The organism is Mycolicibacter engbaekii (genome assembly GCF_002101585.1).
Taxonomy (GTDB): domain Bacteria; phylum Actinomycetota; class Actinomycetes; order Mycobacteriales; family Mycobacteriaceae; genus Mycobacterium; species Mycobacterium engbaekii.
On sequence record NZ_LQOT01000042.1, the window covers coordinates 1 to 56430 of the forward strand.

The window sequence follows — 56430 nt, forward strand, 5'->3', positions numbered from 1 at the left end:
GGCGGGCGTTCTCGGCCTCGAGTTCTTTGAGCCGTTTGGCGTCGCTGGCCTTCATACCGCCGTACTGGGCGACCCAGCGATGCCAGGTCGACTCGGTGATCTCCAGGTGCCGGCACACCTCGCTGAGTTCCTGCCCGGCGCCGAGCAGTTTGTTGCCCTCGGCGAGCTTGCGGATGATCTGATCCGGCGTATGCCGCCGGCGCTTCTTGGCTGCCATGTCGTTGCTGATTCTTCCTGCCCGAACACCGGGCATCAGAGTCGCACAACAACTGGACCACTACGAGGGGCTCACCTCACTTCTCCTATGGTTAGTGGCCGCAAAGCTCGCGGTGTTGACCATCAGCTGGTTCACCTACCGCGTGCTGTCCCCGCACGAGGCCACCCTTGCCCTCACCGACTTCCTGACCGCTTTCATCGCGGCGGCGATCGCTGCGGTCTTGATGGCCGTCAACGCACGTGTTTCCCTTTCCCTCCCCCAACATTCGGCGGCAAGTCGGTACACGGGTGTGGTGCTGGGCGGGGTACTGGTCTTCGGTTTCGGCCTTGCAATGCTGCTGGGCGTCACTTCTGCCGCGATTGTCACCAGACCGTGGACCCTCGCGGGGATCTGTTTACTGCTGGCGCTCGGCGTAGCGACCCGACGCATACGCCACCGTCGCTGGGTGGCGCTCGCTTACCTCGGCGTGACCGTTCTGGCAACGGTCTTGGCGATCGAGCTGGCATCCCGTCCGGCGGGTTTATCGACCCAATTCCACGCCGACGACCGGATGGAGTCCATCCGCGCGGCCGGAGCTCACCTTGCGGTCCTAGCTCTGGGCCTCGTAATGGTGTGGATCATCGTCTCGTCCATCCGGTCGCGGCAATTCGGCTGGCTGATCTACCTCGGCACCGTGGTTCTCTGGCTCGTCGTTCAATCGATCTCGCGAGCAACCGGATTTAGTGAGGTCTGGGTATTCGACCTCATGCTCACCGTTGTACTTGCTGCCGCTGCAGTGTTGTTCGTCGTGGGGTTCCAACGATCGATCGACAGTTTTGAGATTGTCGTCGCGCTTGTCGGTACGTCGCTGCTCATCGAGGTCCCGATGATCACGCAATTCCAGCCAGACTTGGTCGCGATACCGCTGGCTATGCTCGGGGTGCTGAGCCCTGGGGTGGCGTTGATGGTGAAAGCGGTGACCGATATAGGCGAACCGGCATTGCGATCCCGGGGTGTCATGTACCTCGCACTGACGGCTTCGGTGTACACCCAGCTGTCTGCCGCGGTGTGGTTGGCAGACCTGGATGTAGCGCAGTTCGCCGACGTCATCACGGCCTTCGCGCAATCTGCGCTGACCATCCCGCTGCTCTTATTGCTGGTTGCCGCCTACCAGCGGCAGGCGGCAACGGTGGTGGACAGACTCCGCGACTAAGGCGCACCCTCCGCTCCCCCGTGGCGTAGCCCCGGGTCGCGGTGTCTCAGACCTGTCGAGCGGTCCCGAGCCACATGACACATTCCGGCCCAATCTTGCTGGGGCACAGATCACATGGATCAATCGATCGGCGTCAGGCCAAATGGACACCGAACCAAGGGAGACTGCCGAAGGCACGCTACAGATCTAGGACGAAGCGCAATGCTCGGTCAATGGCTTGCATCGGTTCTGGACCAATCATTCCCTGGCGAGATGACAGTCTTTCGATGGAGACCACTCGCAGCTGGTCGCAGCGAGCATAGGACGTGTGGTCCAGTCCGCTGCTCGCCGGCTCGAGTTCTACATGGCTTCGCAGGCCGTAACCAGTGGTGGTGACCGGGACTACGACCACCAGACCCCCCGGTCCGCTATTGAGAATGTCGACCGAGACCACCACCGCCGGGCGACGAAAGGCCGGCTCACGTCCGACTGGTTGACCGAGGTCGACGTCATAGACCTCCCCCCGCCAGATCAAGCCAGTGCGTCCCACTCGCGTCGCTCGGCCAGGTATTGCTCCCACAGTTCAGGGTCGCTGCGCAGGCGCTGGTAGTCCCCGTTGAGCCCTCGCAGGAACTCCTGTCTTTCCAAGGCATCGATGGCCGCGTGTACAACGTCGACGACGGCGGCTTGACGAGCTTTGGCCAGCGATTGCAGTCGCTCAGAATCGCGGCGCCGGACTCGGACAGTTGTGGTTTCTGCTGCCATGAAGTCATTGTAGATGAATTGTAGACACGGAGCACGTGTGACCGTCACGTGCCCGTAGCAAACCATCCCGCCCTGCGACAGGACGACTGGCTGCCTCAACGATCTGGGCATCGGTAGCGATCAACCGACCCACGCGACAAGGAATACGGCAAGATCGAGTATCGCCCTGGTCACCTGTCCGATCTGACCAACGGCGAGATGCGTCCGTTCCCCCCGTAGGCTCAACGCATGCACGAAGTGACTCTGGCCAGCGCCGGTGGAGCGGCGATGCTGACGGTCGGACTGTCGGTCTATACGGCGTTGATCCTCGTCAGCATCGCTGTGGCGGTCGACAGCGCCCGCCGACACCGACGCCGCCGCGCGATCTACGCCGCGGTCATAGTTTGCGTGCTGACCCTGGGCGGGCTGGTTGCGGCGATTTACAGCAGCATCGCATAGACCCGCAGCGTCGGATCAGCGCCTCTTGCCCTGACTCGACACCTACCGGGAGTTGGCCGAGGCATCCCCCCGCTGGGCTGAGGCGCTCTAAGCGGGCCGACTGCTCTAAGAGCAGTCGCCCGGGTGGACACTAGGGCGTGGCCCTTTCTGCAACAGTGTTCAAAGTCGAACTTGGCGTCTCCGATGTCGATCACGGTTACTACGCCGATCATGCACTGACCGTGGCCCGTCATCCCAGTGAGAACGATGAGCGGATGGTGGTGCGGTTGTTGGCGTTCGGGCTGCGCGCACACCGACTGGCCGACGTCGACGGTGAGCTGGCGTTCGGCGCAGGCCTGTCCACCCCTGGCGTACCGGACCTGAGCCTGGCCGACTACACCGGCCGCACCCTGGAGTGGATCAGTGTCGGCCAGCCCGACGAACGCGCCTTGGGCAAGGCGGCCAGCCAGGCCGACCAGGTGCTGCTCTTCCCGTTCGCCGCCGGCGTGGCCACCTGGTGGCGCACCGTCGGCCCCAAAGTGGCGGGGCTGCCGAACCTGTCGGTGGTGCAGATACCGCACGCATCGGTGCAGCAACTGGCCCAGACGGTCGACCGACGGGTCTCGGCACAGGTGATGGTGATCGAAGGTCAGGTGACGATGACCATAGGTGGAGTCGATGTCACCTTCACACCCGAGCTATTGAAGTGAACGCCCGCGCTAGCCGATGGCGTCGGCACACGCCAATGTTCTTGTGATGTGAAGGAGAAAGCCTGTGCCCGAGTCGCATCGCGCCAGCCGACGGCTGGTTGCTCTGCAGACGCTCATCCTGTTGGCATCGCGCACAAGCGGGGCTCACGACGTGAGCAGAACACGCAAGATCACCCAATCGATGGAGTCTCGCCAGCGGCGGGTGCGCGGCGTCCAGGAGAGCACCGCGACGGTGTCCGGCGTGCCCGTCCGGTGGTTTCGCCCCGCCCGGGCGGACGCAGGCCTGATCTTCCACGTACACGGCGGGGCATTCGTTGCCGGTAGTTCTCTGGCGGCCCGTGCCCACAGCGGGCTGGCCCGGTCCAACGGTGCGGAACTGGTGAGTGTCGATTACCGACTTGCGCCAGAACATCCGTTCCCCGCGGCACTCGATGATGTGTGGGCGGTCTACTCGGAGGTAGCGCGTGACCGGCCTACGGTCATTATTGGGGAGTCTTCCGGAGGTGGACTGGCTATGTCGCTGGTACGACGAGTGCTCGACCGAGGCGGTGACGCACCGAGGGCTCTGGTGACGATGTTCCCGTGGGCGGACCTGACCAACACCTCCGACAGCTTCATCCGGAACGAAGACCGAGATCTGCTGTCCCGCTCGGGTCTCTCGCGTAGTGCCGTGGCCTACGCCGGTGACTGTGACTTGAGGACGCCTCTCGTGTCCCCGCTCTACGGCTCATTTGACGACTTCCCTCCTACCCTGATCGTCGTCGGCACCCACGACTGCTTACTCGATGACTCGCGCACCGTCTCGACTCGTATGCGCGCGGCGGGTGTAGACGCCAGGCTCGTCGAAGTAGCCGGCGGATTTCACGGTTTCACTCTGTTGCCGAGTCCAGAATCCAAAGAAGCAAGGCGGCAGATATCGTCGTTCGTCGGTTCAGCTCTGGCCTGATAGGCCGGCGGTCGACGCCCACCCGGAATAAACCCGCGCCCGGTGCGCTTCGGTGACCTCCGCACTACCACCACCAACGTTGACCCCCGCCTACCCCGAATCAGTCGGGGGCCGCGCACCTTCGGCCTCTGCCAGGGCCGCCGACGGATCGCCGCGCAGGTCGGCCTTGAGGAACTCCGCGTTCTCGGGAAGCACGAGGTGCAAGTCGGTGGTGAGGTGCAGTTGTGCCTCTACCCTGTCGGCCTGCAGGTCGATGACGTGGCCGCCGAATGCCCGGTCGCGGCTCAGAAAGTGCAGATGCAGTCCGGGCACTCCGATTGTGCTTGCGTAGTCCGGCGTCCAGAACCCGATCAGGGTTCCGTCGACGTTGTGCCAGGTGAACTCTTCCTGGTGGGACGTCGCCGCGACGAGGCCGGTGCCGGGTGCTGTCTTGCAGGCGACCCGGGCGTGCACGAGTTCGAAGTGGCCCGTGATGAGGACCGCCGCGATGAGGTTGTCGGTGGTGCGCAGCTGTGCGAGTCGCGCTTGCAGGTCGGCCCACCCGGTGACGTGCTCGAAAATGCCGGCGATATCAGACCGGAAGCGGGCTGTCAGCCAGAACGGCACGGTCAGCTCGTCGGCGACCTCGCTGACCTGGCCGTGCGGGCCGGCGCGATAGCAATGGCCGTCGAGCATCAGGCCCTCCCCGTCCAGCCCGGCGAAGGTGCCCAGCCCTATGTCGCCGCGCGCACGCACGTCGGCGATGCGGGTGACCCCGGCGTAGACACCCTTGACCAGTGCCCCCGACGTGGATACCTGGAAGATGGAGTGTTGCGGCATGTCGAGCGCTTCCCCGAGGCAGGCCCGCACCGCCTGGTCGAGGTCCTCGCCGGTGCGCGCGATCCGTGCCTGCAGCGCCTGCCACAGACTGGCCGGAAGCGTGCAGTGCAGCGTGTGATCGCGCTGGGTCAATTGATCATTCCCGGGTGCACATCCTTCATCAGTGCCATGTTCTCCGAGTAGTCGACGGGCACGCTGATCAGGAACGGCACCGGTGAACTCAGCCCTTCGGCCAGCGCCTCGGCGAGTTCCGCGCCGTCGGCGACATTGCGCCCCCGCGCTCCGAACGCCTCGGCGAACGTGGCGATGTCGACATGGCCCAGTTGCACTCCCGAGGTGCGGCCGTAGTGGGCCTGTTCCTGGAATCCGACCATGTCGTAGGACCCGCTGTCCCAGACGAGGTGGACGAATCGGGCGCCGATGCGCACGGCGGTCTCGAGTTCGGCGGAACTGAACATGAAGCCGCCGTCCCCGGACACTGAGATCACCGGCTTGCCGGGCCGCGCGAGGTTGGCCGCGATAGCCCACGGCAGGGCCACACCGAGTGTCTGCTGGCCGTTGCTGACCAGGACCTGCCGGGGGAACTGCGACAGGAAGTAGCGGTTGATCCAGATGTAATGCGAACCGACATCCACCGGCACCGTCGTCTCCGGGGTGACCACCTGCTGCAGTTCGTGCAGAATCCGCAGCGGATGGACCGGGCTGCCGCCCCGGGTGGCCCCGGAGCAGACCTCCTGCGCGATCTCGCTGTGTGCCTCACCGGCCATCGCCAGGTGCCGCGAGTCGATCGCCAGGTTCAGTTGTGCGCGAAGAAGATCCAACGATATGCCGATATCGCCGATGATCTCCGCGCTTGCCGCCAAGTGCCGATCCTGGCGCGCCGGAACCACATCGATCACCACAAGCTGGCGGGCGGCCGAATCGGCGTTCCACAACTGGGGGTCGTACTCGACGGGCTCGTAGCCGATCGCGACCACGCAATCGCTATGGGCCAGTAACTGATCGCCTGGCTGATTGCGGAACAACCCCACCCTGCCGCCGAAGCCGCTTCCAGGACCGGCTCCCAGCCACGCGCCCGGGCCCTGGAACGTCGATACATAGGGAATGCCGGTCGCCTCGACGAAGGCGGCCGCCGATGCCGCGACCCGCGGGTCGCTGGCCTGCATACCGAGCAGCAGTGTGGGACGTTGACTCTGGTTGAGAATCGCTGCGGCACGAGCGATCTCGGCGGGATGTCCCGGACCTTCCAGCACGGGACGCCCGAACGATGGCGTCGGGTCACACGGGTACTCCGCCAGGCCGACGTCGGAAGGAAGGGACAGGAACGCAGCGCCTGGACGCCCGCTCTCCGCCGCGCGTAACGCCTCCCCGACAAGTTCGCCGATCTGCTCGGGCGAGGTGATCTCGTCGCTGTACTTCGTGACGGGACGCATCAGGGTGACGCCGTCGAGTGACTGGTGCGTCGACTTGGACCGCTCGTCCAGCGGCACCTCACCACCGATCGCCAGGACGGGATCGCCCTCGCGGGTTGCGGTGGCCAGTCCGGTGACCAAGTTGCCGACGCCGGGCCCGGACGTCACCAGCGCCACACCCGCCTTGCCCGTCATCCGGCCGATCGCCGCAGCCATGAACGCGGCATTCTGCTCGTGGCGACAAACCACCAGTTCGATCTTCGAATCCTGCAGTGCGTTGTAGACACTGTCGATCTTGGCGCCCGGTACACCGAAGACGTGTGTCACCCCATGTGCCTCGAGCAGACGAACGAGTTGCTGGGCCACGACAGCGGGACCGCTCATCGACCCATCCTAGACGAATTGAGGGCTGGCTCTCCTGGTCGTCGATGGCGCCCCTGGCACCGGGAATCCTGGCCCGCCGTGTGAAATTGGCACTCTGTGCGGGGTGGATGCTTCTGACGGCCGACTGACCGGCGGCACTACCCCCGCGAGAGCGACACGGTGTCGGTGTAGAACCGCATCCGCTCGCGCAGCGCCTGCGGGTCGATCCCGAAGTCGGCGGCGATGTAGCGGTGTTGGCCCTTGCCGTGGCGGGGTTGCGCGCTGCGGTGCGCGGTGATCATCGCCGCGGTGTCGGGAGCCGCCAGATCGGCGGCGGCGTAGATTCGCCGCAGCGTCGCCTCGGGGTCTGCGACCAGATCGGCGTAGTTGAGGTCGAGCCACGTCACGGCGTGTGCCGCCGGGGACTGACGAGCGGCGACGGCGCGACGCAGCCACAGCTCGGTCTGCTCGGTCTGGAACCGACCCACGTCATGTGCGTCGACCTCGTCGCTGTAGGTGGATCGGTAGGTGGCGAACAGGCTGGCCCCGGAGGCCACCGTCTCGACGATGTCGCGGTGCAGCTGGACGATGCAGGCGCCGGGATAGGTCGCGATCAGATGGTCGAGCTCGGCGGTGTGCGCCGGTGCCTTGAGGACCCAGCGTCGTCCGTCGTCGGCGTCGAGGATCTGCAGAATGCGCCGGTGCTGAAGGTATTCGGAGGCAAAGGATTCCCCGGCCAGCCACCGCGCGTACCCGTCGAGCCGGGTTGTGGCGGTGAAGCCCCAGTTGCGCAGGGTGGTGCCCATCGCCAGCACGCATTCTTCGGCCAGGTCCGGCCCGGAGTCGTGGACGGCAGCCATGGTGGGGTTCAGGGTGTGCAGCATCTGATGGCCGGCCGCGGCGGCAGCCATCCGCTCTGCGCGCTGCGGTGGCGTCAGGTCACCGGCCAGCAGCCAGGGCGCGCCGAGTTCGGCGGGCAGCGGCGCCCGCAGCCGTGGGTCGCGCCCCAGCAGCCGGAACAAGAAGGTGGTTCCGGTGCGCCAGCCGCCGGTGATGACGATCGGCGCGGTCAGCGGTCGCTGCTCCAGGCCGGGATGTTCGCGCAGGTAGGTGTCGATAGCCGCGCGGGCGCGCAGTCGCCCGATCGCGGCGCTGTGCGCGTTCTTGGCCCCCAGGGCGTTGAGCCGGCCGTCCTCGGCTGCCGAGCCCAGATAGTGCTCCAGGCCGGGCTTCCAGTCCGCCGCCTCGCCGAACATCGCTTCGCCACGTCCCCGCGAGGCCCGGTCGATCACCAGGTCCACGGCCTCGGCGCCGAGCCGATATCTCTCGGGCCGCACCGCCCGGTCCGATTCGGCCGCCCGGTAGATCTCCGCAGCCGCGGCCGTGCGCGCCGGTGCGTGCCACCGGGTCAACGCTGCGCCCGGATCTCGGTGCACCGCACCCGCGTGACGGTGGGAAGCTGCGGTGCACGAGCAGGTTGCAAGAACCGCATCACCACGATGCCCTCCGGCCGGCCCTCGGTGTCGAGCCAGTCGGCGTCAGTAAGCCCCGGATCCTCGGCGGCCAGCACGAACCGATACCGGTTGCCGACGATGCCGGCTGTGGCTCCGGTGTAGGAGATCCGGCGGTGACGGTGATCCAGGGAGTTGAGAAACCGGCTGTAGGCCAGGATGTTCCAGTAGCGGCAGTCCACCGTCTCCCCCTCGATGAGCAACGCCTCATCGGGTGCCAGCTGCCATCCCCCGCGCAGGTAGTGGATGCCCGGCTCGGTGTACACCGCCCCGCCGGCCATCTCCTCCCAATGCCGCATCTGGTTGGGTTGGGCCAGATCCGCCGCGGTCGCGGCCGCCCAGATTCGTGGCAGAAAGGTCGTCGCCGCCGCGAATTTCGTCAGCTGGCGGGCAAACCTTTCCGGGTCGATCGGCGCCGGGATCGGCGGGGGGTCCGCCGGTTCGATGGTGCAGTACCCGAGGGCGTCACGCTGCACATCATGGTGAAAGTGCCGCACCCACACCACGGTCGCCCCTGCGGGTAGATCCAGCCAGTCCCCCGTCGCCGGCCGCTGCCCGCCGAGTGCGAGTTGGTAGCCGCCGGTGTCGTCGAACGTCAGGGCGTCACTGTCGATTCGCGCGGTGGCCTGGGCGTCGGTGCCGCCGGCACCGGCGTACACCGTGATCGAGACATAGGCGGCATCGCCACGGTTGCCGCGAATCCGGTATCGCCCGCCCGCCTGAATATCGGCCACCCAGTAGGAGAAGTCCGGGTTGTCCATCAGGAATTTCTGGCGCCACCCGTTGAACGGCACCAACTCGGGCCGGTCCCGGTCCACCTCGAAGCGGCCCAACTGGTTGGCGACCGAGCGCAGCAGTGCCCGCAGTCCGTCGGCCTGCTCCATCCGCGACAGCCCCGCGGTGTCGGCGATCACCTGCTCCCCCGCCGCCCGCAGGGCATCGACCAGGCGGTGCCACGCATCGGCCTCGGGTCGTGGCGGCTCTCGGTGGTCATCAGCGTCTGTCGTGCTCATCGAAGACTCACTCGCGGATCATGCCGGTACCGCGGCGCGGGATCGTCGATGAGGATGCCGGGTTCGGCAGTACAGACCGCGGGCACCGCATCCAGCACCGCGCGCACGGAGGCGTTGGTGATCGGGCTGACACGACCGGTCGGCGAGCCGAACTCGAACTGTGCTCGCATCTCCGCGGGTTCACCGCTGAGCACCAGGGTGTAGGACACCGGTGCGGTGAACCCGCCGAACGGCAGATCGTCGCCTCGGTAGACCAACTCCGGCGCCAGATACCAGCACTCTTCGTTGGTGAAGAAGTGGTGCTCTCCCAGGAATCCGCGATGGGTCAGGTGCAGGGCTGCCGCAGTCCCCTGGGCGATGGTCGTTGATCCGATGACGGCATCACGGACCGCGGGAAGGCCGCGGAAGGCGGTCTCCACCCGGACCTCGTCATTGCTGGCGCCGTACAGCGCGTGGGCGACGTTGCCCGTCAGGTCGCCGTAGTAGAGGTCGCCGCCGCGCGCCACCGGGCAGCTCGCATCCAGGGTGTCCAGCTCGGCGCCGAAACCCAGCGCTGCCAACCCGCCCCACATGCTCGCCGGCGCGCGACTGAAGTCGACCGCCTCGACCGCACGCACGTGCGTTGTCACCGACATCGCGCCGGCCATCGTCATGGCCAGCCGCTCGACAATGAAGGTCGGGTGCACCCCGGTGCCGAACAGGGTGGCTCCCCCAGCCTGGCAGGCCTGCAGGAGCCGTTCCGGAGTTGCACGAAAGGCGCTGAGCCAGTTCGGCATCGACACATTGTGGTAGGCGGCGGTGGACACCACGTTGACGCCGGATTCCAGCAGGGCGATCACGTCGTCGTCCAGCCCCTTCATCACCGCTGCCGGCGACGGCGTGACGATCACACAGTCCGGCTGCAGCGCGATGACGTCCTCGGCGTTCACCGTCGCGGACACACCGATGGCGCCCAGGCCCACCAGCTCGCCGACGTCGGCGCCATGCTTGGCGCTCTTGCGCACCTTGGCGCCGACGATCTCGAAGGCCGGGTCCTCGAACGCGGCCCGCGCGACGGCCGACCCCACCTCCCCGGGGCCCCAGATCACCAATCGATAGGGAACGTCGCGACGTAATGCCATGTGCCACCTCCACGTTCGGCGTCCGGGCGCACCGAAGGGTCCGGAAGCATTTGCTTCCGGAAGCAGATGCTTCCTGTTCCCGGGCCGCCTGTCAAGGTCCGATCGGGACCCCGCGTGCAGCCACTCTGGGGCGACCGCAGCGCGCTAGGCTCCCAGCATGTCGAGGCCATATCGTGGCCGCCACGCCGAGGCGCGGTGCGCGGATCGTCGTCAACGACTGGTGCAGGCCGGAATCCAGTTGGTGGGCACACAGGGCGTATCCGCGGTATCGATGCGGGCGGTCTGCCGCGAAGCGCAACTGAGCCAGAAGTTCTTCTACGAGAGCTTCACCGACACCGACCAACTGCTCCAAGCCGTCTACCGCACCACCCTCGACCAGGCCCGGCACACCATCGATGACGCGGCCGCCGGCTGCCCCGATCTGGCCGCGCGCACCCGAGCCCGGGTGGATGCCGCCGCACGTCTGGCGCGTGAGGACCCCCGGGTGTGCCGCATCCTGCTCATGGAACCGATCGCCGACGTCCGGCTGCGCCACTTCGTCCGGGACATCACGGCCAAGGCGTTCCGTCCGACGACTGAGGATCCCGAAGCCGGCCCGCGCCTCAGGATGCAGTACGCGACCGTGTTCGGCGCCCTGATCTCCCTGTTCATCGAGTGGAGCGAAGGCAACCTCGGCGCGGACAGGGCGGCGTTCGTCGATTACGTCACGGACATGTTGCTGTCCTCGCCGCTGTTCCCGCCGAGCCCTGGGACCTCCGCGCCGTAACCACCCGGCCCGGTCAAGGCGGTGACATAGTGAGACACCCGCATCCCGCGGCAATGGAGGAATGGTGCCGGAAACAAGCCCTGTGGCCGAATTCGACTTCATCATCGTGGGCGCAGGCAGCGCAGGCTGCCTGCTGGCCAATCGGCTCAGCGCGGACCCGCGACACCGCGTGCTGTTGATCGAGGCCGGCGGCAACGACGATTGGTTCTGGATCAAGGTGCCGGTGGGCTATCTGTACACCATTGGCAACCCCCGAACCGACTGGTGCTTTGCGACGGAGGCCGATCCCGGCCTGGCCGGGCGCAGCATCCTCTATGCGCGGGGCCGCGTGATCGGCGGCTGCTCGTCGATCAACGCCATGATCCACATGCGCGGGCAGGCCAGCGATTACGAACTGTGGGCGCAGGCCACCGGCGACCAGCGATGGCTGTGGGGCGGCCCGAATCGTCCGGGCCAGACGCTGGCGATCTTCAAGGAGTTGGAGAACTATTTCGGCGGCGCCGACGACTGGCATGGCGCCGGCGGTGAGATCCGGGTCGAGCGGCCGCGGGTGCGCTGGCGGATCCTGGACGCCTGGCAGGCCGCCGCCGCCCAGCTGGGCATCGCGCCGATCGACGAGTTCAACCGGGGCGACAACTCCGGCAGTGCCTATTTTCACGTCAACCAACGGCGGGGCCGGCGGTGGTCGATGGCCGACGCGTTCCTGCACCCTGTCGCCCACCGCCCCAATCTCACGGTCTGGACGCACACCCAGGCCTTGCGGCTGCTGACCGACGATCAGGTTCGGCAGGTGCAACGTCAGGGATCCTGGACGACGGCGCGGCATCGGGTCACCGGAATGCAGCTGCTCAAAGACGGTCGGACCGTTGAGGTTCGAGCCCGCAAAGAGGTGATCTTGAGCGCTGGAGCCATCGGCTCGCCGCACCTGATGCAGCTTTCGGGTCTGGGCCCGGCCGAGCTTCTCGCCCAGCACCACGTGCCGGTGGTCGTCGATCTGCCCGGAGTGGGCGAGAACCTCCAGGACCATCTGCAGCTTCGCACGATCTACCGCGTCCGGGGTGCGCGGACGGTCAACACCCTGTACCGAAATTGGATCACCCGCGCCGGCATGGGAGCCCAGTACATGGTGCTGCGATCAGGGCCCCTGACCATGCCGCCGTCCACGCTGGGGGCGTTCGCCAAGAGCAATCCCTCGCTGGCCAGCCCCGATCTGGAATGGCATGTGCAGCCGTTGTCGCTGCCGAAGTTCGGCGATCCCCTGCACCCCTTCGCGGCCATCACTCCCTCGGTCTGCAATCTGCGGCCCACCTCACGCGGGCAGGTGAGACTGGCCGATGCCGATCCGCTGAGCAACCCGAAGATCTTTGCCAATTACCTGTCCACACAGGCCGATCGCGACATTGCCGTGCGCGGCCTGCGGATGACCCGGCAGATCATGGCGGCGCCCGCCCTGGCCCGCTACCGCCCGCAAGAGGTGCTGCCCGGTCCGCAACTGGTCAGCGACGAAGACCTGCAGGCGGCAGCCCGCGAACTGGGGACCACCATCTTCCACCCGGTGGGCACCTGCGCGATGGGCGCCTTTGACGGCCGCGGCCGGCCGAGGTCGGCCACCACGGTGCTCGACACCGACTGCCGGGTATACGGCGTCGCCGGACTGCGCGTGGTCGATGCGGCGGCGATGCCCACCATCACGTCGGGCAACACCAACGCGCCGGTCATGCTGATCGCCGAGCGCGCCGCGCGGGCAATCCTGGAATGAGCCGGTCTGACGCGCGGCTCCTGCCGGTGCCCATCAGCGGGCCCGCAGGCCGTCGAGAAGCGTGTTCAATGCCGCGCCGGCCTGATCCCGTGCGGCCCGCTGATCGGACGCATTGGCCACGAACAGTGCCGTCTCGTTGGCGGCCGCCAACAGGACATGCGCCAGCACCTCCACGGGTTGCCCGGCAGCGATGTCACCCTCGGCGATGCCACGTTCGAGCATCATGCGGATAGCCCCGAGTCCGTAGCGGCCTTCCAGCTCCCGCCACTTACCCCAGCCCAGTACCGCAGGACCATCGATCAGCAGGATGCGCTGGACATGCGGCGTCAGCGATGCGTCCAGAAACCCGGCCAGCCCCTGGCGCAGCTGGTTGAGCGCTCCGTCTGCGGGGTCGGCGAGGCTGTGGGCGGCCGCCATCACCAGCTCCTCCTCGACGGCGATGAACACCGCCTCGAAAAGGGCCTGCTTGTCGGCGAAGTGGTGATACAGGGCGCCCCGGGTGCCCACGCCGGCGGCAATAACGATCTCTTCGGTTCCGGTCCGGTGATAGCCCTTGTCCACGAACAATGTTCGGGCGGCAGCGATGAGCGCCGAGCGGGTCGCCTCGGCTTGTGCGGCTCGTCGCGCCTTGGAATCCAACTGTTCCCGCTCACGCACCGCCACATCCTATTGCACCCCGCACACCCGTGACCTACAGTCTGTATGTCACATGCAGCTGTATGTGATGCGGTCGGTGACTGCCGGCCCGGTCCACTGGTGGAGGTTCGCGATGCCCCGGCCGTGCGATGGCATCCGCGAATTCGGCGCGCCTATGTCCGGGCTCTCACCCACCTCGACCGCCGCGTGATGAGCTCACCGGCCACCACATCCGGCCCTGGCCAGATGCAGGTGCCGGTCTCCCCCGGCGTCCCGGACGCGCGCCCGCCCCTGTCAGCCGGCGCCCGGCGCTGGCTGCTGACCGTGTGCTGCCTGGGCGTGCTCATGGTCATGTCCTCGATGGTGGCCCTCAACGCCGCACTGGGCCCCATCGCGACCGAGACCCTGGCAACCCAGCACCAGCTCACCTGGATCGTCGACGCCTACACATTGGTGATGGCATGCCTGCTCCTGCCGTCGGGTGCGCTGGGCGACCGCTACGGGCGCCGCGGTGCACTGCTGATCGGCTTGGCGATCTTCGGCGCGGCATCGCTTACGCCTATCTTCATCGACACGCCCACCGCCCTGATCGCCACCCGGGCCGTCACCGGAGTCGGTGCCGCAGCCATTCTTCCCGCCACCCTGTCGCTGCTGACCGCGGCTTACCCCGCCGAGGAACGCAACAAGGCCATCGGCATCTGGGCGGGCGCCTGCGCCGGCAGTGCGCTCGTGGGGTTCATGGGCACGGCGCTGCTCACCCAATTCGGGCCCTGGCAGAACATCTTCTGGTCCTTCGCCGGGGCTTCAGCGCTGCTGTTCGCGCTCGGCTGGACGATCCCCTCCTCCAAGGACGCCGAGTCGGCCCCGCTGGACTATGTGGGCGTACTGCTCATCGCTACCGCGGTGGGTGCGTTCGTCTACGGGGTGATCGAGGCCCCCCGGCTGGGCTGGGGCCACCCGCTGGTCTACTGCTGTCTGGGTGGCGGCATCGCGCTGGCCCTGATCTTCGGCGTCGTCGAACTGCGCCGTACGCACCCACTGCTGGACATCCGGGTCTTCACTCGACCCGAAATGCTCACCGGATCAATCGCGATGACCACGCTCTTCTTCGCGATCTTCGGGTTCTTCTTCCTCGCCATGCAACACCTGCAGCTCGTCATGGGTTACAGCGCCCTGCGTACCGCGATGGCCTTGACTCCCCTGGCGGTACCGCTGCTCACCCTGGCGGTGCTGACCAGCTGGTACCTGCCCCGCCTCGGGCTACGGGCGTCGATCGCGGGAGGTCTGGGGATCCTGGCTTTCGGGCTGCTGTCCATGCGCAACCTCGAAGTCGGGTCGCCCTACTTCGATCTGGCCTGGCCGATATGCGTCATCGCCACCGGCCTGGGCCTGTGCAACGCACCGGCGACCTCCGCGATCACCGGCTCGGTACCGGTGAACAAGCAAGGCGTCGCGTCAGCCATCAACGACACCACCCGCGAACTCGGCGGCGCGCTCGGCATCGCGCTGGCAGGCTCCGTACTGGCGGCCGGCTACAGCAGTGCACTGGCCCCCGCCGTCGCAGCGCTGCCACCGCAGGTCAGCGAACCCGCCCGCGGCTCGCTGGCCCAGGCTCTCGCCATCGCCGAACAGCTGGGGACCGCCGGACAGGCCCTGAGCACCGACGCCAAAAACGCGTTCCTGCAAGCCATGGACACCTCACTACTCATGCTCGGCCTCGTCGTCCTGGCTGCCGCGGCGTTCATCGCGGTATGGGCGCCCGGGCGCGACGGACAACAACTCGCCGCCCTGCGCCCGACATCGGGCAGACACCGGCTCAGTCGACGCTCCCCGCGCCCCCGGTCCCAGACGTTCATCGCCGGCTAATCGTCCTCAACATCGTCACGGTGCGCGGCCTCGATCACCTCAGGCGGTACCGGCCTCTGCAACCACACCCGCATCCGCAGCAACCCCCCGGTGATCGTCCCGACGGCAAAGAGGGCGACGATGATCCACAGCGCGGTCGACATGCACTGATTGTCCCCCTCTACCTGCCCAGGGCATATCCCCTGCGCTGAATCCTCATTGGCGACATCGACTGCACCGCGTTCCAAGAACTGGGGCGGCGTCCACCGTCGCGACCAACGCCCGGTCGAGGGCAGACTGATCGCCATGGGCAGACTCATCTATGGCTTCAACGTGTCGGTGGACGGCTACATCGCCGACGCGCAGGGCAACATCGAGTGGGGCAACCCCAGCGACGAACTGCACCAGTACTGGAACGACTTCGAACGCGACACCGCCCTGGCGTTCTACGGACGGCGGCTCTACGAACTGATGTCCGCGTACTGGCCCACCGCCGACGAGGACCCGGACGCCTCCCCGACGATCGTGGACTTCGCCCGCATCTGGCGCGACATGCCCAAGGTCGTGTTCTCGCAGACCCTGGAATCGGTTGGCTGGAACTCCCGCCTCGAGCGCGGTGACCCGGTCGAGGTGGTGACGAAATTGAAAGCCGAAACCGACGGCAACCTGGAGGTGGCCGGCGCCACCCTGGCCGCACCGATCGTGCAGGCCGGGCTGGTGGACGAGTTCCGGCTCGTCATCGCCCCCACCGCCGTGGGCGGCGGTACCCCGTTCTTCCCCAGCCTGCCGTCGTGGATCACGCTGGAGCTGTTGGAGAACCGCACCTTCCCGGGCGGGACGGTCCTGCTGCGCTACGAGGCGAACCGCGACGGAACGGACAGGCGACGCCACTAGGCCCCGGCTATCGCCGAGCCCATTCTTCGGCCAGCAGCTGATAAGACCGCACTCGGTCGCTGTGATCGTGCGTGATGGTCGTGATGATCAGTTCGTCGGCGCCAGTCGCGTCCCGCAGTTGTTCAAGCTGATCGGCGACTTGAACCGCAGTTCCGACGAACTGTGTTTCGAGCCGGTCGGCCACCAGTGCACGATCCGCATCGGTCCAGACGTGCCGGCGCGCCTCGTCCAGGTCTGGAAACGGTATCGCTCCTTCTCCGGTCCGGATGCTGCGTACCCAGAGTCCGTAGCCGGCGGCGAGGTCACGCGCGGTCGACTCGTCGTCGGCGACGACGACATCGGCTGAGACACTCAGATACGGTTCGTTCAACGCGGCCGACGGTGCGAATGCGGCGCGGTACCCCTCCGCGGCCTCGAGCACTCCGGCGGGTGCCACGTGATAATTGGCGGCGAAACGCAGGCCGTTTTTCCCTGCGACCAGGGCGCTCTCGCCGCCGCTGCTGCCGAGAATCCACACTTGCAGGTCAGCACCGGCACCCGGGACCACATGGGCGCTTTCCCCGTTGGCACCGCGGTAGGTGTCTGCGATCAGCGCGAGTACATCGCCGACCTGTTCGGTGTAGTTCTGTGGTCGCGAGTCAGGCAGGGTGAGCAATTCCGCCTGCAGGGCGATCCGCGGCGATTTCAGCAACGCCGAATAGTCGAACCGGGCCGGTATGCGCAACCCGTTGGGTGCATAGCCCGCAACTGCGGAATCGGATCCGTCGGCCGCGGGCGTTGGGCGGCTGGCGGAGCGTCCGAGACCGAGATCGAAGCGGCCGGGGTGAAGCGCATCGAGGAGACCGAATTCCTCGACCGCCGACAACGCTGTCCGGTGCCCCATCTGCAGAGCACCTGATCCCAACCGGATCGTCGAGGTCCGGGCAGCGACCGCGGCCAGTAGCACCGCCGGCGATGTGCCCGCCACTCCCGGATTGAGATGGTGCTCGGCGAGCCAATAGCGTGCGTAGCCGAGACGTTCGGCGTTGCGGGCCAGATCGATGCTGTTGCGGACCGCTTGCGTCGCGCTGGAGCCCGCGGAGATCGGGACCAGATCGAGCACTGTCAGCGGCGTCATAATTCACGATAACGGGCGACGCGCGTCGGCCCCGATGCCAATCAGCGGCCCTCTCCCCCCACGGGCTGTCCGGGGAGGGGCTATCCCGCACAACCTATTTCGGATCAGGTTGAGTGAAACGCTGCAGGAACCGATCGGCCGCGCAGTTGGCGCGAGGAGCCTCTTTTGCGGGAATGTTCACTGCCGCCACTCGGTTACATTGGGCATTGGTCAGACAGTTGCCAGTGACTCAACCGTGAGGACCTGATTGTGCGTTCCGAAGTTGGCCGTATCGCCTCGTGTTGTTGTCGTGGGCGGCGACGGTCTTAACCGCAAGGGCAACGTCGCCGCCTCGGCCACCTTCTCCCCCGCCGACCGACGAAAGCCTGACCGCATGTCCGAACCGTCCGCATTCATTCACCTGGCCGTTGCACTCGACGGTGCGGGCTGGCATCCCAGCGCATGGCGAGAGCCTGGCGCCAGGCCCGCAGACCTCTTCACCGCCGGATACTGGGCCGACCTGGTCGCCGAGGCCCAGCGCGGGCTGCTGGACTTCGTCACCATCGAAGACGGTTTCACTCTGCAATCCGAGGACCGCTTCGCGCCCGATCAACGAGTCGACCGGGTACGGGGCCGTCTTGACGCAGTGCTGATCGCCGCCAGGGTCGCCCCGCGTACGGACGGAGTAGGGCTGATCCCGACGATCACGACCACCCACAGCGAGCCGTTTCACCTCTCCAAGGCGATCGCCACACTCGACTACGTCAGTGGCGGTCGCGCCGGGGTTCGGGTGCAGATCGCGGGCCGGGCAGACGCGGCCGCACACTTCGGTCGGCGCGAAATCGCCACGTTGGCACCCGGATCGCTGCGGGACCCGCGATTTCGATCAGAGATCCTCGCGCACTTCGACGAGACGGCGGACTACGTCGAAGTATTGCGCCGCTTATGGGACAGCTGGGAGGACGACGCTGAGATCCGTGACGTGGCCACCGGCCGATTCATCGACCGGAACAAGCTGCACTACATCGATTTCGAAGGCCGGTGGTTCTCGGTCAAAGGCCCCTCGATCACTCCCCGGCCGCCGCAGGGCCAACCGATCGTCGCAGCACTCGACCACGGCGCCGACGACTACCGGCTGATCGCCCGCACCGCCGATGTCGGATTCGTGACCCCACACGCGGTCACCGATGTCGCCGCGATTGCGCAGCAGGTGGCCGCGGCGCGGGAAGCCGTGCAGCGCACCGAGGACGTTCTGCTCTTCGGCGACATCGCAGTGTTTCTTGACGATACGACGAGTGGGGCGCAGTCGCGTCAACGACGACTCGATGAGCTGGCGGGCATCGAGTGGACCAGCGATGCCAGGATTTTCACCGGCACACCAGGTGACTTGGCTGATCTGCTCCAGCAATGGCACGCCGCAGGCCTGGCGGGGTTCCGGCTGCGTCCGGCCGCTCTGCCGCACGATCTGGCCCAGATCACCAACGCTGTGGTGCCCGAACTTCAGCGACGCGGCCTGTTCAGGACCGAGTACTCAACGAGGACGTTACGCGGAACTCTCGGTTTCGAACGTCCCGCAAACCGCTATGCGACAGCCTGACCTAGGACCCGCCATGACCAAGCCCATCAAGCAGATTCATCTCGCCGCCCACTTCCCCGGCGTCAACAACACCACAGTGTGGAGCGATCCGGCGGCCGGCAGTCACATCGAGTTCGACTCGTTCGTGAGGTTCGCGCAGACAGCCGAACGCGGAAAGTTCGACTTCCTGTTCCTCGCGGAGGGCCTGCGGCTGCGAGAGCAGAACGACGCGATCTACGACCTCGATGTGGTGGGCAGACCCGATACCTTTACCGTGCTGGCAGCACTGGCCGCGGTCACCGAACATCTCGGGCTGGCGGGCACTATCAATTCGACCTTCAACGAGCCCTACGAAGTCGCTCGACAGTTCGCCAGCCTGGACCACCTGTCCGGCGGGCGGGCGGCGTGGAACGTGGTCACCTCCTGGGATGCGTTCACCGGGCAGAACTTCCGCCGTGGCGGTTACCTCCCCGAACACCAGCGCTACGACCGCGCCCGCAGCTTCCTGCGCACCGCGCAGAAGCTCTTCGACTCCTGGCACGGCGACGAGATCCTGGCCGACAAGGACTCCGGTGTGTTCCTGGCCAACCCCACACCTGGTGAGTTCGTGCACCGCGACGAATTCTTCGATATCGCCGGGCAGTTCAACGTGCCCCGCAGCCCTCAGGGCAGACCGGTGATCTTCCAGGCGGGCGACTCCGACGACGGCCGCGAATTCGCAGCCGCAGATGCCGATGCGATCTTCTCCCGGCACAGCACGCGGGAAGCGGGTCAGGCGTTCTATGCCGACGTCAAGGGGCGGCTCGCCAAGTACGGACGCCGCTACGACGAGTTGCTCATCCTGCCCGCGGCCACCTTCATCCTCGGTGACACCGACGCCGAGGCGGCGGATCTCGCCCACGAGGTGCGACTGGCTCAGGTCTCGCCGCAGACGGCCATCAAATTCCTCGAGCAGCTGTGGAACCGGGATCTGTCCCAGCACGACCCGGACGGACCGCTGCCCACCGTCGACCCTGTGGTGGGCGAAAACGTCGTCTCCCGCGGCCGGGCCAGCGTCCGGATGTATCGCGATCCGGTCGCGACCGCCAACGAGTGGCGTGCCAAGGCACAGGCGGAAAACCTGACGACCCGTGAGCTGATCATCGAGGTCACCGGCAGGCAGAACTTCATCGGCTCCCCCGCCACCGTCGCGGACAGGATCAATGAATTGGTCCAGGCCGACGCCAGCGACGGATTCATCCTGGTCCCGCACATCACTCCCGATGGCCTTGGCCCATTCGTCGACAAGGTCGTGCCCCTGCTGCAGGAGCGGGGCGTGTTCCGCACCGACTACGCGGGCACCACACTGCGCGATCATCTCGGGCTCGCTGCGCTGCAATCCGGTGAAGCCTCCAGCAGCGTCGCCTCCTGACCGGACTACCCCGGCGAGCTCGCAGGGCCGCGCAATGTCTCCCGGAAAGATGTCATACCCCTCTGCGAGACTCAGATCATGTCCCCGACCGCACCGTCAGCCAGCGTCGCAGGACGCTCGGACGAACGTCTTGAGGCGCTCTTCGAGGAACTGGCCGACCTGACCGGTCAACGCAACGCGATCGACGGGCGCATTGTCGAGATCGCCGCGGAGATAGAACGAGACGAATTGTGGGGCGGCACCGGAGCGCGGTCGGTCGCGGCATTGGTCGCCTGGAAGACCGGCTCGTCGCCGGGCAACGCCGCCCTCATCGCGGCTGTCGCACACCGGCTCGAGTCGTTTCCCCGCTGCGCCCAAGGCATGCGGGAGGGCCGGTTGTCGCTGGACCAGGTCGGGGTGATCGCCCAGCGCGCCGGCGCGGGATCCGACGAGCACTACGCGCAGTTGGCCGGTGTGGCCACCGTCGCCCAACTGCGCACCGCGGTGAAGTTGGAACCACGTCCCGAGCCCGGCCCTCGACCCGAGCCCCAGGCATCCATCACGAAGACCAGCGACGCCGCGTTCGACTACTGGCGAATCGCACTTGCGCACGCCGATTCCGCGAAGTTCGAGGCAGCACTGCAATCTCATCGCGATGCGCTCATCGCCGAGTGGAAGCGCGACTGTGGCGGCGCGACGCCCGACCACCAGCCGCCGATACCGGGGAACATCGATGCCTTCATGCAGCTGGTCGAATCCGGATGGGACGCCGAGGTGCAACGTCGGCCACACGGGCAACGCACGACGGTGGTGTTGCACGTAGATGTCGAAAGACAGATCGGCGCCCTGCACCTGGGCCCGGTGCTGCCAGAATCCGAGCGGCAGCGCCTGTCGTGTGACGCCACATGCGAAGTGTGGTTCGAACGCGACGGCGAGGTGATCGGCTGCGGTCGGTCGACTCGCACGGTCAGCCGTCGGCTGCGCCGCGCACTCGAACATCGGCACCAGACGTGCGCTGTCCCGGGTTGTGCGGCCGCCCACGGTCTGCACGCCCACCACATCCGGCACTGGGAAGACGGCGGTGCCACCGACCTGGAGAACCTGGTGCTGGTCTGCCCCTACCATCACCGCCTGCATCATCGGGGCGGCATCACCATCACCGGACCGGCCAGCCGGCTCACCGTGACCGACAGTGACGGCAGGCGACTGCGGCCAGGATCGCTGGCTCGCCCGCCCACCGGCACACCACCCGCCGTCGCGCCCTGTTTCGGACCGACCGGGGAACGAGCCGACTGGTGGTGGTACGAGCCGTTCCAACCGCAAGCTCCGCCCGCCAATAGCTAGATCGACTGCGGCAGCGCGCTGTTCGCACCTCTAGGAACAGCGAACCTGCCGATTGAGCATGCAGTTCACCGGCGGCGAGTACGGCCCATTCAGCACGCCCCGGAAGCCGCCGGTGGCCGAACCCCCCGGCGGGATGATCCGATTCCAATTCGCCGGGGCGAGCACGTAGTGCGTGCCAGATCGGCCAACCGTGCTGTTCCACGCGTGCTGGATCGATTCATTCGCCGGCATGTCGAATTCGAGCCGCCAGTCAGTCATCGGCACCGTGCTCCAGTTCGTGATGACGAAGCGGGCGATGAACCCGGTCTGCCACGTCGAGGTCACCGACAGCGTCGCGCCGGCGGCGGCCGCACGAGCCACCGCGCTGGTCGCGAATCCGGGAATGACGACCATCGCCGCCACCACGGCAACCTGAAGCGCTGTCCACCAGCGTTTAACCCAGCTTCCCCGGACGGCCATAGCAGCCAACAGTAGAACCGCTCAGCGAAGAATCGCGCTGCCACCGCGGGCAACCTGCAGGACCTTTGCCCAACTGAAACCGTCACGAAACCTTCCTCGCCGCCCGCAGCCGCGGTCGCCACCGGATCGGCAACGGCGCTACCGTTGCCAAGGGGCGGGCTCACCGCCCGCGATGAGGGGGCACCGACATGCTGAAACACGAGATCCACGGCACCGGTGAGCCGCTGGTCCTGATCCACGGGATCACCCACCGCAGGCAGGCCTGGTATCCCGTTCTCGAGCACCTGACCGACCACCGCACCGTGGTGCTGTTCGACCTGCCCGGACACGGCGAGTCCCACGACTTGGTGGTCCGCGACGGCGATGTCCAGGGAACACTGCGCGATGAGCTTGTGGAGTTCCTGGAGCAGCTGGGACTCGAGCGTCCCCACGTCGCCGGCAACTCGCTGGGCGGCCGGATCGCGCTGGAGGCCGCCGCCGACGAGCTGGTGGCCAGCGCCACCGTGCTGTCTCCCGCGGCGTACTGGCACAACGCCCTCGACTTCGCCTACGTTCGCCTGGTCTTCGGGTTCCTGACCACCAGTGCCCGGCTGCTGGCGCCCACCGCTCCCCGGCTCGCCCGCTCCCCCCGGGCACGACGACTGATGGGCGCGGTGGTCTCGGCCCACCCCGAACGGATTCCGGCCGAGGAGTTCGTCGGAGACCTCAACGGCATGCGGCGGGCCATTCCGGCGATGAAGCAGATCTTTCCCGCCGCGAAGGTCTTCGACCGCGAAATCAGCGCGGACATCCCCGTGACCGTGGCGTGGGCGGCACGAGACCGCATCTTGTTGCCCTACCAGGCGCGCCTCGCCGAGCGACGGCTCCCGCAGGCCCGCCACATCCGCCTGACCGGATGCGGCCACGTGCCGATGGCCGACGACCCCGAGCAGGTGGCTCGGGTCCTGCTCGAAGGCAGCGCGCCCAGCGCCCAGGCCGAAGTGTCCTGACACGCCGGCGCCCCCGCCACCAAGCCTTTCCCGTGGCACCGCAGGTGCTTGAATAGGCCGTGACCAACCGCATCCAGGCTCTGCTCGGGATCCAATACCCCGTCGTCCAGGCCCCGATGACCTACATCGCACGCGCCGAACTGGCCGCCGCGGTGTCGCAGGCCGGCGGGCTGGGCGTCATCGAGACCCTGACACCGGAAGGGCGTGCCGATCTGCGGCGCGTACGCGAGCTCACCGACAAACCGGTGGCGGCGAACCTGATGATCCAGGGCTGGAAGAAGGATCCGTCGATCGTCGACACGCTGGCCGAGGCCGGGGTGCGGCACGTCTTCACCTCCGCCGGCGACCCGGCGCTGTTCACCAAGCCGCTGCACGACGCCGGCATGACGGTGGTCCACGTTGTCGGCTCGCTCAAAGGCGCGCGCAAGGCCGCCGACGCCGGCGTCGATGCCCTGGTGGTCGAGGGCGTGGAGGGCGGCGGCTTCAAGTCCCTGCTCGGCGCCTCCACCATGGTGCTGCTGCCCCTGGTGGCCGAGAACGTCGACCTACCGATCATTGCGGCCGGCGGCATCTGCGACGCGCGGTCGGCCGCCGCGTCCGTGGTGCTGGGCGCCGAGGGGGTCCAGATGGGCACCCGGATGCTCGCCAGCCAGGAATCGGCGGTACACACCAACTTCAAGGACGCCATCGTCGCCGCCAACGACGCCGGCACCGTACTGCTCGACGTGCCCGGCAACCCGACCATGCGCGTGCTGCGCACGGGACTGGCCACCCGGATCGCCGCACACGACTCCGATTCGCAACTGCTCGGCAAGATCACCGAGCTCTACTTCGGCGGCGATATGGAGGCCAGCGTCGCCAACACCGGCCAGGTGTCCTGCCGGATTGTGGACCTGCCGCCGGTCGCCGAGATCATTCGCCGAACGTGGGGCGACATCGACGCGGTGCTCGCCGCAGCACGCGCACGGGTGTGAAGTTGGTGAACCCGACCCGCCGGTGAGCTCCGGCAGCCCATGATCATGCAATGCATCACCGGATGACCGCAGGATGAGCCTTCCGCCCGCGCAGCCCGATTCGGAACCCGAGTCGCGGCGCAGCCCCGCGTTCTCGCCCTTCCACGTGTTCACCGTGCTGGGCGTGGTCGCCATCCCGGCATTCGGCTGGTTCGGGCAGCACTGGTCCGGTGCGACGACCGTGGTGGTGTACTGGTTCGAGAACGTGGCGATGTGCCTGTTCGTGATCGGCCGCATCGCGGTGCACCAGCGCGTCAACCCCCGACACGGGCACTTCCGCTACCGGCCGCCGCAGGCCGGCGGCCTGCCCAATTCGACCTTTCTGTCCGGATTCGCGCTGATCAGCCTGGCCTTCTGCGCCGCCCACGGGTTCTTCCTTGCCGTCATCCTGGCGCTGCTCACCTACAACCGGGCGCCGCAGCTCGCGTTGATCGACCTGAACTGGCGCAGCGTCGGGTGGGGATGCCTGTCGGTATTCCTCTTCCTGACAGCCGATTTTCTGCTCGACCTGCCCAACCTGCGCCGCTGGTCCTTCCGCGATGTCGAGATGGCCGCCAACGTCGGGCTGGGACGCGTGATGGTCGTGCATATGACGTTGCTGTTCGGCCTGTTCGGCATCGCCGCCACCGATGCTCCGCGGGCGCTGTTCACGATCTTCGTCGTGCTCAAGACCCTGGCCGCACTGAGCACCGTCGTTCCCCAGTGGGACCCGGCGGAGCCCCCGCAATGGTTCAGCAACCTGATGAACCGGGTCCCGAACGTGCGTCGCGGTGAAAGCTTCGAGGAGTTCTGGGCCAAAGACCATGCCCTCGAACGAGAACGGCAGCGGCGCAACGAACAGCCGTGGAAGACTCGGCCCTGACGGTCAGCTCTCGGCTCGAATCCGCCGGGCGACTGCACCGTAACGCTCCAGACGCTCGGGGTCGCCGAGAGCGTTGTACAGCACCAGGCGGGTCGCCGTCTGGCCGTACTTGTCGATCAGCTTGTCCGCCAAACCATCCCAGGTCGATTCGGTCGCAAAGCGGGCAAGGTGCTCGTCGGTGATCTGCGCTGCCATGCCCGCGAAGTCGCCGGCCTTCTGCCTTTCGCGAATGCGCGCCGTGGTGCCCTCGAATCCGGCCTCATCCCAGATGAAGGCGTAGTTCGGTGTGCTGCCGTAGAAGCTCAAACTGGCCCGCACGAGCTCGCGTTCTTTGTGCCGCTCTTCATCGGTGTCGCCGACGATGGTCATCGCAGGCACGATGAGGGCGATCTCCGACGGGCGACGCCCAGCCTTCTCGGCTCCTTCGGCCACCTTCGGCACCACGTGACGCGCAAGGTAGCCGGGCTCCCCCAGCGGATGGACATGCACGCCGTCGGCCACTTCGCCGGCCATCCGCAACATCCACGGGCCCACCGCCGCGATGTCGACACAGGGATCGGCTACCTCGATGGGGCCGGGACTCCACTGCGGCGTAATGAAATCGAGGTCGTAGAACTGCCCGTGGTGATCCAGCTTGCCGGTTCGGAAGGCGGCAAAGCAGGCCTTGACCGCAAGCACGTAGTCGCGCAGCCGGGGACCGGGATGATCGAACGCCGCACCGTAGCGCCGCACCACGTGCGTGCGCACCTGGGTGCCCAGACCGAGCCGGAATCTGCCGCCGGTGGCCTCCTGCAGTTCCCACGCCGTCTGCGCGGTGACGAACGGGCTGCGCGGAAACGCCACCGCCACTCCGGTCGCCAGCTCGAGACCGGGCGCGGCCTGCGAGGCGACCGCGGCGGTGAGGTATGCGGTGCGCCCGGCCTCGGTGAACAGCAGACCCGAGAACCCGGCCGCCTGGGTGTTACGGGCCAGCTCGGCGGCGCTTCCCAGTGGCTGCGGAAGGGCCATGACGTCGATGTGCATCAGCAGAGACTACGTGGCAGGTCCGGTTCGCCGGGGCTACTTGCGGCTCGCGGCGGGCTGCCGGTCACGCCGTCGCCGGCCTGTAACGTGGCGGAGGTGAAATCCCCTCGGATGTCTTTGTCGCTCGCCCTGTCTGCCGCTGTCGCAGCGCTGATGCTGCCCTTCTTTCCGGCGGGCACGGCCGCGGCGGCCGACACCTGCCCGACCGCGGCGCCGGCGAGCGGCGGAACCGCGGAGTGGACGCTTGCCGGCGCCACCGGCAGCGTCGCCGTCACCGGCTCCACCGACACCACCGCCCCCCGGATAGACGTGACGGCGCCGTTCAGCGTCACCTCGACCCAGGTGCACACCCTGCGGGCCGGCAGCGGTCCGGTGGTGGCGGACACCGCCACGGTGTCGGTCTGCTACCTGGGCGTCAACGGGCGCGACGGGTCGGTGTTCGACAGCAGCTATCAGCGCGGCGTCCCGGCCGACTTCCCGCTCACCGGGGTGGTGCCCGGATTCCAGAAGGCGATCGCAGGCCAAACGGTCGGATCAACCGTGGCCGTGGCGATGACCTCTGCCGACGGTTACCCCGAGGGCCAGCCCCGCGCCGGAATCCGGCCCGGTGACACCCTGGTGTTCGCCATCAAGATCCTGGGCGTATCCGGCTGATCGGCGCCGCCGGCCCGCGCCTGACGCGCCGGCCCCGCATATGGGGCTGTATTACATTGTCCGCCAATTGAATTCAGTGTCATTGCCAGGAACCGTTGCGATCCGGTAGCGTGCGCTCATGACCGATCGAAATCGCCGTTTCGTCCTGCGTGAGCGGCCCTCGGGCCGCATCGGCCCGGGAACGTTCGAACTCAGCGAACAACCGGTGCCGGAGATCGGCGACGGCGAGGCGCTGGTCCGGGTCGACTGGATCTCCCTGGACCCGACCAACCGGATGTGGATCAACGACACTCCGTCCTACCTGCCGCCGGTCGGCATCGGAGAGGTGATGCGTGCCGGCGGCCTGGGCGTGGTGGTCGCGTCGAACAACGCGAGATATCCGGTCGGTCAGACCGTGCAGGGCTTGACGGGCTGGCAGGAGTACGTTGTCGTCTCCGACGCGATGCCGCTGGTCCCGGTCGACGTCGCCGAAGGCGTCTCCCCCAGCACCTACCTGGGCGCGCTCGGCATGACCGGCCTGACGGCATGGGTCGGGATCCGCGATATCGGCAAGCCGCGCGCGGGCGAGACCGTCGTCGTCTCCGCCGCCGCCGGCGCGGTCGGCTCGGTGGCCGGTCAGCTCGCCAAGGCCGGCGGGGCACGTGTCGTCGGGATCGCCGGCGGACCGGAGAAGTGCGCGCTGCTGACCGATCGGCTGGGTTTCGACGCGGCGGTGGACTACCGCGCCGACGACTGGGCCGGCCAGCTTGCCGCAGCGACCCCCGACGGTATCGACGTCGACTTCGAGAACGTCGGCGGCGACATCATGGATGCGGTGTTCGCGCGGCTCAACGTCGGAGCCCGGATCGCCCTGTGCGGCCTGATCTCCGGCTACAACTCGGCAGACCCGCCGCCCGGGCCGCGCGCATTCGGCAACCTGCTGATCCAGCGGGCAACCCTGCAGGGCTTCATCGTGCTCGATCACTTCGGTCGCGCCGCCGAGGCCGGCGGCGAGATCGCCGGGCTGATCGCCGCGGGCAGGCTCACCCCGCTCGAGACCGTGGTCGAGGGCTTCGACCAGCTGCCGACCGCCATCAACATGCTCTTCGACGGCAAGAACGTCGGCAAACTCGTGGTGAAGACCTCCGGATAACCGAGGGCCCCGCCGCGGCCGGCCGGGCTGTAGCCTGACCCAGGTGAATTCGCGTAAATCTCGCTGCGTCGCACTCGCGGGCGCCGCCGGCATGGCCGTGCTGCTGGCCGCGTGTGGCGGTTCGGACAGCACGACGTCGACGTCGAAGACCTCGTCGGTGACCGACCTGTTCATGCCCCCGGGCGGCGAGACGGTGACCGCCTGCCCCGCCACCCCGCCGGCCGAGGATGTGGCACCGGAGTGGACGCTCAAAGGCGCCACCGGCAGTGTCGCGGTCACCGGCTCCACCGACTCCGCCGCGCCCCGGGTGGCGGTGACGGGACCGTTCACGGTGACCCGCACCGAAGTGCACACCTTGCACGCCGGCCAGGGCCGCGTCGTCGGGGACCATGCCACGGTCTCGGTCTGCTACATGGGCGTCAACGGCCGCGACGGGTCGGTGTTCGACAGCAGCTACGAGCGGGGCAGGCCGGTCGACTTCGGACTCGACCGGGTGGTCCCGGGATTCCAGAAGGCCATCGCAGGCCAGACGGTCGGCTCCACGGTGGCGGTCGCCATGGTCCCCGCGGACGGCTATCCGCAGGGCCAGCCCAGTGCCGGCATCCTGCCGGGCGACACGCTCGTCTTCGCGATCAAGATCCTCAACGCCTCGCGCTGACCCCCATGGAGTCGACCCGGGTGGATCGGTGGCTGTGGGCGGTGCGGCTGACCAAGACCCGGCCGGACGCAGCCGCGGCGTGCCGCGGCGGGCATGTGCGCGTCAACGACCGCCCGGCCAAACCGGCGACGACGGTCTGTCCCGGTGACGTGGTGCGGGCGCAGATCGGCGATCGCAGCCGGACCGTCGAGGTGCTGCGGGTGATTCAGAAGCGGGTGGGTGCCGCGGACGCGGTGACCTGCTATCTGGATCGGACGCCCCCACCGGTCTCGGTGACGCCGGTCGCCGCACGCGAGCGCGGCGCCGGACGCCCGACAAAACGCGACCGCCGGGTGCTGGACAAGTGGCGGGCCCAGCAACGCTGAGGCGTCACTGCGGGTGGGCGGCCAGATACTGCTCGACGGGAATCCGCGTCGAGGACGCATAGCCGATCGGCAGCAGCAGATCGCCGGCGGTGGTGCGGTAATAGGTGTCCCAGCGGTAGTAGCTGGCGAACCCGGCCGGATCGCCCCCGATGACCGCGGCGTAGTCGTTGACCGCCTGCACGTAGTGGTCGGAGTGGTTGTAACCCCAGATCGCCCGGTCCCTGTTGGTGGCAAATCCGTTGGCAGCCAACAGCCGACCCGCCGCCATGATGCTGTCACGGGGCGAGTGGATGTCGCCCCCATTGCCGTAGGCCGCAAACGTCGACGGTAGGAACTGCATCGGCCCCTGGGCGGCGTCATCGCTGACCCCGTTGATGCGGCCGAAGCCGGTCTCCACGAAATTGATCGCCGCCAGGTAGTTCCACGGCACCCCGGACGCCGCCTCGGACGCCCGGTAGCTTTCCAGCAGCTCGTTGGCCGGCACCGGCGGAACCACCCGCCACGCCGGCATGGTGGTCTTCGGATCGGTCAACGCCATGAGATGCCGGCGAGCGTCGATGTTGCGGTCGTAGACCGCCAGCAACGCCGCCGGGACCCGGGGGCGGGCGATCGCATCCCACTCCGGGTGTGCGCCGAGAGTGCGGTAGGCGACCTGCTGGCGCCGGGCCGCAACGGCCAGCACCTGCTCCGGCGACGACGGGTTGCGCAACGCCTGGTCCGCGGCCACCAGGTCGGCGACCACCGCGACCGGATCCGGGCCCGGTGCGGCGCCGGCGGGCAGCGCCGCCGTCACCGCACCTGCCAGGGCCACCACCAGCACCACGACCACGCGCCACAACCGATCCGCCATGCCGTTCATCTTCGCCCCTGCACCGCCGGGAAGCGCGCAGGGCAGCCGCGCGGAGCGTCCGCGCCGTGTTAGAACTTGTTCCGCTTTGCGCCCGAACCACGTCATCGGTGCTGGTCACTTCCCGTGGGGGCCGAACTAGTGACTGTTACATTGAGGGCCGTTCAGCGCACCCCGTCAAGGAAGAGGACGCATATGACCACCAGCGTGACGACCGATGTCGTCATCGTCGGGTACGGGGCGGCCGGCACCACGGCCGCCATCACCGCCCGCGAACTGGGCGCCGACGTCATCGCGGTGGACCGCGCCAACGGTGGCGGGGCCACCGCGATCTCCGGCGGCATCATCTATGCCGGCGGTGGGACGTCGGTCCAGCGCGCCGCCGGGGTCCACGACACCGCCGAGCAGATGCTGGACTACCTGCGCCTGGAGGTCGGCGACGCGGTGCAGCCCGAAACGTTGCAGCGCTTCGTCGACGGCAGCCCGGAGATGATCGACTGGCTGCAGGCTCACGGTGTGCCGTTCAACCCCGGACTGTGCCCGTACAAGACGTCTTTTCCCAACAACCGCTACTACCTCTACCACTCGGGCAGTGAGAACGCAGGTGCGTTCCGCTCCCAGACCCCGCCGGTGCAGCGCGGCCACCGCGCCTACGGCAAAGGCACCTCCGGCAAGCAGATCTATGCGCCCCTGGCCGAATCGGCCCGCCGCCTGGGCGTCGACTTCCGCCCGCACACCACCGTCACCGACCTGCTGCAGGACCCGTCCGGCCGGGTGATCGGGGTGCGGGCCACCACCATGGGGCAGGCGCCGCGCCGCATCCAGCGCCGTTATGCCCGGTTGGCTGCGCTGTCGTCGAAACCCGGCGTCTACTTCCCACCCCTGCGCGCCGCCATGGACCGCCGCCTGGAGAAGCTGCAGAAGCGCTACGGCCAGACCATCGAGATCACCGCGCGGCGCGGGGTGATCATCTGCGCCGGGGGCTTCATCGCCAACACCGAGTGGCGCAAACGCTATGCCCCCGAGTTCGACGGCGGCCTGCCGCTGGGAACCAGCGGCGACGACGGAAGCGGTATCGCCCTGGCCTGCAGCGCCGGCGCGGTGACCGACCGGATGGACAACGTCTCGGTGTGGAAGTTCATCACACCCCCGAGTGCGTTCATCTCGGCGATCATCGTCGACGCCGACGGCCGGCGGGTGATCGACGAGTCGCGTTACGGCGCCGCGGTCGGGCAGGCCATGGTGAAGAACCACCGCAGCCAGGGCTGGATTCTGGCCGACGCCGCGCTGATGTCGGAGGCGCGGCGCCAGCTGCTCACGCAGACTCTGTGGTTCCAGCGCGCTCAGGGCGCCTCGCTGATCTTCGGCGGCGCGGTGCGCGGCGCCACGCTGGCCGAGGTGGCTCGGGCCGCCGGGATCGACCCGGAGGGCTTGGCCGCCACCGTCGCCGCGCACAACGAGGCGATCGACTCCGGCACCGAAGATCCAGCCGGCAAACCCGCGGATTTCTGCCGCCGTATCGACCAGGCACCGTTCACGCTGATGGACATCTCCGTGCGGCCCCACGTGCTACGGCCCACCCCGATGCTCACCCTGGGCGGTGTCCGGGTCGCCGAGGACACCGGTGCGGTCATCGACGCCGACAGGGCTCCGATTCCCGGGCTCTACAGCGCCGGGCGCACGGCCATCGGCGTCGCCTCCAACTCCTATGTCAGCGGACTGTCGATCGCGGACTGCGTGTTCGCCGGCCGCCGCGCCGGTGCCAGCGCGGCCGCGCAATCCCGCTAGGAGGTAAGCCCAGCCGCTGAAGCCACGATCCAGGCCAGCTCGGGATAGAAGATGTCGCTGTGCGCGCCGGCCGGCGGACCACCCTTGGTCACTTTCGACGAGGCATCCACATTGAGGATGGCCCCCTTGGCGAAGGAGTACCGGGTCCGGACTGCGCCGATCGGCTCGGTGGGTGCCGCATAGGCGCCCAGCGAACCGATGGCGCGCCACCGGCCCAGCGGATCATCGTCGATGCCGGCACTGTCGTCGCCGGCGGCGGCCGAGGCCAGCGGGTACATCACGCCCAGGGCCATGTCGTGGCTGGAATAACAGACCGTCAGCGGTCCGTCGACGCGGGACAGTCGGCCGGCCAGTGCGCCACCGGGGTGCGGGGACGAGAACGGGAGCCGGTCGAGGAAGGCGAAGCGGGAGAAGGCACCTTCGAGCAGCGTGACCGACTTGACCGGCGACGGCGTGGTGGTCGGTCCGCCGGCCAACGCAAACGACACCACCCGGGCACCGAAACTATGGCCCACCAAATGGATTCGCAAATCCGGAAATCGGTCGGCAATGCGTCCCAGCAGGGGGCCCAGGCCACGTTCGCCGACAACCCCGGCACGGTTCTTCATCTGCCAGTAGGTCAGCTGGCGCAGCGCCTGCTTGGCGCCCAGCCACAGCTTCCTGATGTTGTCGCCCAGACCGGCGCCGCCACCCCCGCCCCCATCGCTGATGTCGATGCCCGCCTCGGTGAGCGCGTCGGCGAAGCTCTCGAAGACGTCGTCGGCGCGCTTGTCGTCGGCCAACATGCCCGGCCGGGTGGGGTCGGCGGTTTCGGCCTCGCCGTCGTCGAACCCGGCCCGCACCTTGTCGCTGAATGTGCGCATGGCCGCGAACATCTCGTCGCGTTGGTCCTGGCTGGGCTCCGTCGCCAGCAGTGCGGTCAGTTCGTTGAGCTCGGCGGCCCCCGATGGGAACAGGGCGACGAGGTCGGCCACCTGTTGTGGGCTCAGAGTCGGGTCGGCATCGAACGTCGTGGCGGTGTCGGTCAATCCAGCGCCCCCGGCCGCCGCGGCACCGGGCGTGGGGTCGAAGTCCGGAATTGGTTCGTCGCGCCACATCGCCGAAGGCCAGCGGATGCCCAGGAAACCGATGGTGCGGCCAGCGCCGAGTTGCTTATCCAGCAGGGCGCACCATCGCTGGTACAGCGAGGCGGCTGTCGCCTCGTCGTTGTTCCAGCCGTGGCTGAAGATCACCAGATCGGCAACGTCGGCGGCCTCGAGTTGTTCCAGGAATTGCCTCTCCCCGTCCGGGGAGACATCTCCGCGGTCATCGAATGACAACGCCCAGGGGGCGGTGGCGGTGTTGGTCATTGCGGTTCCCCTTCCCCGATGTCACCTTGTTTGCAGTGCACGCATGAGGTCGACCAGACCGGCGCCCTGGAAGCTCGGATCGCGATTGAGCGACGTCGCGGACGAGGTGAAGATGCGCTTGACCTCGTCGGGCCTCCCCACGAACTCACGCTGTACGGAAAGAAACGCCGCGATGGCACCGGACACGTGCGGGGCGGCCATGCTGGTGCCGCTGTCCTGGATGTACACCGCTGCGCCGTCGAGCCCCTCGAAGTTGGCTCGCTGGATTCTGGCGAGGTTCTCGCCGGCCGCAGCCGAAGTGATCAGCTCGCCCGGTGCCACCAGGTCGGGTTTGGGGCGGCCGTCGCCGGTCGGCCCGCGCGAGGAGAAGTAGGAAATCCCGTTGGTGTGGGGCGAATCCCGGTGCGTTGAGCCAACCGTGATGGCCAAGTCGGCGTTACCCGGATCGTTGATCGTGACGGCGGCGCTGAACTGGTTTACATCAGACTTCCGGACATTGAGTTTGACGTAACCGGAGTTTCCGGCCGCCACCACCACGACGACGCCGGTGCGGACCAACCGGTTCACCTCCAGGCACAGCGGGCTCTGTCCGCAGGCGAACCACTCCGCCAGAAAGTCATAGCCCAGGCTGAGATTGACGCCGTGGATTCTGCTCAGCTTGCCGGTGTCGCCGTTCGTCTCGCGGATGTAGGCCAGCGCCTGGATAACCCGGGCAGTCCGGGTCGTGAGATCGCCCAGGCCGCCGAGGACCTTCAGGCTGACCAATTTTGCGCGCGGCGCAACGCCGTTGAGCGCTTCGAGCTCCACCGGCCGCGGTGACAGGATCGGGTCGGCGCCGGCCACGGCCCCGTTGTTGCGCCGCCTCTCGACGGCGATCGCGTGGGGCTCGCCGCTTTTGGGCTTCCACCGGGCCAGGCCGCCGGCGATGATGCCGGCCACGTGCGTTCCGTGTCCGTCGTCATCGATGAGCGCGGCGGCGGGGTCTTTGCTGCCGGAGACGAAGTCACGATGCAGGTCTGCCACCGACGGATCATCGAGGGTGCGCTCACCCTCGAAGTGCGGGTGGGTTTCGGCGATCCCGGAATCGATCACCGCCCAGACGATGCCCTCGCCGAAGGCGGCGAACGACCATTGCGCGGGTACCGCCTTGACCGTCGCGGTGGAGACATCGATCTGGCGGTGCACCTCGAAGTCGGGCCAGATGCGATAGATCGCCCGGTAGGGCCAGTCACCGGCAGCGGAGTCGGCGGTCGCGATGTTCGCCATCTGCGCCGGCGTCAGTTCCCCGGACAGGTATTGATCGGCTATCACGCTCGGTTTGCCCTGCGCCCCAACCAGTGTCCACAGGTACTCGACCCGGGCAATCGCCGCGCCCAAGCCGCCGGGGATCGGTGGTTCTGCACCAATCCCGTAGCGCAGATTCAGCTCGACCATGACCGGTTCGGCTTCGGGCTGCTCCTTGTCGACGAATCCCGGCGTCGATGACGTGAATGAGGAGGTGGCCGGGTAGCGGTCGAGGTCCCCGTCGTGTCCCACTGGCGGCCGAAGCTTTGGGCGCAGTGGCGCGGTCACAACCCCGGGCTGCAACAGGTCGGGTGGCGCAGGCGCCGTTTCGACCGTCGGTGCGGGCGCCGCGGCCAACAGCGCACCGAGCTGGCACGCGGTGTCGTAGTGCTTCCGACCGGCAGCGGTGGTGTGTAGCGCGCCCTTGAGCCGGCGCAGGTATTTCTGCGTTGTCAGCGCTTTGACGGTCTGGTCGACCCACCGCTCCCACGACGGCCGGTCGCCGTCATAGAGCCGGTCGGTGGGCAGGAATGCTGCAGCGAATTTGGCGCCCACCGCCTCCTTGACTCGCGTGACAGTGGCCGGGACCTCCACCCTCTCCAACTCGCGCACTGCGCACATCACCCTTGCCGCCCAGGCGATTTCGGGCGGCGGCGGCTCCAGTTCGCTGAATTCCGGAGGATCGGTCATGGCGCGGCGTCACCCTGACGGTTCATCCGTGCCGAGCAGAGTGCCATGTCCCACCCCTGATGCTGAGCGCTACGCAGGCGATACAGCTACCGTGTCTGCAACTTACTCCGCCGTTATGCCCGGGCACCAGACATTCGTGGACTCACCGCTTCGCCGCCCCGCCGGGGGCCTCCTCGATGAGCCTGCGGAATCGTGCCGCCGCAACGGTCGCCGCGCCCGCGGTGGTGACGCGCTGCACCAGGGCACTGTCGGAGGTCACCACGGTGATGTCCTGCGGCCGGTCGTCAGAGCGGACCAGCCGCACGATCTCGTCATCGGCGGAGTTGGCGCCGGAGCGCGGAGCCGCCGCGATGGTGATGACATCCGATGCGATCGGCGGGACAGGCGGCTTTTCGAAGACCACGGTGACCTGTCGGCCTTGCCCAGCCGCCCAGCGTTCCAGCTGGCGGGTCAGGCGGACCATCGCGCCGTGGCGGTCTTTCCACCACCCGTCCGGCCGCACACCGATGACGTTCATCGCATCGACGATCCACCGCATCATTGCGACGGTACGGTGCAGCCAGTGCACCGCGCTACGCCGCGGCGACACCCGAAGCGATGAGGAGGACCCGCGCCGATGAACCTGGTCACCTACGAATGCCACGACCACATCGCGACCATCACCCTGAACCGGCCGGAGGCCCGCAACGCCATCAACGGGGCGATGCGCACCGACCTCAATGCCGCCTGGGACCGCTTCCGCGCCGACGAGGACGCCTGGGTCGGGATCCTCACCGCCGCCGGCGACGTGTTCTGCGCCGGGGCCGATCTCAAGGACCCGGCGGGCGCGGTCGGCACCTTTGCCGGCACCTTCTGGGAAAAGCCCACGATCAACTCGTTCGAGAGCGGCATGGAGCTTTTCAAGCCGACCATCGCCGCGGTACACGGCCCCTGCATCGGCTACGGACTGACCGGCGTGTTGTTCTGCGACTTCGTCATCGCCAGCACCGATGCGGTGTTTCGCTACCCGGAGGTCGGCATCGGGGTGCCCACCATCGTCGGGGCCATCCGGCTGCCCCAGCGGGTGGGCTGGGCCAACGCCATGGAACTGCTGCTGACCGCAGAGCCGATGAGCGCCCAGCGTGCCCACGAGGTCGGCCTGGTGTGGAAACTGGTCGAGCCGCAGGACCTCCACGACACCGCCCTGGCCTGGGCGCGCACCCTGACCAAGGCCGCTCCCCTGGCCCAGCGGGCCACCAAGGAGGTGGCGTGGCGCAGCCCCGACATGAGCTGGATCGATTCCGTGCGGTTCGGCGAGACCATGCGCAAGGTGGCCGGGGCCACCGAGGATGTCGCCGAGGGCCTACAGGCCTGGCGGGAACAGCGCCCGCCGCGGTGGCGGGGGCGCTGAACCGCCGGGTCTCAGGCCTCGGCCAGCGCCGCCAGAGCCGCGTCGTAGTTCGGCTCCTGGCCGATCTCCGGCACCAGCTCGGTGTAGGCGACGTTGCCGTCCGCGCCGATCACCACGATGGCGCGGCCCAGCAGTCCGGCCAGCGGGCCATCGGTGATGGTGATCCCGTAGTCGGCACCGAAACTGGACCGGAAGGCCGAGGCGCTGGTGACGTTGTCGATGCCCTCGGCGCCGCAGAAGCGCTTCAGTGCGAACGGCAGGTCGTTGGAGACGGCCAGCACGGCGCCGGCGGCGGCGGCCCGCTCGTTGAAGGTCCGCACGCTGGTCGCACAGACCGGGGTGTCGACCGACGGGAAGATGTTCAGCAGGACCGGCTTGCCGGCGAACTGCCCACTGTCCACGACACCCAGGTCGGTTCCGGTCAGGCTGAAGGCCGGTGCTGCCGACCCGACAGCCGGCAACTCGCCGACGGTGTTGATCTGGTTTCCCTTTAACGTGATCTGCGCCATGGCAACAGTCTGCCAAGCCCCGCACCCGGCGTCCACGGCGGGCCGCAGTCTGGGTTCAGTGCCCGGCGGCCACCGGCTCGGGCTCGGCTTCCGGCTCCCGGATCGGCGGGACGGTTGCCGCGGCCGCCACGCTCAGGCCGGCGACGGCGAAGCACAGCGCGGCGTACCACAGCGAGCCGATCGGGTCGCCGTCCGCGGTCTGCCCGCCCACCGCACCGAAGTAGGCCGGCAGGGCGCTCAGCCACAGCACCCCCATGACGGCCAGATACACCGCGGCGAAGCGGAGCATCAGCGGATTGCGGTAGCGGCCCTCGGCGAGGGGGTTCAGCCGCTGCTGCCGCCACTGGCGGACCATGACCGGCACCGCCACCACGACAATCGCCAAAAGTTCTACCGCGTAGCCGATCCCGATCAGGCGACCGCCCGTCGCGGCGCCCAGCAGGGTGGCCGGCGCAGGCAGGATGCCGGTACCGAGCGAGGCCAGGACCCCGATGGCCACCGTCCGCCCCACGAGTTGCAGTCCGCGCACTGTCTTGCCCTGGTCGACCTGACGCCCGACGAACAGCTGCACGCACAACGCCAGCGAAGCCGGCCACAGCGCGGCGAACACCACCACGCTGCCCATCGGCACCGAGGTGAACAGGGGCAGGTTGAGGGGGTTGTCCACCGACCACTCCCACCAGCGCAGCTGCGGGCCCAGGTGGTCGAAGATCTCGTAGAAGGCGTGGTGCACGAAGCCCACGCAGATGGCCCCGACGACGGCGCCGTAGCGTCGGAACACCCCCAGGGTCCGGACGATCTCGAAGGAGATGGTGGCCATCATCGGGTAGATCGCGACGATGTAGAGCGGCAGCCGGCCCCAGAGGAATTCGACGCTGAAAAGGTTGTGCGCGAACATCGTGTCGACATGGTCGGCGATCCCGAACGCCCCGGGGAAGTACAGCGGCGGTTCGATGATCAGCAGGTAGGCGATCGCCCCGAACCACAGCGCCAGGTTGGTGGCGTCGCCGCGGCGGTACCGCGCGATCGCGTAGATCAGGGCCAGCACCGCTCCGGCGATCACGGTGATCTCCAGTACCGGCAGCGTCCAATTCTCCAGCTGCAGCGGGTTGCGGAATTCCAGCAGGCCGCCGGCCTGGCCGCACGAGAAGCCCAGCGACTCGGCAAGGCCCTCGAACGTCGGGGTACACAGGTCGGGCATCAGGCGCTCTTCTCTTCCGCGGTGTACCACTTGGTCACGTCGTAGCCGTCGTCGTAGCGGGCGAACCACTCGTTGGCCAGCGCCGGGATCTTCTCGTGAGCCGGCTTGTGATTGGGCAACTGGCTGCGGATGATACCGGTTACCGCGGTAGCCATTTCACGTTTCGGCAGATGTTTGAAGGCGTCCTCGATGGGGCCCTGATCTGCCGGCCAGCCGAACGGCACCCGTCGCCGCCAGGCCTGCTTGGCGCGGTAGGTGCTGAACAGTGACAGCGCGTCGACTCGGCGGTCCTCCACCGGGATATGGCGGTTGAAGCCCTCGCATGCCACCTTGATCACGCTCATCACGTGCTTGAAGATCGACGGCGCCATCCGCATCCGGTACCACGGGTCGTTGATGACGTGGTCGTAGATGATCAGCGCCGAGCTGCGGTGCTCGACCTCTTCGACGAAGTGCCACAAGAACAACGAGGCCACCCGGTCGTCGCCCGGCGCGAACAGGGTGTCGTCGTGGTCGAGCATCAGCTTGAAGACCGGGGTGAAGGTGGCCTCGAGGTCGGCGGTGTAGGCCAGCCGATAGTCCAGGGACTTTTCCGCCGACATCTTGTCGAACATGGCGTTGCAGGCATCGACGGTCTCTTTGAGCCCCGGATAGGCCTTCACCAGCGCTTTGGCATGACCGCGGTGGGCCATGGAGTGTTGACCCTCCTGCCGCACGAAGGCATCGGCCTCTGCGGCCACGGCGGGGTCGGTGATGCGTGGCATCGCTTCGGCGATCATGCCGCCGATCATCTTCTCGAAGCCGATCGCCAGCAGCGAGACCGCGTTGGCCATCGACGAGAACGCCGGATTGGCCTCGTTCCACAGGAACGGCACCGGGTGCTCGGCGAAAGCGAACCGCAACTTGCGCACGATCAGGTCGGTCATCGCTACCTCAGCTCAAAACATACGACGGGACGCTTGCGCGTATGATTGTTCGGTGCATTGCGGTTGTCAAGCAGGTCGCTGATGGCCCGGCGGCGCGGTTGGGGCGGAAACCCGCCGCACACCGATGAGGAGGCCAGCCGGCGAATCATCGCCGCCGCCGTCGAACTGGTCGCCGAGACCGGGTCGGCGGTGTCGCTGGCCGAGGTGGCCGGATCGCTCGGGGTGATCCGGCAGACGGTGTACCGCTACTTCCCCACCGCCGACGCGCTGATGCGGGCGGTGGCCATCGCCTCCGTCGACGACTTCCTCGACCGGCTCACCGCCCACGTGCACGGCATCGGGGATCCGGCCGACGCGCTCACCGAAGGCGTGCTCTACACCCTGGACGCGGTCGCCCACTCCCCGCATCTTGGCGCCATGTTGTCGTCGTCGTCGGCGCACAACCGGGAGATGGCGTCGGCCGAGGCCCGCGCGTTCGGCATGCGGATGATCGAGAGGTTCGACGTCGACTGGGCGGAGCACGGCTACGACGAGGCCGCCCTGCGCGAACTCGTCGAGTTCACCCTGCGGATCATGCTCTCGTTCGTCGTGGCCCCCAACGACCCCGATCGCTCCGCCGAGGACCTGCGCCGCTTCCTGCGCCGGTGGCTCGGCGAAGCCGTCGCCGCCCAACGCGGCCGCCCCGCTCCGTAACCCACTTCACATACCCCGGCGGGCATTTTCGCGCCTCGTTATATACCCTACGGGGTATCGTATTGACCATTGATTCGGGTCAGAGTGAATTCGGAGGTCGCCACCATGCTCACAATCGCCAAGCGGGCCTGGGTGCCGGTGGTCGTCGCCCTGGCCGCGCTCGCCGGGACCGTTGCGGTGGTCAACCTGCGCGGTGCCTTCGGATCAGACGAGATATTCCGCTGGGACGGCAGCGGCTCCCGGCCGATCGCATCGATCAACGAGAAGCGGATCGTCTACGAGATCTTCGGCCCCGACGGCAGTACCGGCGGGGTCAGCTACCTCAACGAGCAGACCCAGCCCGTCGAGGCACGGTTCACCCAACTGCCCTGGACGTACACGATCACCACCACGAGTCCGGCCGTGATCGGCAACGTGGTCGCTCAGGGCGACGGCGACAGCATCGGCTGCCGCATCACCGTCAACGGCGCGATCAAAGATGAGCACCTGGCCACCGGGCACCACGCCCAGGTCTTCTGTCTGGTCAAAGCCGCATGAACGCGCACGGCAATCCCCGCCCCGCATATATGCGCCTGGTCCGCCTGCTGGCGTGGCCGCTGATCATCTTCTGGTTTTTGCTCACCCTCGGGCTCAACGTGCTGGTGCCGCCGATCGAATCGGTCGCGCGCGAGCACGCGGTCACGATGTCGCCCCAGGACGCGCCCTCGTTGATGGCCGCAAAACACATCGGCGCGACGTTCGAGGAATTCGACTCCGACTCGATGGTCATGCTGGTGATCGAGGGCGAGAACAAACTCGGGCCCGACGCCCACCGTTACTACGACACGTTGATCGAGAAACTGTCCGCCGACCACGAACACGTTCAGCACGTCGCTGACCTGTGGGGCGATCCGATCACCGCCGCCGGGGTGCAAAGCGCCGACGGCAAAGCCGCCTACGCCCAGATCAACACCGCCGGCGACCAGGGCAGCACCCTGGGCAACGAATCGGTCGATGCGGTGCGCAAGATCGTGGCCTCGGTGCCGGCGCCGGAGGAGGTCCGGGCCTACGTCACCGGGCAGGCGGCGCTGACCACCGACATGACCGAGGCCGCCGACAAGTCGATGCTCAAGATGATGGCCGTCACCGGGGTGGTCATCATCATCATGCTGGCCATCGTCTACCGTTCCGCGGCCACCGTCGCCTTGGCCCTGGTGATGGTCGGTTTCGAGATGGGAACCGCGCGCGGCCTGGTTGCCCTGCTGGGAAACCTTGGCCTGCTGGGATTTTCCACCTTCGTGGTGGCGATGCTGTCGTCGCTGGCGATCGCGGCCGGGACCGACTACGCGATATTTCTGATCGGTCGCTACCACGAGGCGCGCAACGCCGGCGAGGACCGCGAAACCGCGTGGTATTCGATGTTCCGGGGCACCTGGCACGTGATCCTGGGCTCGGGACTGACGATCGCCGGCGCGTCGCTGTGTCTGCATTTCGCCCGGCTGTCCTACTTCAAGGCGCTCGGCATCCCGTCGGCGCTGGGTCTGCTGGTGGTGATCGCCGGTGCGCTGACCGTCGCCCCGGCCGTCGTCGCCGTCGCCGCCCCCCTGCTGGACCCCAAGCGGGTCGAGGGGCGCGGCTGGCGGCGCATCGGTACCGCCAACGTCCGCTGGCCGGGCGCGGTGTTCGTGGCCGCCCTGCTGGTCACGCTCGCCGGCATGCTCGCGGTTCCGGGGATGAAGATCAGCTACAACGACCGCCACTACATTCCGGCCGACCTGCCGGCGAACGTCGGCTACGACGCAGCCGAACGCCACTTCAGCGCCGCCCGCATGAATCCGGACGTCCTCATGGTCGAAAGCGACCACGACCTGCGCAACCCCGCCGACATGATCATCTTGGACCGGATCGCCAAGAACATGTTCCGCACCCGCGGGGTGGAGCGGGTGCAGAGCATCACGCGGCCCCTGGGCAGCCCGATCGACCACACCTCGATTCCGTTTCAGATCAGCATGCAGGCCGTCCCGATCCAGGAGAACCTGCAGTTCATGAACGACCGGCTCGCGGACATGCTCACCATGAGCGACGACCTGGGCGCCACAATCGCCTCGATGACCCGCTTGCGCGAGCTGGTCACCCGGATGAGCGGGACCACCGGCCGGATGTCGGCCGACATGGCCGACATCACCGCCACGGTCGACGAAATCCGCGATCACATTGCCGATTTCGACGATGTGGCCCGCCCGGTCCGCAACTATTTCTACTGGGAGCAGCACTGCTTCAACATCCCGGTGTGCCACGCGGTGCGCTCGGTGTTCGATGCCTATGACGGCATGGACCAGTTCAGCGAGAAGATGCGGCCGCTGCTCAGCGACATCAACGACATCCAGGCGGTGATGCCGCAGATCGTCGAGCAGTTCGCCCCGATGATCGCGGTCGCCGAGTCCATGCGGGCCAGCCTGCAGAGCATGCACTCGAGCTTCTCCGGGCTGGTGAACCAGATGGCGCGGATGACCGACACGGCCAGCGAGATGGGCCGGGCGTTCGACGCCTCCAAGTCCGACGACTACTTCTATCTGCCGCCGGAGGCCTTCGACAACCCGGACTTCCAGAAGGGCTTGGAGCTGTTCATCTCACCCGATGGAACCGCTGCCCGCTTCATCGTCACCTACGACGCCGACCCGGCCACCCCCAAGGGCATTTCGTTCGTGGACCCGATGCTCGCCGCGGCCCACGACGCCGTCAAGGGAACACCGCTGACCGACGCGAAGTTCTACCTGACCGGAACCGCCGCGGTGTACAAGGACATCCAGGCCGGCTCGGCATATGACATCCTGATCGTCGGGGTGGCGGCGGTGACCCTGATCTTCATCGTGATGCTGTTGATCACCCGCGCGCTGGTCGCCTCCGCGGTGATCGTCGGCACCGTCCTGCTGTCGTTGAGCGCGGCCTTCGGTCTGACGGTGCTGGTGTGGCAACACCTCTTCGGGCTGCCACTGAACTGGATCGCGCCGGTGTTCGGCGTCATCATCCTGCTGGCGGTGGGCTCGGACTACAACCTGCTGCTGGTCTCCCGATTCCAGGAGGAGATCGGCGCCGGCATCAAGACCGGCATCATCCGCTCGATCGGCGGAACCGGGTCGGTGGTGACCGCAGCGGGCCTGGTGTTCGCCTTCACCATGATGTCGATGGCGGCCAGCGACCTGTATTCCATCGGCCAGGCGGGCAGCACCATCGGACTCGGGCTGCTGTTCGACACCCTGATCGTGCGGTCGTTCCTGACACCGTCGGTCGCCGCCCTGCTCGGCCCGTGGTTCTGGTGGCCCCAGAAAGTCCCGGCCCGGCCGCCGGCGTCCGCGCAACGACCGTAGGATCCGCGGCGTCAACGCACGCCGAGGGTGCCCGCCAGATACTGCCGGCGGCACGCGGTGCGGCCGAGCTTCCCGCTGGTGGTGCGCGGAATCGCGCCGGCGGGGACGAACCGCACCTCGGCGTCCACGCCGTGCACCCGCCGGACCTCGGCCCGGATGGCCGCAATCGCCGGTGCCGGGTCTTTGCGGCCGGTGCCGGTCGCCCGTTCGGCGACGATCACCAGGCGATCGGTGGGCACGGCGAACGCGACGACGTAGCCGCTGCGCACCATCGGCGAGGCGTGCGCCACCGTGTTCTCGATGTCTTGCGGGTAGTGCCCGCGTCCGCCGAGGGTGATCAGGTCTACCGTCCGCCCGGTCACGTAGAGCTCACCGTCGAGGTAGAAGCCCAGGTCGCCGGTGCGCAGCCAATCAGCGTCGGCCGGGGTGGTCCCGGCATGGCTGCCGCGCGCGAGCCGGGACCGCAGCCGGGCGCCGAACGCCTGCCGGGTCTCCTCGGGCCGGCCCCAGTAGCCGGCGGTGACGTTGTCGCCGTGCAGCCAGATCTCGCCGACGCTGCCGTCGGGCAGCTCGGCGCCGGCGTCGACGATGACCGCGGCCAGGCTGCGGGCGACCTGCCCGCAGGAGACCTGACCCAGCGCACCCGGGTCGTCGGCGGCCACCGGCGCGGCACGTCCGGCACCGAGTTGCTCCCGGTCCAGGTACAGCACGCTCGGCTCGGCCTCGGGGGCGATGGTGGCCACGAACAGCGTGGCCTCGGCGATGCCGTAGGACGGCTTGATGGCGGTGGACGGCAGACCGTAGGGCGCGAACGCCGCACTGAAGGCGGTGATCGCCGCCATGCTCACCGGCTCCGACCCGATGATCATCACCACCCGCGACAGGTCGATGTCGGCGCCCGGTGCGGGCAGGCCGCGCGCCGCGGTCAGCTCATAGGCGAAATTCGGTGCCGCGGTCACGACCCGGCCCCGGCGGGAGGCGTCCGAGAGGGCGGCAATCCAGCGCTGCGGGCGGCGGATGAACGCCGTCGGCGAGATCAGGGTGGAGTGGCCGCCATAGACCGCTGGGAAGCCGATCATCGACAAGCCCATGTCGTGATAGAGCGGTAGCCAGCTGAGCCCATGGGTGTTGCGGTCCAGCATGTCGATCGACAGGATCATCTGCAGCAGGTTGGTGCCCACCGATCGATGGGTGACCCGCACACCGATCGGCGGCCGGGTGGTACCCGAGGTGTACTGCAGGTGCGACACCCCGTCGACGTCGATGGGCACCGGCACGAATGCCTGCCCGGCCGAGTCCGGGATCTCATCCAGCACCACCACCCGGGGCCGCAACGACTGCGGCAGCCTGCCCAGAAACGCCTCGACGGCCGCACGCGCCGCAGACGTGGTCAACGCCACCGTGGGGGTGCAGTCGGCCAGGGCGGTCTCGAGCCGCTCGGCGTGCCCCGGCAGCTCCGGAGCGAACAGCGGCACCGCGACGGTGCCGCACTTGATCGCGGCGTAGAACCCGGTGATGTAATCCAGGCCCTGCGGCGCGAGAATCGCCACCCGGTCACCGGCAACGGTCAGCTCCTGCAGGCGGGCGCCGATGGCACGCAGGCGCTGACCGAGTTGCGCCCAGGTCAGTTCCAGCGCCCTGCCGCCCTCTTCCGGACCGGCATAGTCGAGGTAGCGGAAGGCCACCGCGCCGCCCACGGTGGCGATATTGCGGGCGATCATCGAGATCAGCGTGTCGCCCGGCGGCAGGACGATCCCGCCGTCGGCGTCCAGACACTCCTCGATCTGCACCAGCCCACTTCGGGGCGCGCAACGCTGCGACTGCACCATGCCCGCAGTCTAGGGTTTGCGCGCCCTCTGTCACGAGTCCAAAGGCGGCCCCACACAACCGCGTTCACCGCAGCCGGTCAGGGGGACGGTTCGCGTAGCGCCAGGCTGATGAACACGTAGCCCATACAGATCAACAGATTGAGCGCGGCGATCATCAGGCCAGCCATGATCAGTGCGTTCATCACGCGTCTCCGGTTACGCCGTGCCCTGGCCAGCCGCTGCTCATGCTGGAGTTCGGTAGCCGCGAGCGCGAACGCGACGTCGACCGATTCCCTCGACGCCAGCGGTGCGCCGACCGCCATCTCACGTAACCGAGCAGGCGGAATCCGGACCCCCACCGCGGCGAACCGCCGACTCATCCGTCGCGCCGCCCAGCGGCCGGTCGTGCCTGGCCGCGACGGCGGTTGCCACTGCTGTGCCCACCGATCCGACGGGGACGTCATAGCGCTTGAGCTTAGCCACGTCGGTTCACGAATCCGAGGGCTTCGGCGGGGTTCCGCGGCACCGACTGCGGGTACCGAAGATGTAGGGCAAAACCGAGCTACCGCTCAGCGTGCAGCGGCAGAATACGGGGAGGAAGCACGGGTGCAAGGGAGCGAAATTCCATGACCACGATCCAGAAGAACCCGACGACGAGCACACCGGTCGACCACGGCGTCGACGCCGACATCGCCGCGATGCAGCAGTACTTCGACAGTCCCCGATTCGAGGGCATCACCCGGCTCTACAGCGCCCGTCAAGTCGTCGAACAGCGCGGCACCATTCCCGCCGACTACACCGTCGCGCGGGAAGCGGCTACCGCGTTCTACGCACGGCTGCGCGAGCTGTTCGCCGCGAAGAAGAGCATCACCACCTTCGGGCCGTACTCGCCCGGCCAGGCCGTCGTGATGAAGCGAGTCGGCATCGAGGGCATCTACCTGGGCGGCTGGGCGACCTCGGCGAAGGGGTCCATCACCGAGGACCCGGGGCCCGACCTGGCCAGCTACCCGCTCAGCCAGGTGCCCGACGAGGCAGCGGGGCTGGTGCGTGCCCTGCTGACCGCAGACCGCAACCAGCAGTATCTGCGCCTGCAGATGACGCCGGAGCAGCGCGCCGCCACACCCGCGGTGGACTACCGGCCCTTCATCATCGCCGACGCCGACACCGGCCACGGCGGTGATCCGCACGTGCGCAACCTGATCCGCCGCTTCGTCGAAGCAGGCGTTCCCGGCTACCACATCGAGGATCAGCGTCCCGGCACCAAGAAGTGCGGACACCAGGGCGGCAAGGTGCTGGTGCCCTCCGACGAGCAGATCAAGCGGCTCAACACCGCCCGCTTCCAGCTGGACCTGATGGGCGTGCCCGGCATCATCGTCGCGCGCACCGACGCCGAGGCGGCCAACCTGGTGGAGAGCCGCGGCGACGAGCGCGACCAGCCGTTCATCCTGGGCACCACCAATTTGAGGATCCCGTCCTACAAGGCCTGTTTCCTGGCGATGACGCGCCAGCTCCACAACTCCGGCATCACCGAGATCAACGGTCACCTGCTCTATGCCCTGCCCGAGGGCGAGTACGCCGCCGCCGACGCCTGGCTGGAACGCGCCGGAGTCACCGCCTTGATCACCGAGGCTGCCCGGGGCTGGAACAGCGACGGGAGCAGATCCGTCGATGGCATCTTCGACGAGATCGAGTCGAAGTTCGTGGAGGCCTGGCAGAACGACGCCGGGCTGATGACGTTCGCGGACGCCGTCGCCGAGATGCTCGAGTTCGCCGAACGCGAAGGCGAACCCAAAGACATGACCGCGGACCAGTGGCGCGAATTCGCCGCCCGCGCGCCGCTTTACACCGCGCGGGCCAAGGCCGCCGAACTCAACGCCGATCCCGGCTGGGACTGCGAACGGGCCAAGACCCCCGAGGGCTACTTTCAGGTGCGCGGCGGCATTCCCTATGCGATCGCGAAGTCCCTGGCCGCGGCACCGTTCGCCGACCTGCTGTGGATGGAGACCAAGACCGCGGACCTGGCCGATGCCCGCGAGTTCGCCGAGGCGATCCACGCGCAGTTCCCCGACCAGATGCTGGCCTACAACCTGTCCCCGTCGTTCAACTGGGACACCACGGGCATGACCGACGACGAGATGCGGGCCTTCCCCGCCGAGCTCGGCAAGATGGGCTTCGTCTTCAACTTCATCACCTACGGCGGTCACCAGGTGGACGGTGTGGCCTCCGAGGAGTTCGCGGCCACCCTGTTGCAGGACGGCATGCTGGCACTGGCGCGCCTGCAGCGCAAGATGCGCCTGGTGGAGTCGCCCTACCGCACACCGCAGACGCTGGTCGGCGGGCCCCGCAGCGACGCCGCGCTGGCCGCGTCGTCGGGCCGCACGGCCACCACCAAGGCGATGGGCGCCGGCTCCACCCAGCATCAACACCTGGTGCAGACCGAGGTGCCCAAGAAGCTGCTCGAGGATTGGCTGGCGCTGTGGGCGCAGCATTACCAGCTCGGTGAGAACCTGCGGGTACAGCTGCGGCCGACGCGTCCCGGCTCCGATGTGCTGGAACTGGGGATCTACGGCGACGGCGACGAGAAGCTCGCCAACGTCATCGTCGACCCGATCAAGGACCGGCACGGCCGCAGCATCTTGACGGTGCGCGACCAGAACACCTTCGCCGAGAAGCTGCGCCAGAAGCGGCTGATGGATCTGGCGCACCTGTGGCTGATCCACCGGTTCAAGGCCGCGGCGGTGCACTATGTCACCCCCACCCAGGACAACCTGTACCAGACCCAGAAGATGAAGGAGCACGGCATCTTCAGCAGCGTCAACCAAGAGGTCGGCGAGATCATCGTCGCCGACGTCAACCAGCCGCGCATCGACGAGCTGCTGGCATCCGACCGGGAGGCGCTGGGCAAGCTGATCACGAAAGAGGTCTGAGCACCACTACTCGGGCCAGCTGTTGCCGAGAATCGTCTCCACGAAGTCCTGACGGACAAACGACGGGTCGAAGTGTGCGAGCACGTCGGCGTTCACCGTGCCGAATGTGCTGTCCGGGCGCTGTTTGAAGCCGTCATTGAAGGCGTGCAGGATGCGCCGTTTGAAGTCGGGCCGCGGGTGCGCCGTGGTCACCGCCGCACGCAGGTCCGCGGTCAAGTCGTCACGGCCGAACCCGAGCACATCGGTCTCGACACCGGCGGTGACCAGGGCGATCTCCGGGTCCAAGAATTCGGGGATGCCCGGCGTGGTGTGCAGCGCGATGCTCAGCCACACCTTGCGGGCCTCGGCTTCGTCGATGCCGCGTTCCAGCAGGAAGGCGCGGGCGGCGTTGGCACCGTCGACCTCGAAGCGCAGTTGCGACTCGCGGTAACGGTCGGTCAGGCCCAGGTCGTGAAACATGGCCCCGACATACAGCAGTTCCAAGTCGGGTGTCAGACCGCGCCGGCGGCCCTGCAGCGCCCCGAACAGGTACACCCGGCGCGAGTGGTGGAACAGCAGGTCGTCTTCGGCGTCACGAATGTATTCGGTGGTCTCGCGCACCAGGGCGGTGTCGGGGATGACGACGCCGGCGATGGTCTCAACTGCTCTGGTCATTGATCTGGTTCCCTTCTCTCACGACGGGTGCTTATCCGGCGAGGCTTCCGCCGCCGTCTACTCCGATGGTCTGCCCGGTGATGTATTCGGCGTCCTCGTCCAACAGGAAGCAGATCGTATGTGCGATCTCGGCCGGCCTTCCGACGCGGCCCATCGGAATGTTGTGCAGCAGTGCGCTTTCCCGCTCTGACCCCACCGGGCTGCGCTCGCGGTACATCTCAGTCTCTGTGGGGCCGGGCGCCACCGCGTTCACGGTGATTCCGGTCTGGGCGAGTTCGCGCGCCCAGATTCGCGTACAGGCTTCCAGCGCCGCCTTGGCGGCCGCATAAGGCGTACGTTCCTGCGTACCGCGCGTGGTCAGGCTCGTGACGTTGACGATGCGCCCCCAGCCGCGGTCGATCATGCCCGGCAACATCGCCTGAACCACCTGTACGGCGGTGCGCACGTTCATGTCGTAGGTCTCAAACAGGTGATCGAGGTCCACCGAGCCGATCCGGCCGAAGTGCGCGAAGCCCACGTTGTTCACGACCGCGTCGACCGTGCCGTCGGCGAGGATCGTCCCCAGGGTGCTCGCGGTGGCCGAGCGGTCAGCCAGGTCTACCGAGTAGATCGCTCCCGGGAAGTCGCGCGGTGTGCTGCGGGCGATGCCGATCGGCTCGAAGCCGTTGGCTGCCAGGCGGTCTGCGACGGCGCGCCCGATGCCCTTGGATGCACCGGTGATCAACACGCGCCGTATGGGGGTCGTCTCTGGCATCGGGGTTTCTCTCCAATCGCCTCTCGCCGTCCAGTCTGGGCGGTGATCAGGGGAACCAGCCGTGGCTGATCTGCCGCATATCCCACAGATTCAGACAAACGCCGGACCGGAACACGTGGCTGAATCTGTGGGAACGACGACGGATTTGACCGTCGCGGCAGCCTCAGAGCCGCACCAGACTGGCGGCAGTTCGCCCACGTGGGGGCGGGGCGATCGAGTGGGAGGAGGAGGCCATGCGCCTAGTAGTCGCCCTGACCGGAGCAACCGGCGCCGTCTTGGGCATCCGACTGTTGGAAACGCTTGGCGAGTTGGGGGTGGAGACGCACCTGATCCTCAGCGAGTGGGCACGGGCGACGATCAAGATCGAGACCGATGCCACCGTGGCCGAGGTCCGCGCCCTGGCGACCCACAGCTACAGTGCCAGGGACCTTGCGGCAAGCATTTCCAGCGGGTCGTTTCGCACCGACAGCATGGTGGTGTGCCCGTGCAGCATGAAGACGTTGAGCGCTATCCGAATCGGCTTCAGCGACAACCTGATCACGCGGGCCGCTGATGTCACGCTCAAGGAGCGACGCAAGCTGATCCTGGTCACCCGGGAGGCGCCGCTTAGTGAGATACACCTGGAGAACATGCACTACCTGGCGCGTTCCGGCGCGGTGATCTTCCCGCCGACCGTCGCCTACTACGGACGACCCAGCTCCATCGACGAGGTGACCGACTACGTGGTCGGCCGCGTCATCGACCAACTCGGAATCGAGCACTCATTGATCGACCGTTGGAAAGACGATCCGAGCCCAGATCCGGATCGCGACGTGACCGACCGCCCAGCCGACGAGTCGACACCACTGAAGATCGTGAGGACTGCGAAATGACATCCGCCGCAGGACTTCCCGCTCTCGCTGACATCGCCGAACCAGACGCGACCGGTCCGGATATGCGCAGTTGGCTCGTCACCCTGGAGGCTGCGGACCAGTTGCGCCGGATCGCCGTTCCCGTCGACTGGAACGAGGAGATCGGCGCGATCACCCGCGCCAACCTCTCTCTGGGCGGGCCCGCATTGCTCTTCGAGAACATTGTCGGCCACACCAGCACCCGATGCACCAAGCTCGTGACGTCGGCGCTCGGGAGCCGACGCCAGATCCGGCTCATGCTGGGGCTGCCCGAGGACACCAGCGATTCACAGATCGTCGCGCACCTTCGCGACGCTTTCAAGAAGCCCATTCCGCCGCGCGTGGTCGAGACCGGCCCGGTCAAGGAGAACATCGTCGAGGGCGCCGACATCAACCTGCATGAGCTGCCGGTGCCCAAGTGGCACGGCGAAGACGGCGGCCGCTACATCGACACCTACTGCGGTGTGGTCACCCAGGACACGGTGACGGGCCGCGACAACATCGGCCTGTACCGGGGCATGATCGTGGGCCGCGACAAGATCGCCAAACTCCTGGTTCCGAGCCAGGGCTGGGGCGGCCATATGGCGGAATACAAGCCGGAGCCGATGCCGGTTGCCGTCGTCTACGGCTGGCACGACGTGCTGCCGTTCTGCGCCGGCAGCCCGTTCCCGAAGAGCGTATGTGAATGGGACATGATGGGCGCCTTACTCGGTCGCCCGGTGGATCTGGTCGCCTGCGAATCGGTTCCCCTGCACGTACCGGCAACGGCCGAGATCGTGGTCGAAGGCTATATCGATCCGGACCCGGCAAGCTTCGTCATGGAGGGCCCGTTCGCGGAGTACCCCGGATTCATCGGCGATGCCGCACCCGCACCCGTATTGCGGGTCACCCGTATCACCCACCGCAATGATCCGCTGTTACGCGGAACCCTCGAGGGCATCCGGCCCGGAATGCTGAACGAGGACAGCATCATCAATTTCGCACGGTCGGCGATCACCTGGAACACGCTCGACGATCTCGGGATCGGTGGCATCACCGACCTCTGGATGACGGAGGTCACCAACGGTCAGAACACCCTGGTGCAGATTCAAAAGCGCTACCGGGGCCATCCGCAACAGATCGCCGCGGCGCTGTGGGGAACCGGCGGTGCGGTGTGGTTCCACAAGAATGTGGTGGTCGTCGAGGAGGACATCGATGTGCATGACCCGGCAGCGCTGGACTGGGCCATGTCGCACCGAGTCAACGCCGGCCTGGGCGATATCGCCTTCTTCGGGCCGGGATTCGGGTCCTCATTGGATCCGTCGACTCCGCCGGAACGCAACGACGCCAACAAGTACGGCGCGGGCGAATGGACCCGGGTGCTCGTCGACGCGACCCGCAGCTGGGAGATCGAGCCCCGCGACGTGTGGGGCGGGCGCCGGTTCCCGCCGACCGACCGGCTCGCTCCCGAACTGGAGGCCCGAATTGCAGCGCGGTGGGAAGAGTATGGGATCGGTATCCCCTACCTCGACGAAGCGGGACGCGAAATGCTGACCCTGGAGAAGCTGAGCAGACGGTTTCCGGCGGTGTAGGACCGTGGCAGCGATCTCAGCGGACCGTCGTGCGGAACCGATCCCGGTAGGCCTTCGGCGACACGCCCAAGTGCTCGGTGAACACCCGGCGCAGTGTCTCCGCGCTGCCGAACCCTGCTCGGTGCGCGGACTCGGTGACGCTGTGGCCCGCGTCGAGCGCGGCGCGGGCGGCATCGATGCGCACCGTCTCGACGTAACGGGCCGGGGTGGTCCCGAGTTCGGACTGAAACAGCCGGGTCAGTTGCCGGCTGCTCAACGCGGCGCGTCTGGCGAGAGCGTTCACGCTGTGGTCGTCGGCCGGGTCGGCCGCGATCGCATCGGTGACCTTGCGCAGCGCAGACTCCGGGGGCGGATCCGCCTCGACCAGAGTGGAGAATTGTGACTGTCCGCCAGCGCGTTTCAGATAGACCACCAGCCATCGCGCGACCTCGCGAACCAGCTTGCTGCCGTGATCCATTTCGACCAACGCCAACGCGAGGTCGACACCGGCTGACACACCGGCCGAGGTGTATACGTCGCCGTCACGGATGAAGATGGCATCCGGCTCGACCGCGATGTCGGGAAATGCCCGCGCCAGCAATCTGGCCTCGTGCCAGTGGGTGGTGGCACGACGGCCGCTGAGCACGCCGGCCTGGGCCAGGATGAACGACCCGGTGCAGATGGACGCCAAGCGGCGGGTTCGGCCGGCAACCGACCTGACGGCTTCGACCAGTGCAGGATCGAGGGGGCGCCTGGGCAGATTGTCGCCGCCGGCGACCATGACGGTGTCGGCGGACGCGATGTCGGCAAGACGGTCGGTGACGCCGAGCCGGGCGCCGATAGAGGTCGTCACATCGTGGCCATCCACCGAGGCGATCTTGACCACGTAATCCGCGCCAAACCGATTGGCTTCGACGAAGACTTCTGCTGCCCCGGCGACGTCGAGCATCGTCACTTCATCGAAGACGACGATCACCACCAGCCGCGAGCCGGCGCAGGTGTCAGTCACGCAGCCATTATGTCGCGTTCGCCGGGGTACGGGCGGCGAGAGCCAAGCTCCCGAACAGGCCGCTAGCGGCGGATGCCCGCAATGGTGTCGGCCAGTGTTTCCCGGGGGGTTCGGAACACGATCCCGAAATCGCGCTCGGCCGGCGAGTCATCGGAGTCGGGCATCTGGGTGTAGTACTGCATGCCGGCCTCGGTGAACGGGGTCGCGATGGGAAGCGTCTGCTGCACCTGGTCGAGGATCCAGCCCGTCCAGCGCAAGGCGACATCGGGTACCGGCACCGTCACCATGGGTGATCCCGACACGTCGGCGAGCAGCCTCGCCAGGTGTCCCGGGGGCACCCGCCGGCCGCCGGCCATGTAGCGCCGCGGGCCACGTCCGGGTTCCAGCAGCGCGAGGTGCAGTGCCGCCAGATCACGCACATCGATCACCAGCCACGCCGCGCCGCGCCCGGGGATGACGTGCATCTCCAGCGCGGTCCGTACCCCTTCTCCGGCCTCGCCGAGCCGATCCCCGACCGGCGGTCCGAGCACCATTCCCGGATAGGTGATGTTGACCGGGGCGCCGGCGTCCTGCAGCCCCCGCGCATAGAGTTCTTCGCGGGCTTTCGACTGGCCGTAGCCGTCGGCGCCGCCGGCCACCGGCAGGTCGGCCCGCAGCATCTTCAGGCCCGGGTGGAACAGCGCGGTGAAGCTGGAGACATGAATGATCGGATCCAGCCCCAACTCGACCGCTCCCCCGAGCACGTGGTGTGCCCCCGCCGAGTTGGTGGTCAGCATCTGCGCCGTCTGGCGGGGATCGGTGGCGACCACAGCCGCGGCGTGCACCACCGCGTCGCAGCCCCGCAGGGCCTGGCGCACCGACTGTGCGTCGGTGATGTCGCCGACGACATGGTCCGAGACGTCGACACCCAACCGCGCCACACTGCTGTGCAGGCCTGCCGGATTGCGGACCAGGAATCGCACCCGGTGTCCCGCGTCGGCGATCGCCTTGGCGGTCCAGCCGCCCACGAATCCGGTTCCGCCGGTGATCAGTACCCGCATCGCGCCCCCCTTCTCACGATCTTCGCGCACCCCCCCGGTGGATCAGACCCGTTTGGGCAACTGGTCGGCGATCAGCGGCGCGATCTTGTCGGCCATGTAGGCGTGGCCGGCGTCGGTGGGATGCACCCCGTCCGGGCCGATCAGGTCAGGCAGGCCGACGAACCACCGCTCGGCGAGCGGGTCGATGAACACCGCACCCACGACGCGGGCCTCGGTGCTGAGGATGTCGCGGATTCGCCAGATATTGCCCGGCACATCGGCGGTGGGCCACGGCGGTCCGATCACGAGCATCCGCGCACCCGGCGCCGTCCGGCGAGCCAGCCCCAACGCGTCGGCGATCATGCGGGTCAGCTGGCCCGGCTCGACATCCTGATCGTTACGCGAGCCGAAGAACACCACCAGCGCGTCCTCGGGTCGCACCGCACGGGAGGTCAGGTCCTCGAACAATGCGCCCCGGTTGCCGCGCACGCCGTATCCCGCACCGCCTTCCGCCGCTACGTCGGCGCTGACGAAGACCCCGCGGCCGGCCAGGTTCTGCCAGGTCCGCTCGGTCCAGTTCGCCGCGCCGCGCCCGGTGTCCTGATACCCGGAGGTGTAGGAGTCGCCGATCACCGCGATCCGATTCGGCGTGGCGCTCAGCGGGACCGTGGCCAGGTGACGCGTCGGGGACTGCCCGCGTGCCACGTAGCCGGTGGCCGCGACGACCGCGACGACGCCGGTCACCATCACCGCGGCGAATGCCCACACCCGACTCACTGCCACCTCCCCTGTCCTCAGCGCAGAGTAGCCGGGACCTCGAGCGGGACCTCCCCGAGTACACCGTCCTCCGGGCCGGGACAACTGTCCGGCGAATCGTTCGGCTCGACCGCCAGGGGGTCTTCTGCCGGGGCCGCCGGTGCGGGCTCCGGGCGCGCGCCGATCATTTTGCGCATCCAATGCCGGCCCGGCTCCTCCACCCCGTGGAACAGCAGCACCGACAGCAGCGTCGCCGCCGCCAGCACCGCCGCCACCGCCCATTTGGCGGCGGACGTCCCCTCGCCGAGCACGATCTCGAACTGCAGGACGGCCCAGTTCCAGGACGTGTGCACCAGCTCGTGAACCATGTACAGGCAGAACGAGATCTGCCCGCCGTAGACCAGCACCCGGGTGGACAGCAGCGCGGGCAGGCTGCCGATGCCGATGGCCAGGCACATCACCAACGGCACGAACAAGACGTCGACCAGGCCTCCGCTGTCATAGAGCCCGGAGATCGGATGGCTGTCGAAGAAGTACAGAACACCGACCATCGCAACCACGAGCAGTGCCGAGCCGAATCCGGCGGCTCGCCGGGCCGCGTCGCTCAGCCCCTGCGGCTCGATCTTGCGCACCGCCGCGCAGGCCAGGGCGCCCGCGGTGAACTGCATGACGATGCGCGGCAACCAACTCCAGGGGCTGTAGAACTGGCCGGTGGCAAGCAACAGCAGCAGCGGCGGAAGCGAGGCGATGACGGCCAGCGCCGCCAGCCCGCGCGCCGAGGTGACCCGCATCGCCCGGAAGACCAGCAGTACCAGTCCGGCGAACAACAGGTAGGCCAGCCACTCTGCGCTGATGGACCAGGCCGGACCGTCCCAGCTCGACCCGTCGAAGAAGGGCTCGAACCACAGCTGCACCAGCAGAACCTGACGCACGTAGCTGACCGCGGTGATCCGGCTGAGGTCCTCGGTGGGAACATGCCCAACGTGCAGGGTGAAGATCACCCACAGCAGCGCCAGGTGCAAGGTGACCAGGTAGATGGGCCAGACCCGGGCGAGCCGCAGCCATAGGAAGTGCAGCGTGGCACGGGCCGAGAAGGTCTCGCCCATCCGTTCCAGGTAGTTCCAGGTCAGAACGAAGCCACTGAGGATGAAGAACAGGTCGACGCCCTGGGCGCCCCGGTCGAGCACCGGCGCGAGCGCGTCGCTGACCGCCGGCGATGCCAGCTGCAGCAGCGGGCGGAAATGAAACAGCACCACCCATACCGCGGCGACGATGCGAAGCCCGGTCAGGGCCTTGATCTCTCCGGTGCGCACAACACTCTTTCGCCGGTGGGCTCCGCTTGTCCAGACTGCCTCGGGTGCGGGCCCGTCGAGATGCCTCGACGATCAGCAGCCACAACCCGGTAGCCGGCAGCCCTCGCAGACTAGCAGCGCAGAATGCCCGGGAGAAGTTGTCGGCCGGTGCGTCGGCGACGATGTGCGGCAGGGCGTTATGAATACTGTAGCGATGCCAGACGACTACCAGGTGGGACGCGGAATCGCCGACATCACCGGCGAACCGGCCGAATGCGGAATGCTCGGCTACGGAGTGGCCTCCCAGCAGACCGACGGGATACACAATCGGCTGCGCGCCCGCGCCTTCGTCATCGCCGACGCCGCCGCCGGCAACCGGCTGCTGCTGGTGGTCTGCGAGATTCCACTGCTGGTCGAAAGCATTCACCACGCGGTGTTGGGTCGCCTGGCCGACACCTACGGCCAGCTGTACACCTTTGCCAACGTGATGCTGACCGCGACGCACACCCATTGCGGCCCCGGCGGCTACTCGGATCACCGCCTGTACAACTCCAACACCCACGGGTTCCGGCAACAGACGTTCGACGCGATCGTCGACGGAATCTGTGAAGCAGTGGACCGGGCCCATGCCGACCTGGCGCCGGCCAGCCTGAGCCTTGCCGTGGGCCGGTTGCATGACGCCAGCAGCAATCGGTCGCCGTCGGCGTTCGCCCGCAACCCCGAGGCCGATCGCGCCCACTTCCCCGACAAGATCGACCCCCAGACCACCTTGCTGCGCATCGAACGCGATGGCCGACTGGTCGGGGCGGTGAACTGGTTCG

The 56430-nt window shown here is 67.7% G+C and carries 55 protein-coding genes (1 of these 55 only partly in view); 27 read left to right on the forward strand and 28 right to left on the reverse strand.

Annotated features, from left to right (window positions below; translation table 11 throughout):
* Nucleotides 1-217: transposase (locus tag AWC02_RS12780; protein WP_165757904.1), on the reverse strand; the 217-nt coding region annotated here is incomplete at its 3' end.
* Nucleotides 218-311: 94 nt separating this feature from the next.
* Between AWC02_RS12780 and AWC02_RS12785 the strand changes: the two genes are divergently transcribed.
* Nucleotides 312-1409, forward strand: a complete 1098-nt coding sequence (locus AWC02_RS12785; RefSeq protein ID WP_133055640.1) for a hypothetical protein — start codon at nt 312-314, stop codon at nt 1407-1409.
* A gap of 178 nt (nt 1410-1587) precedes the next feature.
* Here AWC02_RS12785 and AWC02_RS12790 read toward each other — a convergent pair whose 3' ends face one another.
* Nucleotides 1588-1968, reverse strand: coding sequence for a type II toxin-antitoxin system PemK/MazF family toxin (locus AWC02_RS12790; RefSeq protein WP_336385676.1), 381 nt, complete (start codon nt 1966-1968; stop codon nt 1588-1590).
* On the reverse strand, nt 1920-2153 hold the full coding sequence (locus AWC02_RS12795) for a hypothetical protein (protein ID WP_085129249.1): 234 nt from the start codon (nt 2151-2153) through the stop codon (nt 1920-1922). Before AWC02_RS12795 ends, AWC02_RS12790 begins: the two co-directional genes overlap by 49 nt.
* Nucleotides 2154-2381: 228 nt before the next feature.
* On the opposite strand from AWC02_RS12795, the gene AWC02_RS12800 reads away from it, so the two are divergent.
* The 3 genes from AWC02_RS12800 to AWC02_RS12810 all read left to right on the forward strand — a co-directional run bounded on the left by AWC02_RS12800 (nt 2382) and on the right by AWC02_RS12810 (nt 4226).
* Entirely contained in the window at nt 2382-2591 is a 210-nt protein-coding gene (locus tag AWC02_RS12800) for a hypothetical protein (protein ID WP_085129139.1), read from the forward strand.
* A gap of 137 nt (nt 2592-2728) precedes the next feature.
* On the forward strand, nt 2729-3280 hold the full coding sequence (locus AWC02_RS12805) for a YaeQ family protein (protein WP_085129140.1): 552 nt from the start codon (nt 2729-2731) through the stop codon (nt 3278-3280).
* Nucleotides 3281-3344: 64 nt separating this feature from the next.
* The gene (locus AWC02_RS12810) at nt 3345-4226 is read left to right on the forward strand and encodes an alpha/beta hydrolase (protein WP_085129141.1); all 882 of its coding nucleotides are present in this window, start codon (nt 3345-3347) and stop codon (nt 4224-4226) included.
* 90 nt (nt 4227-4316) lie between these two features.
* On the opposite strand, the gene budA is transcribed toward AWC02_RS12810, so the two are convergent.
* The 5 genes from budA to AWC02_RS12835 form a co-directional block, all read right to left on the reverse strand.
* On the reverse strand, nt 4317-5177 hold the full coding sequence (gene budA, locus AWC02_RS12815; RefSeq protein WP_085129142.1) for an acetolactate decarboxylase: 861 nt from the start codon (nt 5175-5177) through the stop codon (nt 4317-4319).
* Complete coding sequence (gene alsS / locus AWC02_RS12820) at nt 5174-6841, reverse strand: acetolactate synthase AlsS (RefSeq protein WP_085129143.1); 1668 nt, start codon at nt 6839-6841, stop codon at nt 5174-5176. The genes budA and alsS overlap by 4 nt, the downstream gene beginning before the upstream one ends.
* A gap of 137 nt (nt 6842-6978) precedes the next feature.
* Nucleotides 6979-8232 carry a sulfotransferase family protein gene (locus tag AWC02_RS12825; protein WP_085129250.1) on the reverse strand — a complete coding sequence of 418 codons (1254 nt, stop codon included), beginning with the start codon at nt 8230-8232 and terminating at the stop codon, nt 6979-6981.
* Nucleotides 8229-9344 (reverse strand): DUF1214 domain-containing protein, encoded by a 1116-nt coding sequence (locus AWC02_RS12830; protein ID WP_165757905.1) that lies wholly within the window; start codon nt 9342-9344, stop codon nt 8229-8231. The genes AWC02_RS12825 and AWC02_RS12830 overlap by 4 nt, the downstream gene beginning before the upstream one ends.
* Nucleotides 9341-10465 carry a hypothetical protein gene (locus tag AWC02_RS12835; RefSeq protein WP_085129144.1) on the reverse strand — a complete coding sequence of 375 codons (1125 nt, stop codon included), beginning with the start codon at nt 10463-10465 and terminating at the stop codon, nt 9341-9343. Before AWC02_RS12835 ends, AWC02_RS12830 begins: the two co-directional genes overlap by 4 nt.
* Nucleotides 10466-10622: 157 nt before the next feature.
* Between AWC02_RS12835 and AWC02_RS12840 the strand changes: the two genes are divergently transcribed.
* Nucleotides 10623-11231: a TetR/AcrR family transcriptional regulator gene (locus AWC02_RS12840; RefSeq protein WP_085129145.1), complete on the forward strand. Its 609-nt coding sequence runs from the start codon at nt 10623-10625 to the stop codon at nt 11229-11231.
* An 82-nt stretch (nt 11232-11313) separates the two neighbouring features.
* Nucleotides 11314-12990: a GMC family oxidoreductase gene (locus tag AWC02_RS12845; protein ID WP_109560995.1), complete on the forward strand. Its 1677-nt coding sequence runs from the start codon at nt 11314-11316 to the stop codon at nt 12988-12990.
* Nucleotides 12991-13023: 33 nt separating this feature from the next.
* On the opposite strand, the gene AWC02_RS12850 is transcribed toward AWC02_RS12845, so the two are convergent.
* Nucleotides 13024-13647: a TetR/AcrR family transcriptional regulator gene (locus tag AWC02_RS12850; RefSeq protein ID WP_237160457.1), complete on the reverse strand. Its 624-nt coding sequence runs from the start codon at nt 13645-13647 to the stop codon at nt 13024-13026.
* Nucleotides 13648-13836: 189 nt separating this feature from the next.
* Here AWC02_RS12850 and AWC02_RS12855 point away from each other — a divergent pair, with 189 nt between their 5' ends.
* A complete protein-coding gene (locus AWC02_RS12855; RefSeq protein WP_109561002.1) occupies nt 13837-15492 on the forward strand; it encodes an MFS transporter in 1656 nt (551 codons plus the stop codon).
* Here AWC02_RS12855 and AWC02_RS21300 read toward each other — a convergent pair.
* Nucleotides 15489-15635, reverse strand: coding sequence for a hypothetical protein (locus AWC02_RS21300; protein WP_109561003.1), 147 nt, complete (start codon nt 15633-15635; stop codon nt 15489-15491). The genes AWC02_RS12855 and AWC02_RS21300 overlap by 4 nt on opposite strands.
* 142 nt (nt 15636-15777) lie before the next feature.
* Between AWC02_RS21300 and AWC02_RS12865 the strand changes: the two genes are divergently transcribed.
* Complete coding sequence (locus AWC02_RS12865) at nt 15778-16365, forward strand: dihydrofolate reductase family protein (RefSeq protein WP_085129149.1); 588 nt, start codon at nt 15778-15780, stop codon at nt 16363-16365.
* Nucleotides 16366-16372: 7 nt separating this feature from the next.
* Here the strand turns inward: AWC02_RS12865 and AWC02_RS12870 are convergent, their stop codons facing one another.
* Nucleotides 16373-17482 carry an LLM class flavin-dependent oxidoreductase gene (locus AWC02_RS12870; RefSeq protein WP_085129150.1) on the reverse strand — a complete coding sequence of 370 codons (1110 nt, stop codon included), beginning with the start codon at nt 17480-17482 and terminating at the stop codon, nt 16373-16375.
* Between the two features lie 373 nt (nt 17483-17855).
* On the opposite strand from AWC02_RS12870, the gene AWC02_RS12875 reads away from it, so the two are divergent.
* The 3 genes from AWC02_RS12875 to AWC02_RS12885 all read left to right on the forward strand — a co-directional run bounded on the left by AWC02_RS12875 (nt 17856) and on the right by AWC02_RS12885 (nt 21771).
* Nucleotides 17856-19058, forward strand: coding sequence for an LLM class flavin-dependent oxidoreductase (locus AWC02_RS12875; RefSeq protein WP_085129253.1), 1203 nt, complete (start codon nt 17856-17858; stop codon nt 19056-19058).
* 13 nt (nt 19059-19071) lie between these two features.
* Entirely contained in the window at nt 19072-20448 is a 1377-nt protein-coding gene (locus AWC02_RS12880) for an NtaA/DmoA family FMN-dependent monooxygenase (RefSeq protein ID WP_085129151.1), read from the forward strand.
* A gap of 78 nt (nt 20449-20526) precedes the next feature.
* Complete coding sequence (locus tag AWC02_RS12885; RefSeq protein ID WP_085129152.1) at nt 20527-21771, forward strand: HNH endonuclease signature motif containing protein; 1245 nt, start codon at nt 20527-20529, stop codon at nt 21769-21771.
* A 30-nt stretch (nt 21772-21801) separates the two neighbouring features.
* Here AWC02_RS12885 and AWC02_RS12890 read toward each other — a convergent pair whose 3' ends face one another.
* Nucleotides 21802-22230: a cellulose-binding domain-containing protein gene (locus AWC02_RS12890; RefSeq protein ID WP_085129153.1), complete on the reverse strand. Its 429-nt coding sequence runs from the start codon at nt 22228-22230 to the stop codon at nt 21802-21804.
* A gap of 188 nt (nt 22231-22418) precedes the next feature.
* Here AWC02_RS12890 and AWC02_RS12895 point away from each other — a divergent pair, with 188 nt between their 5' ends.
* The 3 genes from AWC02_RS12895 (at nt 22419) to AWC02_RS12905 (ending at nt 25094) form a co-directional block, all read left to right on the forward strand.
* A complete protein-coding gene (locus tag AWC02_RS12895; protein WP_085129154.1) occupies nt 22419-23219 on the forward strand; it encodes an alpha/beta fold hydrolase in 801 nt (266 codons plus the stop codon).
* A gap of 59 nt (nt 23220-23278) precedes the next feature.
* Nucleotides 23279-24193, forward strand: a complete 915-nt coding sequence (locus tag AWC02_RS12900; protein WP_085129155.1) for an NAD(P)H-dependent flavin oxidoreductase — start codon at nt 23279-23281, stop codon at nt 24191-24193.
* Nucleotides 24194-24266: 73 nt separating this feature from the next.
* Nucleotides 24267-25094 (forward strand): DUF6498-containing protein, encoded by an 828-nt coding sequence (locus tag AWC02_RS12905; protein WP_237160458.1) that lies wholly within the window; start codon nt 24267-24269, stop codon nt 25092-25094.
* Nucleotides 25095-25097: 3 nt separating this feature from the next.
* Here the strand turns inward: AWC02_RS12905 and AWC02_RS12910 are convergent, their stop codons facing one another.
* Nucleotides 25098-26117, reverse strand: a complete 1020-nt coding sequence (locus AWC02_RS12910; protein ID WP_085129156.1) for a TIGR03617 family F420-dependent LLM class oxidoreductase — start codon at nt 26115-26117, stop codon at nt 25098-25100.
* 111 nt (nt 26118-26228) lie between these two features.
* Here AWC02_RS12910 and AWC02_RS12915 point away from each other — a divergent pair, with 111 nt between their 5' ends.
* The 4 genes from AWC02_RS12915 (at nt 26229) to AWC02_RS12930 (ending at nt 28926) form a co-directional block, all read left to right on the forward strand.
* Complete coding sequence (locus AWC02_RS12915) at nt 26229-26771, forward strand: FKBP-type peptidyl-prolyl cis-trans isomerase (RefSeq protein WP_085129157.1); 543 nt, start codon at nt 26229-26231, stop codon at nt 26769-26771.
* A gap of 118 nt (nt 26772-26889) precedes the next feature.
* Entirely contained in the window at nt 26890-27903 is a 1014-nt protein-coding gene (locus AWC02_RS12920; protein ID WP_085129158.1) for an NADP-dependent oxidoreductase, read from the forward strand.
* A 91-nt stretch (nt 27904-27994) separates the two neighbouring features.
* Nucleotides 27995-28561: an FKBP-type peptidyl-prolyl cis-trans isomerase gene (locus AWC02_RS12925; protein WP_085129159.1), complete on the forward strand. Its 567-nt coding sequence runs from the start codon at nt 27995-27997 to the stop codon at nt 28559-28561.
* A 5-nt stretch (nt 28562-28566) separates the two neighbouring features.
* Nucleotides 28567-28926 carry an RNA-binding S4 domain-containing protein gene (locus AWC02_RS12930; RefSeq protein ID WP_085129160.1) on the forward strand — a complete coding sequence of 120 codons (360 nt, stop codon included), beginning with the start codon at nt 28567-28569 and terminating at the stop codon, nt 28924-28926.
* A 4-nt stretch (nt 28927-28930) separates the two neighbouring features.
* Here the strand turns inward: AWC02_RS12930 and AWC02_RS12935 are convergent, their stop codons facing one another.
* A complete protein-coding gene (locus AWC02_RS12935; RefSeq protein ID WP_085129255.1) occupies nt 28931-29776 on the reverse strand; it encodes a lytic transglycosylase domain-containing protein in 846 nt (281 codons plus the stop codon).
* 192 nt (nt 29777-29968) lie between these two features.
* Here AWC02_RS12935 and AWC02_RS12940 point away from each other — a divergent pair, with 192 nt between their 5' ends.
* Nucleotides 29969-31561, forward strand: a complete 1593-nt coding sequence (locus AWC02_RS12940; RefSeq protein WP_085129161.1) for an FAD-binding protein — start codon at nt 29969-29971, stop codon at nt 31559-31561.
* Here the strand turns inward: AWC02_RS12940 and AWC02_RS12945 are convergent.
* From AWC02_RS12945 to AWC02_RS12955, 3 genes are all read right to left on the reverse strand, one after another.
* On the reverse strand, nt 31558-32910 hold the full coding sequence (locus AWC02_RS12945) for an alpha/beta fold hydrolase (protein ID WP_085129162.1): 1353 nt from the start codon (nt 32908-32910) through the stop codon (nt 31558-31560). The genes AWC02_RS12940 and AWC02_RS12945 overlap by 4 nt on opposite strands.
* Before the next feature lie 21 nt (nt 32911-32931).
* A complete protein-coding gene (locus AWC02_RS12950) occupies nt 32932-34884 on the reverse strand; it encodes a S8 family peptidase (RefSeq protein WP_085129163.1) in 1953 nt (650 codons plus the stop codon).
* 142 nt (nt 34885-35026) lie between these two features.
* The gene (locus tag AWC02_RS12955; protein WP_085129256.1) at nt 35027-35422 is read right to left on the reverse strand and encodes an NYN domain-containing protein; all 396 of its coding nucleotides are present in this window, start codon (nt 35420-35422) and stop codon (nt 35027-35029) included.
* Between the two features lie 78 nt (nt 35423-35500).
* Here AWC02_RS12955 and AWC02_RS12960 point away from each other — a divergent pair, with 78 nt between their 5' ends.
* Nucleotides 35501-36274, forward strand: coding sequence for an enoyl-CoA hydratase/isomerase family protein (locus AWC02_RS12960; protein ID WP_085129164.1), 774 nt, complete (start codon nt 35501-35503; stop codon nt 36272-36274).
* Between the two features lie 11 nt (nt 36275-36285).
* Here AWC02_RS12960 and tpx read toward each other — a convergent pair whose 3' ends face one another.
* The 3 genes from tpx to AWC02_RS12975 are packed head-to-tail and all read right to left on the reverse strand — an operon-like array spanning nt 36286 to nt 38910.
* Nucleotides 36286-36783, reverse strand: a complete 498-nt coding sequence (gene tpx, locus AWC02_RS12965) for a thiol peroxidase (RefSeq protein ID WP_085129165.1) — start codon at nt 36781-36783, stop codon at nt 36286-36288.
* 55 nt (nt 36784-36838) lie between these two features.
* Nucleotides 36839-37984: a hypothetical protein gene (locus tag AWC02_RS12970; RefSeq protein WP_085129166.1), complete on the reverse strand. Its 1146-nt coding sequence runs from the start codon at nt 37982-37984 to the stop codon at nt 36839-36841.
* Nucleotides 37984-38910 carry a metal-dependent hydrolase gene (locus AWC02_RS12975; RefSeq protein WP_085129167.1) on the reverse strand — a complete coding sequence of 309 codons (927 nt, stop codon included), beginning with the start codon at nt 38908-38910 and terminating at the stop codon, nt 37984-37986. The genes AWC02_RS12970 and AWC02_RS12975 overlap by 1 nt, the downstream gene beginning before the upstream one ends.
* Before the next feature lie 81 nt (nt 38911-38991).
* On the opposite strand from AWC02_RS12975, the gene AWC02_RS12980 reads away from it, so the two are divergent.
* The 3 genes from AWC02_RS12980 to AWC02_RS12990 all read left to right on the forward strand — a co-directional run bounded on the left by AWC02_RS12980 (nt 38992) and on the right by AWC02_RS12990 (nt 42950).
* A complete protein-coding gene (locus AWC02_RS12980) occupies nt 38992-39603 on the forward strand; it encodes a TetR/AcrR family transcriptional regulator (protein ID WP_085129168.1) in 612 nt (203 codons plus the stop codon).
* A gap of 105 nt (nt 39604-39708) precedes the next feature.
* Nucleotides 39709-40140: an MmpS family transport accessory protein gene (locus tag AWC02_RS12985; protein ID WP_085129257.1), complete on the forward strand. Its 432-nt coding sequence runs from the start codon at nt 39709-39711 to the stop codon at nt 40138-40140.
* On the forward strand, nt 40137-42950 hold the full coding sequence (locus AWC02_RS12990; protein WP_085129169.1) for an MMPL/RND family transporter: 2814 nt from the start codon (nt 40137-40139) through the stop codon (nt 42948-42950). The genes AWC02_RS12985 and AWC02_RS12990 overlap by 4 nt, the downstream gene beginning before the upstream one ends.
* A gap of 11 nt (nt 42951-42961) precedes the next feature.
* Here the strand turns inward: AWC02_RS12990 and AWC02_RS12995 are convergent, their stop codons facing one another.
* On the reverse strand, nt 42962-44779 hold the full coding sequence (locus AWC02_RS12995) for a fatty acyl-AMP ligase (protein WP_085129170.1): 1818 nt from the start codon (nt 44777-44779) through the stop codon (nt 42962-42964).
* 77 nt (nt 44780-44856) lie between these two features.
* Entirely contained in the window at nt 44857-45081 is a 225-nt protein-coding gene (locus AWC02_RS13000; protein ID WP_237160459.1) for a hypothetical protein, read from the reverse strand.
* Nucleotides 45082-45384: 303 nt separating this feature from the next.
* Here AWC02_RS13000 and aceA point away from each other — a divergent pair, with 303 nt between their 5' ends.
* Nucleotides 45385-47685 (forward strand): isocitrate lyase ICL2, encoded by a 2301-nt coding sequence (gene aceA, locus AWC02_RS13005; protein WP_085129172.1) that lies wholly within the window; start codon nt 45385-45387, stop codon nt 47683-47685.
* 6 nt (nt 47686-47691) lie between these two features.
* Here aceA and AWC02_RS13010 read toward each other — a convergent pair whose 3' ends face one another.
* Nucleotides 47692-48339: an HD domain-containing protein gene (locus AWC02_RS13010; RefSeq protein WP_085129173.1), complete on the reverse strand. Its 648-nt coding sequence runs from the start codon at nt 48337-48339 to the stop codon at nt 47692-47694.
* Between the two features lie 31 nt (nt 48340-48370).
* Nucleotides 48371-49093: an SDR family oxidoreductase gene (locus tag AWC02_RS13015; protein WP_085129174.1), complete on the reverse strand. Its 723-nt coding sequence runs from the start codon at nt 49091-49093 to the stop codon at nt 48371-48373.
* A 233-nt stretch (nt 49094-49326) separates the two neighbouring features.
* Here AWC02_RS13015 and AWC02_RS13020 point away from each other — a divergent pair, with 233 nt between their 5' ends.
* A complete protein-coding gene (locus AWC02_RS13020) occupies nt 49327-49965 on the forward strand; it encodes a UbiX family flavin prenyltransferase (RefSeq protein WP_085129175.1) in 639 nt (212 codons plus the stop codon).
* A complete protein-coding gene (locus AWC02_RS13025; protein ID WP_085129176.1) occupies nt 49962-51554 on the forward strand; it encodes a UbiD family decarboxylase in 1593 nt (530 codons plus the stop codon). The genes AWC02_RS13020 and AWC02_RS13025 overlap by 4 nt, the downstream gene beginning before the upstream one ends.
* A gap of 16 nt (nt 51555-51570) precedes the next feature.
* On the opposite strand, the gene AWC02_RS13030 is transcribed toward AWC02_RS13025, so the two are convergent.
* From AWC02_RS13030 to AWC02_RS13045, 4 genes are all read right to left on the reverse strand, one after another.
* Nucleotides 51571-52542, reverse strand: coding sequence for a GlxA family transcriptional regulator (locus AWC02_RS13030; RefSeq protein WP_272818989.1), 972 nt, complete (start codon nt 52540-52542; stop codon nt 51571-51573).
* Between the two features lie 62 nt (nt 52543-52604).
* The gene (locus AWC02_RS13035; protein ID WP_085129259.1) at nt 52605-53582 is read right to left on the reverse strand and encodes an NAD-dependent epimerase/dehydratase family protein; all 978 of its coding nucleotides are present in this window, start codon (nt 53580-53582) and stop codon (nt 52605-52607) included.
* Nucleotides 53583-53624: 42 nt separating this feature from the next.
* Nucleotides 53625-54308, reverse strand: coding sequence for an Rv0518 family GDSL lipase (locus AWC02_RS13040; protein ID WP_085129260.1), 684 nt, complete (start codon nt 54306-54308; stop codon nt 53625-53627).
* Between the two features lie 47 nt (nt 54309-54355).
* Complete coding sequence (locus AWC02_RS13045) at nt 54356-55630, reverse strand: acyltransferase family protein (protein ID WP_085129177.1); 1275 nt, start codon at nt 55628-55630, stop codon at nt 54356-54358.
* Nucleotides 55631-55823: 193 nt separating this feature from the next.
* Here AWC02_RS13045 and AWC02_RS13050 point away from each other — a divergent pair, with 193 nt between their 5' ends.
* A protein-coding gene (locus AWC02_RS13050; RefSeq protein ID WP_085129178.1) for a neutral/alkaline non-lysosomal ceramidase N-terminal domain-containing protein crosses the window boundary here: on the forward strand, nt 55824-56430 show its 5' end (the start). The gene runs 1349 nt beyond the window's last position; only the first 607 of its 1956 coding nucleotides appear in the window; the start codon lies at nt 55824-55826; its stop codon lies beyond the right edge, outside the window.

Coding starts and splice junctions, on each gene's coding strand:
- AWC02_RS12795 (WP_085129249.1), bottom strand. CDS start 2,153: ATGGCAGCAGAAACCACAACTGTCCGAGTCCGGCGCCGCGATTCTGAG.
- AWC02_RS12800 (WP_085129139.1), top strand. CDS start 2,382: ATGCACGAAGTGACTCTGGCCAGCGCCGGTGGAGCGGCGATGCTGACG.
- alsS (WP_085129143.1), bottom strand. CDS start 6,841: ATGAGCGGTCCCGCTGTCGTGGCCCAGCAACTCGTTCGTCTGCTCGAG.
- AWC02_RS12830 (WP_165757905.1), bottom strand. CDS start 9,344: ATGAGCACGACAGACGCTGATGACCACCGAGAGCCGCCACGACCCGAG.
- AWC02_RS12835 (WP_085129144.1), bottom strand. CDS start 10,465: ATGGCATTACGTCGCGACGTTCCCTATCGATTGGTGATCTGGGGCCCC.
- AWC02_RS12840 (WP_085129145.1), top strand. CDS start 10,623: ATGTCGAGGCCATATCGTGGCCGCCACGCCGAGGCGCGGTGCGCGGAT.
- AWC02_RS12855 (WP_109561002.1), top strand. CDS start 13,837: ATGAGCTCACCGGCCACCACATCCGGCCCTGGCCAGATGCAGGTGCCG.
- AWC02_RS21300 (WP_109561003.1), bottom strand. CDS start 15,635: ATGTCGACCGCGCTGTGGATCATCGTCGCCCTCTTTGCCGTCGGGACG.
- AWC02_RS12865 (WP_085129149.1), top strand. CDS start 15,778: ATGGGCAGACTCATCTATGGCTTCAACGTGTCGGTGGACGGCTACATC.
- AWC02_RS12870 (WP_085129150.1), bottom strand. CDS start 17,482: ATGACGCCGCTGACAGTGCTCGATCTGGTCCCGATCTCCGCGGGCTCC.
- AWC02_RS12875 (WP_085129253.1), top strand. CDS start 17,856: ATGTCCGAACCGTCCGCATTCATTCACCTGGCCGTTGCACTCGACGGT.
- AWC02_RS12880 (WP_085129151.1), top strand. CDS start 19,072: ATGACCAAGCCCATCAAGCAGATTCATCTCGCCGCCCACTTCCCCGGC.
- AWC02_RS12885 (WP_085129152.1), top strand. CDS start 20,527: ATGTCCCCGACCGCACCGTCAGCCAGCGTCGCAGGACGCTCGGACGAA.
- AWC02_RS12890 (WP_085129153.1), bottom strand. CDS start 22,230: ATGGCCGTCCGGGGAAGCTGGGTTAAACGCTGGTGGACAGCGCTTCAG.
- AWC02_RS12895 (WP_085129154.1), top strand. CDS start 22,419: ATGCTGAAACACGAGATCCACGGCACCGGTGAGCCGCTGGTCCTGATC.
- AWC02_RS12905 (WP_237160458.1), top strand. CDS start 24,267: ATGAGCCTTCCGCCCGCGCAGCCCGATTCGGAACCCGAGTCGCGGCGC.
- AWC02_RS12910 (WP_085129156.1), bottom strand. CDS start 26,117: ATGCACATCGACGTCATGGCCCTTCCGCAGCCACTGGGAAGCGCCGCC.
- AWC02_RS12915 (WP_085129157.1), top strand. CDS start 26,229: ATGTCTTTGTCGCTCGCCCTGTCTGCCGCTGTCGCAGCGCTGATGCTG.
- AWC02_RS12920 (WP_085129158.1), top strand. CDS start 26,890: ATGACCGATCGAAATCGCCGTTTCGTCCTGCGTGAGCGGCCCTCGGGC.
- AWC02_RS12925 (WP_085129159.1), top strand. CDS start 27,995: ATGGCCGTGCTGCTGGCCGCGTGTGGCGGTTCGGACAGCACGACGTCG.
- AWC02_RS12930 (WP_085129160.1), top strand. CDS start 28,567: ATGGAGTCGACCCGGGTGGATCGGTGGCTGTGGGCGGTGCGGCTGACC.
- AWC02_RS12935 (WP_085129255.1), bottom strand. CDS start 29,776: ATGGCGGATCGGTTGTGGCGCGTGGTCGTGGTGCTGGTGGTGGCCCTG.
- AWC02_RS12940 (WP_085129161.1), top strand. CDS start 29,969: ATGACCACCAGCGTGACGACCGATGTCGTCATCGTCGGGTACGGGGCG.
- AWC02_RS12945 (WP_085129162.1), bottom strand. CDS start 32,910: ATGACCAACACCGCCACCGCCCCCTGGGCGTTGTCATTCGATGACCGC.
- AWC02_RS12950 (WP_085129163.1), bottom strand. CDS start 34,884: ATGACCGATCCTCCGGAATTCAGCGAACTGGAGCCGCCGCCGCCCGAA.
- AWC02_RS12955 (WP_085129256.1), bottom strand. CDS start 35,422: ATGCGGTGGATCGTCGATGCGATGAACGTCATCGGTGTGCGGCCGGAC.
- AWC02_RS12960 (WP_085129164.1), top strand. CDS start 35,501: ATGAACCTGGTCACCTACGAATGCCACGACCACATCGCGACCATCACC.
- tpx (WP_085129165.1), bottom strand. CDS start 36,783: ATGGCGCAGATCACGTTAAAGGGAAACCAGATCAACACCGTCGGCGAG.
- AWC02_RS12970 (WP_085129166.1), bottom strand. CDS start 37,984: ATGCCCGACCTGTGTACCCCGACGTTCGAGGGCCTTGCCGAGTCGCTG.
- AWC02_RS12975 (WP_085129167.1), bottom strand. CDS start 38,910: ATGACCGACCTGATCGTGCGCAAGTTGCGGTTCGCTTTCGCCGAGCAC.
- AWC02_RS12980 (WP_085129168.1), top strand. CDS start 38,992: ATGGCCCGGCGGCGCGGTTGGGGCGGAAACCCGCCGCACACCGATGAG.
- AWC02_RS12985 (WP_085129257.1), top strand. CDS start 39,709: ATGCTCACAATCGCCAAGCGGGCCTGGGTGCCGGTGGTCGTCGCCCTG.
- AWC02_RS12990 (WP_085129169.1), top strand. CDS start 40,137: ATGAACGCGCACGGCAATCCCCGCCCCGCATATATGCGCCTGGTCCGC.
- AWC02_RS12995 (WP_085129170.1), bottom strand. CDS start 44,779: ATGGTGCAGTCGCAGCGTTGCGCGCCCCGAAGTGGGCTGGTGCAGATC.
- AWC02_RS13000 (WP_237160459.1), bottom strand. CDS start 45,081: ATGGCGGTCGGCGCACCGCTGGCGTCGAGGGAATCGGTCGACGTCGCG.
- aceA (WP_085129172.1), top strand. CDS start 45,385: ATGACCACGATCCAGAAGAACCCGACGACGAGCACACCGGTCGACCAC.
- AWC02_RS13010 (WP_085129173.1), bottom strand. CDS start 48,339: ATGACCAGAGCAGTTGAGACCATCGCCGGCGTCGTCATCCCCGACACC.
- AWC02_RS13015 (WP_085129174.1), bottom strand. CDS start 49,093: ATGCCAGAGACGACCCCCATACGGCGCGTGTTGATCACCGGTGCATCC.
- AWC02_RS13020 (WP_085129175.1), top strand. CDS start 49,327: ATGCGCCTAGTAGTCGCCCTGACCGGAGCAACCGGCGCCGTCTTGGGC.
- AWC02_RS13025 (WP_085129176.1), top strand. CDS start 49,962: ATGACATCCGCCGCAGGACTTCCCGCTCTCGCTGACATCGCCGAACCA.
- AWC02_RS13035 (WP_085129259.1), bottom strand. CDS start 53,582: ATGCGGGTACTGATCACCGGCGGAACCGGATTCGTGGGCGGCTGGACC.
- AWC02_RS13040 (WP_085129260.1), bottom strand. CDS start 54,308: ATGGTGACCGGCGTCGTCGCGGTCGTCGCGGCCACCGGCTACGTGGCA.